Here is a 57,671-nt window from a genome sequence, read left to right as displayed (position 1 = left end):
GTAGCGATGACCGAAGCGCTCGCTCGTTCGCGAAGCGGGCAGAACTCGCGATCGCATCGACCAGCCGGTGGCAGTTCGAGAACGATTGCTCCGCTCGCTCGAGGTCGCCCGTCTGGACGACGGATCGAACGGCCTGGCCGTAGGCATCGGTTACGAACGCCTCGGGATCGTCGATGTCCGCTTTGACTGCCGTTCGAGACAGCTCCGTACCGACAGCCTCGAGCCAGGGGACGAACGCGTCGTCCGGACAGCCGTGTTCGAATACCCACAGTCCGATCCCAGCCCCGTAGCAGCCCTCGAGCATCGACGTTTGAGCATCAGGGTCTGCGATGAGAGAGACCGAGTCCCGAGCGCGAGACCCGATATCGGTCACCCAGGCCGACAGCGCTTCGGGCGAACGCTCGGCACCCGCCACGGCTCCGAGCATGGAACCGAAGGCGTGCTGGAGCACTCCGGCTGTGGCCCAATCGTTCGGCTCCATCGCACGCTGGCGAACGAGCGAGAGTATCGTGACGAGACTAGCATCCGCCGCCGTGGGGTCCTCGAAGCGGTGAACGATTCGCTCGAGTACGCTGCCGTAGACGAAGTGTAGCGGGAACTGGGACCCGTCCTCCGAGACCATATCGTGGAGCGTCTGATCGACACACCCCACTGCGGCGTGGTTTATCCGCTCTCCCGCCGGCGGATCGACCAGTATTGCAAGTGCCCCCGCGAAGGTGGTGGCGAACGGTTCGAGGTCACCGCCGACGGATTCCTGACCGTTCGGGGTTGCGGTTTCGTTAGTGAGAGTCGACACGTTGCGGGCGATCGCGTGAACCCACTCGTTCGTCGTCGGGTCCGCCGTCGCCACGGCAGCGATCGCGGTCCCGTAAACCTCGCCGCGGTACCGCAGCGGCCCAGCGGCGTCGGCATTCCGATTCCGGCCGACGTCCGCCACGAGTTCGTCGATGAACGAGAGCCACTGCTCGGCCGCGGTGGGGTCGTGAGTGACCCTGAGAGTATCGATAGCTGCCGCCACGACGTTTCCGACGAACTCGCCTTCGAGTGCGTGATCCGGACACCCCGCAACTGCTGCGAGCGTGCTCTGGTCTCTAACCGGTTCGATGTCGACGGTCCGACGCGACGGCGACTGAACCCGGTTCCAACCGATCGCCTCGAGCAGATCGCCGGCGACGACCGCTGGGTCGCGATTGGAAACGTCGTTCGGGTCCTCGAGGACGAACTCGACCCGGTCGTTCCAGGCGGCCAGTTCCTCACACGCAGCCCGCTCACTGGCGTGCTCGAGGCGCTCACGGTCGCTGTCGTCACAGATGAGTACTGCGCCTGCACAGCTCCCGTCTGCTACCCATTCGGGGAGCGCCCGAACGCCGTCGCCGCCGGTGATCCGCGCCGGTTCGGCCCCGTACGTCGCGATGACGACCGCGTTCGGCGTCGCATCGACGCCGGTCCGGATGTGGGACGGACGAGAGAGATCGGGGAGTAAGACGGTCGACCCCCAGTCGGACAGTTCCGAAGCGAGCGATGCAGCGAGCCGTCGCTTGCCGCTTGTCTTCGGTCCTGATAGGATCACCAGTCCTCCATCGAGCGCCTCGAGGAGTTCGTCCCTGTCGACGAGCGATGTCCAGTCTGCCCCCTCCTTATCGTGGGAGCCGTTTCGCTCTCGTGACGAGGCTGGCAGCTCTCGTTCAGCCGCTGAATCGGACAGTGTCTGGAGGCCATCCCAGTGCCACGAACCGACGAGCGGATGCGAGTCGAACGCGTCGGGTTCGGTCGAAATCGCCTCGAGCGACGACTGCTCCGAACCGAGCGCATCTGCTGTCTCTCGGAGGACACTCCGAGCGACATCGACGGCCGACTCTCCGGCTTCGTCGAGGTGGTCTCGGATCGCCGCTCGAGCGGGAGTCGCGGCGAACACCCGAAGGTGATCGACCGTTCCGGGCGGCAGATCCAGGTTCCGTTCGAGCGCCGCCGCGGTCGCGGGGAGCACCCGGTATCGATCGAACGAGTCGAGCCAGTCCGCGTCCGAAGCCAGCCCGATTGCGACCAGCGCGACCGCAGCGAGCACCGGCGGCGAGCGGTCGTTCGGGATTCGACTCGGGAGGCCACCGTTTGGAACGAGTCGCGAGATCGTCTCGACGAACTGTTCGTCGAACGCCCCGCTCGAAACATCGTGGTCTCCGAACGCCCTCCTGACGTCCTCGGGCATGATGGCCGGCGAGTCGTCGTTTTTCGAGAGGGAAAGAAACGCCGCCGGCGTGACTGTCCCACCGTACCAGCCGAGACGGCGTCGTAGCTCCGGCGTCTCGAAGGCGTACGGCGGGTACCAGGCCCGCTCGAGTATCGCCGCTCGCTCGGTGTCTCGCAAGCCGCCGAGACTCCGCGTATTGATGCGCCGTCGAGTGTCGTCGACTGCATCCCAAACGGCTGTCGGGGGCGTTCGGACGAGTAGAACGGAATCGATCGCACCGACGAACTGGTCGGATACCCCTCGGTCGCTCTGACAGAGCCAGTCAAAGCTTCTGGGGCAGGCGAGGAGCACCGCGCCGTCCGCTCTGGCGAACAGCGATTTCTCGCCGTACTCGTGACAGTAGGTCGAGAGGAGTTCGTCCTCGAGAGCGAACACCGCAGCAACGAAGTCTTCCACGATCACGAGTTCGTCGTCGAATTTCGTTGTCTCGGGGAGCCTGTCGACGGGTTGGCCCACCGATCGAAGTTGCTGTGAGCTTCCGGTTCCGGGTGCGGCGAGAACGAGCGTTACCTCGCCCGGTGTCACGACAGCCGCCAGTTCGTCAGGTCTGACCTCCTGTATCGTCGAATCCATGGGTAGGGGCAACCGCCTTCGTCGACGGGTTTCGCGGGATCGACAACGGCAGTTGGGTACGTACAACGTAGCACATACCTAGTATAAATTTTTCTACAGCAGTGCCGTATCGATATGCACCGCTCGAGCGTCGCTCGTTTCGTCTTCGGATTCGTTCGGCCTCGCTGGGACGACCAACGACGATACTGCCGGTCGCAGCCGATCACTCGTCTTTCTGGTTCTCGAACCGAACGAGGTCTCGTTCCTCGAGTTGCATGAGAAAGTGCGCGAGCGTCTCGTCGACGGGCTCGACCCGATCGGCATCGTGTTCGTCGGCGACGATTGCTGCGATCTCCGAGACGGTGTGTTCGCCGTCACAGTGGGTCCAGACGGTGGTTCCGACCGAATCGAGCGTGAGGTCGTGTTCTCGACTCGTCCCGAAGAGGTCGAACAGGAACTTGTCGAGACGGTTTCGGGGGTTTTTCGTCCACCTGATCGTGACTCGTCGATCACCGTCGCTGGTCGTTACGTCCCAGTCGTCGGTCGTTCGCGTCGGAATCGAACTCGGCGCGTGGGAACTCATGCGTCCGGCGATTGCGACCCGCGGAGGACGCCGCCCGTGAAGATTCCGAGGAGGGCCACGAGGGCGACGACGCCGAGAATCGTCTGCGTTCCGGCGCCGAACTCGAGCGGGAACGGGACCCCGGTCTCCGTTCCGATGCCGCGGATGTAGAGCGCGCCGATGACGATCCCCATGATCGCCTCACCGGTAATCAGCCCCGCGGCGATGATCCGGCCCCGATAGGTCGTCTGCTTCGCGACGGAGCCGTCCGGGTCGCCCTTCCACGCGACGTACTTGTCGATCCCGGCCCGGAGCAAGCCGCCCAGGAAAATCGGGGTTGCGAGCGTGATCGGAAGGTAGATCCCGACGGCGAAAGGCAGGACGGGGACGTTCATGAGGATCAGGACGATCGCGAAGACGGCTCCGATGAGGATCATCCCCCATTGGGCGGTACCGGTGAGAACGCCCTCGGAGATCAGCGCCATCATGCCGGCCTGCGGTGCGGGAATGGTCTCGCTACCGATTCCGTACGCCTGATGGAAGAACGAAAGCACCCAGCCCGCAAAGAGCGCGGAGATAGCGATCCCGATCATCTGTGCGATTTGTTGTTTGCGCGGCGTCGCACCGAGGAGGTAGCCGGTTTTCAGATCCTGCGAGGTGTCGCCTGCGACCGCGGCGGCGATCGCGACGACCGAAGCTGTCACGAGTACCACGACGGGATCGGTCACGCCGGTCGATTTCAGCGCGAGCGCGGCGATCAGGATCGTCGCGATGGCCATCCCGGAGACGGGGTTCGACGAGCTCCCGACGACGCCGACCAGGTACGCAGAGACGGCGACGAAGAGGAACGCGGCGATGACGGCGATGACCCCACCAAGCAGTCCGACCTGGATCTGCGGGACCGCGACCAGCGCGAGGGCGATTACGGCCGCCCCGCCGACGACGAGTTTCATCGGGAGGTCACGCTGCGTTCGCCGCCGTTGGCCCGTCGCGGTCGCCCCAGAACCGCGGAGTTCGGCCATGGCAGTCCCCAGCGCGTCCCGAATCGTCCCGCCCATCGAGAGGATCGCGTAAAATCCGCCGACGAGCATCGCACCGGCACCGATGTAGCGGATGTACTCGTCCCAGACCGCGTTCGCCTGAGCCATGAGCGTCGCGTTGGCGGCCGCCTCGGGGACGAACCCGCCAGTAATGAGAAGCGGGATCAGCATCATCCAGGCGAGCAGGCCGCCGCCGAACACGTAGCCGGCGATTTTCGGACCGATGATGTATCCCACGCCGATCAGCGCGGGGGTGAAATCGCCCCCGATGGCGAACCCGCGGGTCTGCCCTGCCGAGAAGGCCGTCTGAATGGTCGTCCTGAACGCGGCCATCCCGTTTGCCAGCCACATGTAGACGAAACTCGAGAGAAAGCCAAGCGAGATGAGCTTGATGCCGCCTTCCCCTTCCGAGCCGGCCTCGAGGACGTCTGCACACGCAGTCCCCTCAGGATAGGGGAGTTCCTCGTGTCTCTCGACGATGAGGTATCGGCGCATCGGGATCATGAACAGAACCCCGAGGAGCCCGCCCAGAATCGCGACCGATGCGGTTTCCGCGATGTCGATGGGCTGGTCGAGGAACGTGACGCCGGCGATCGTGAAGATCACGCCGGCCGCGAGCGCCTCGCCCGCGGAGGTCATCGTCTGGACGATGTTGTTCTCGAGTATCGTCCCGCCGATACCGGCGTTTCGAAGCGCGTAGAACACGCCCATGCTGATGACCGCGGCCGGAATCGAGGCGCTGATCGTCATCCCGGAGCGCATCCCGAGGTACATGTTCGCGGTCAACAGCACCACGTTCAGCGCGAGGCCGATCAGTACCGCCTTGATCGTCAGTTCTGCGATGCTCTTTCCGGTCGGGACGGTCGGTGCGGGACCGTCTCTTTCTAGTTGTTCGTTCGCCGTACGGTCGTCGCTCGAGACCGCTGTATCCTGTGATGGTCCGTGTGACATGATTGACTTCGGCGGCCGTCTCGTACGCACGGGCCCGCAAAGCCGACGTGAACGTCGCGACCACGGGCGTTCTCGGTGGTTTCGAGGTCGCGCGTCGGGTCCGTTGGAGAGCGGATCCGCATTCTCGATGATTGTAGTCCCTTCGAGCCATAAAAACGGAAAGATTCGATCGGAGCATGGAATCCTCGAACGTCGGTGGCTCTCGACAGCGGGGGTTCGTCGCCCGAACGGGGGATATCATTAAACGAGTCGGGCACGAAAACGAGAGTACGTCGCTGCGATGACCGATCTCACCGATCCGCGCCCGCCGCTTCCCGGGTGGATTATGGACGCCTACGAACTCCTCGCGACGCACAGTTGCGACACGGTGGAGTCCCGGAACAGACAGTCGATCCCGCGCGACCGCGCCCTCGAGGTCCTCCGCGACGCTTCGGAGGTCGACCTCGAGGACGGGGACGCGGCCCACGCACTGTCTCGATTGATCGATCGGGGGTACCTCTACGAAGTAAACGGTGAGCTTCGCGTAACGATCCCCGAGAACTAGCGCGGTATCAGGGCTTTACGAGCACTTTGATAGCCTCGCGCTCGTCCATCGCGCGATACCCAGCCGGAACGCCGTCGAGGTCGACCGTCTCCGTGAAGATCGGCGACGGATCGAGCGTCCCTTGACACACGTCGGCCATTAGTTCCTCGGCGTACTCCCGAACCGGTGCGACGCCGCCCCGCAGTGAGATGTTGTCCGAGAACATCGAGAACACGTCCAGGCCGCCGTCTTCGACGCCGTAGGGTACGCCGACGTACCCGACCGTCCCACCGGGGCGGGCGACCCCAATGGCGGTGTTCATCGCGGACGCGGCACCGACGCACTCCATGACGTGCGTCGCGCCCCCGTGGGTCAGCTCTCGGACGCGTTCGATGGCGGCCTCGCCGCGCTCTGCCACCGTCTCGGTCGCGCCGAACTCGTCGGCGATCTCGAGGCGGTCCTCGTGGTGGCCGACCGCGATGATCCGCTCCGCACCGAGGCGCTGAGCGGCGAGCACGCCGCACAACCCGACCGCGCCGTCGCCGATGACGACCGCGGTGTCGCCCGCGGATACGCCGGCGCTGACGGCCTCTCGTGGGCAAAGCAGTACCAAAAAACGACGTGGTCGGCTCGCTTCCAACTTTCGAGCCCGCGACGGCGAACCGAAACTCGTCTATGCGACGACGCCCCCAACCGCCGTCGGCTCTCGTTTCCGTCGGACGCGTGATTCCGGAATCTGAGACGTTAGACGTGGCGTCCGAGGGTTAGGCGTGTTGCTCGATGAGCGACTCGAGGGTCGCCCGATCCTGGACGCCGACCAGCCGCTCGGTCAACTGACCGTCGGCGTACAAGACCAGCGTCGGCACGCTGCGAGCGCCCAGTTGCTGGGCGATCCGCTGGTTGGCATCGACGTCGACCTTCGCGACGGCGGCGTCGGTCTCCGCGGCTAGGGCTTCGACCGTCGGCTCGAGCATCTTGCAGGGGCCACACCAGTCGGCGTAGCAGTCCACGAGGACGACGTCGTGTCCGTCGACGACCGACTCGAGGTGACCCTGACCCGTGATCGCGATCGGTTCGTCGGGCGCATCGCTTCCGTCGTTGGCGTCCTCGAGGCTCCTGCCGTTCTCGAGGCGTTGCTGTAGTTCTCGTTTCTTGCGCTCGCGGATTCGTCGCCGTTCGTCCTCGACACTGTTGCTCATCGATCGATTGTACGGGCTCAGTGGATATAATGGTTTTGTGTATATGGAGCAATACTCAAGGGGCGGTCTGGTCGGAGATCATTGTCGAAACAGCTCGATTGACCGATCGTCGGATACGACGATTGCGGTTCGCAGTTCCGAACGACGATTCTTGATGGGACGATACCGTTGCTCGAGTTCGATCGCATACGAATACGACCGACGCCTGTCCTGGCCGCAATGAGTTTGGAAGGTCTCGATAAACACAATACTGACCGCTCTATCGGCGAGTGAACGAGCGATCCGACATCGAACGCTTGCTCCGCGTTCTCCGAGAAGTCCGTCGCGTACAGCATCCGTCGGAACAGACGCTCGCGAACGACGTCCGGGTCCTCGCCCCCGCGTTCGATTCGGTTGACCAGCAGCGGTACGACCGTCGTCCGCGCGAGGTTGCGCGCGGTCGAGCCGATGACACGGTTCTCGAGCGGGCTCGTTCCGCGCGAGCCGACGACCGTCAGACTGGCACCGATCGCCTCCGCGACGCCGTTGATGCGTCGGTGTGGCGTGCCCCGGACGACGTGCGCGTCGACGTCGAAGCCGGCGTCTTCGATAACGTGTCGATAGCGCGAAAGCGCTTGCTCGCGTCGGTCCTCGAAGTCCATCCCGGGCATGCCCGCGTGGACATTCGACGGAATCACGGTCACGAGGTGGATCTCGTCGACGCCGATTCGGCCCAGACACTCGAGGCAGGTCTCGCTCTCGATCGTCGCCTCGCTTGCGGCGGAGAGGTCGGTTGCACAGATCGCTTTCATACCCTTCGTAGGAGCGACGCGATAATATTGTTTTTGGGCATCAATATCAGCTGTTCGACGGCGGACGATCGAACAGTGGTCGAGTACCGATCGAGTGGCGATCCGACAGCGATTGGACGGTGCTTGGACGGCCACCGTCTGAGTCCCGTACACGTTCGAGCGGCGAACGGTCACTTCCATTGTAGTATCGGAGATGTCCGCGCGCGAGTTCTGTCGACCGGCTATCGTGGGTTCCGTATATTCGAATAAGTTATATCGATATCTTCGTAGGATAGTCGTTACATAGGCTGCAGTAATATTGTGTGGAAATCCCAAAAGCGTTATATCCACTCTCCGGGTAGTCGATACTGAAGACATGATCCACACCCACCGAACCGGCGGAGGTCGATATCGATGATCGACTTCGCCGGCTCTTCGCCAGCAGTACAGGCAGGCGCCCTCGTCGGCGCCGTCCTCCTCGAGGCGATCGTCCTCTACGTCGGGTACGGCGCCCTCGAGCGAGTCGCGATGCCGGTCATCGAAAAAGTCAAACACGCATGATGGAGCTGTTCGGAATCGCACTGACGACGCTCGCACTGTTCGTGAGTTTCGGTTTCATGGTCGGGGTGCTGTTCGGTTTCTTCGGGATGGGCGGCTCGTTTCTCGTCACGCCCGCGTTACTCGTGATGGGCTATCCCGCCCGCGTCGCCGTCGGAAGCGGGATGGCCTTCGTCTTCGGGACGGCCGTCATCGCGACGCTGAAACACCACGACCTCGGCCAGGTCGACTACAAGCTCGGCGGACTGATGATCGTCGGGACCACCGCCGGCATCGAGGTCGGCAGTATCTTGGTCTACCGGCTCGAGGAACTCGGCCTCGCGAGCGGCGTCATCGGCGTCACGTACGTCGGTCTGTTGGGCGTGATCGGCCTGTTCGTGACCCGGAACGCGCTCAAAAGCGACGGAGATAGTTCCGGCGGCGGTCACCACGACGCCGCGGACGGGGAGATAGACCCCGACGATATTCCGGATATCGCGAAGAAGATTCAGTCTCACCGGGTCCCGCCGATGATGACGATCGCGGGCGGCATTCAGGTCTCGCTGTGGATGATTCTGGGCGTCGCGTTCGCGACGGGGCTCCTCTCGGGCTTTCTCGGCGTCGGCGGCGGGTTCATCCGGATGCCCGCGATGTTCTACCTGATCGGCGTCCCGGTGCCCGTCGCGGTCGGAACCGACTTGTTCGAGATCGTCTTCTCGGGCGGGTTCGGCTCGTTCACCTACGGGCTCAACGGCGGCGTGGACCTCTCGATCGTCGCGCCGCTGCTCGCGGGCAGCGCGCTCGGGGCGCGGATCGGGTCGGCGTCGACGAATATCGTCGACGAGGGCGACATCAAGGTCTACTTCGGGCTGATGCTCCTGGGCGGATCGATCGCCGTCGCGTTCCAGCAGGCCGGCGACTACCTCGCCATCGAGGCGTTCAACACCGTGGGCTTCGCCCTGATCTTGCTCTCGGCGTTCATGGTCAGCGGGGCCGTGATCTACAGCACGATCACGACGATGCGCGCACAGGCGCGTACAGCTACGCCGTCCGCCGACTGAAGCTATCTCGAACCGCTCGCTGATCCGTTGGTCCTCGGCCGAGAAGAGCGACGCTTTCGGTCGTATTCCGGGGCGACTCCACCGTCTCGTCAGTCTCGTCACCGTGAGGAACGCACGCCGATCGAACGGCCTCGAGCGTCTCGTTTCTCGCGCCTCGAGAGGGGACCCTCCCAGAATCTCGCATCAGTTCCGCGCAGCCAAAGTCGCGCGAACGCTCGACCGTACGGACTCGATGTAGACCGCGCCTGTGAAACGGATGTCCGTTATTGCTTTTTATCGAACATCTTCTCCGATAGGTGTATGCCACCGTTTGACAACCGTGCTAGCATGTCGGTACATCAGTCCCGCTTGGCGCGGATGACCCGTTGTTCGATACCGGCGCCGGATCGTGCCCGTCTTACGAGCCGGCGTCTGACCGATTTCTCGAGGGGTTTGGATCGGTCCGCCATCGAGGATCGAGTACGCCGTATTCGGTCGGTTTCTCACACGGTGATGATCGCAGAGTTTCAGCACACCTATACTTTCGGATGTCCGTATTAACAATCACCTATACAAATCACTAGATCGACGATCGCGAAAGCGCTGATCACGGTTTTCGCGATCAATCTGCTGGTGCTGGGTGGCGGTGCGCTGTACTCCGCACAGCAGGTCCCGCCGATTCCGCAGGAAGTGATCGGCCCCGACGGCGAAACCGTCGCCACGCAATCGCAGGTTCAGGACGGGAAGGTGGCGTTCCAGCAAAATAGCCTGATGAACCACGGGTCGATCCTCGGCAACGGCGCGTACTACGGCGTCGATTACACCGCCGATACGCTCGATCTGAAAGTCGAACACGTGCGGGAGTACTACGCCCAGGAACGGCACGAGACGGCGTACACGGACCTCAAGCCGGCCGAACAGGGCGGAATCGATCGGCTCGTCGAAGACGACCTCGACGAGCAGTTCACCGAAGGCGCAGAAACCATCGAGTACTCCGCCCCGGAGGTCTACGCACACGAACAGGTCCGCGACGAGTACGCCCAGCGATACCACGAGGGATCGCTCGAGCGCGGCGTCCCCGCTGATTTCATCGGCTCCGAGGAGGAAGCGCGACAGTTCGCCGACTTCGCACTCTGGACCGCGTGGATCTCTCACACCGATCGACCGCGGAGCGATACCAGCTTCACGAACGAGTGGCCGTACAACCCCGACGCGGGCAACACGCCGACCGGCGCGACGATGATCTGGAGCGTCATCAGCATGGTGTTGCTCGTCGGTGCCGTCGGTGTCGGCGTCTTCATGGCCCATGGCACCGCCGCGCACGAATTAGCAGTTTCGATTCGAAATACGACGGACTGAAGCCACCAACGCAACCGACCGAGATCGAGTATTACTATCGCGAATTCCTGCGCTTTAATTTTGCGGGCCAAACGGAACCGAAAAGTCGCTCGGAGATGGGTACTAAGTCACTCGAATTCGTATGATCTGGTAGCAATGACTACCGATTACGATAGCCTGAGCTTCGATCGACTCGGACATGCAAGCGTTCGGATCGAAACCGACGATAACACCGTTATCTACATCGATCCCTGGAGCGAGGTACTGGATAGCGAGCCGAAAGACGCGGATATCGTGTTCGTCACGCACGACGATTTCGATCATTACGACCCTGACGCGATCGAGGCAGTCGCCACCTCGGATTCCACCATCGCCGTCTACGATGCAGTTGACACGACCGATCTCGACTTCGATGTCGTCGACCTCCCACTCGAGGGAGAAAGAACGGTCGATGGGATCACTGTTCGGACGATACCCGCCTACAACGATCCCGAAGGCGAGCACGTCGACGAAGACGGAACTCCGTTCCACGCCGAAGGGGAAGTAATCGGTCTCCTCCTTACCGTCGACAATACAACTGTCTTCTTCTCGTCTGACACTGACTTCCTCGATCACCATCGGTCCGTCACCACCGACGTATTTATTCCGCCGATCGGCGGCCACTTCACCATGGATCGGCGTGAAGCCGCCGAATTCGCACAGCACATCGATCCTGAGATAGTACTCCCGGTTCACTACGATACCTTCGAGCCCATTGAAACCGATGCTGATGCGTTTGTAAGCGACCTCGAAGATGCAGATATTCGGGTTGAATTGTTTTAAGAAGTACGAACGCTACGGAACGTGAACTCTGAGGACGTGTCCCCCACAACCACACTGTTCGATGTACTCCCAATCAACGTCTTCGCCGCGTTCGTTCTCTAAGATGTCGTAGAGGTACCCCTCCGGATGACCGTGGTTGGTGTGCGTGACGAGATTCACGTGGTTGCCGGGTGCACACAGTTTCGGAGGATAGCTAGTTTTAGGTTGAATATCCGTTGACTCGTGGTGCTGTTGATCACTCAAAAGTCGATTGTGAACGATCTCGGACACTCCTGAGTACACGAGCCAACCAGGAGATCATCTGTTTCCGTGGCGTGGTCTCCTTGTTGTCGAGTTCCCAGCCGGCAGCACTGGCGGCGTCCGCGAGAGTGAGATACTCCCAGTACTTCTGCGGAAGGTAATCGGGACGGTCGGGAGCTTCGCCGACCAGAACGTGTCTCTCGGTTGTGAACCGGGTATGGAGATGCTGGAAGTTCGAGGTGGTCGGCGTTATCTGAAAGTCGCGACGAACGAGATTTTTTGAACTGAAGGTGTGGGCTGCCCCAGAATCTACCGTGGTCAGACCGACCTTCTGCGCCCATTGTCGCGCACCGACGACCACCGCCTGTGGTTCACGAGTCTGCTGCAGGGCAGCCAGTTCGAACGCGAGTGTCATTGTTTCGCCGGTCATCGGTTATAAGATGACGGCACCACCCCATCCGATGAGTAGCGAGAAACCGACGGCAGCTGCTGCCTGACGGAGTAGCATCCGTCCGGCGTACCTCGGGGAGAGTTCCTTCGCGACGGTGATCGCAGTCACCAGGCACGGAAGTAGCACCCCCGCTAGGTAGACGGCGGTCAGTACCTGCACGGGAGTCATCGCGGACAGCGTCGCGCTGAGACCATCCGACTGTAACAGAAGCAGACCGTCCTTACGGATCGACCCCATCACGACGACGAGTGCGGTCTCACCGGGGAGGTTGAACAGCCCCATCACTGGTGAGAGGGCCTCACCGATCACGTCCAGAATGCCGAAATAATCGAGAAGCGATGCGACGAGGACGATCCCGGCGAAGACTGGGAGCGCCTTCAGGAAGAAACTCCGAATCACGGTCTTAGCCTCGCGCCACACGGACTGCCAGGTCGGCCACTGGAGGAACGCGCGGTTCTCGGTAGCCAGCGACGCCGTTCGAGCACGCTCGGGAGCGATCAGGCGAGCGTAGACGAGTGTCGTGATCGTGAGAATCCCGACGTACGGGAGAACGAGCCATGGCATCTCGACGGCTGCGAACACAGCGAGCGTCGCTGGGAACTGGTACGAACAGGCCGAGCCGAACCCAATCGCCGAGACGGTCGTTCGGCGCGTACAGTCAGAACAGCCTCGAGTGCTGGTGACTGCCGGGACGTTACAACCGAATCCCATGACCACTCGAACGAGATCCCGACCGGTGAGGCCCACGCGCCGAAGGTGTGGGTGGAGTGACGCCGTGATTCGCGTGACGAGTCCGCTCTTCTTGTAGACGGCCATGAAGACCGCGAAGATGAGAATCGTCGGTCCAGCCCAGACGAACAGGAACGGCCCCATCGAGAGCAGGCCGTAGTCGCCGCCCAGGACTGCTGCGAGCGGTCCTGGAAGATCGCTCGCCCACTGGACCGCGGGTTCTAGAAGTGTACTCACTCGAGGGGAGAGTTCGGCAGCCGCAGCGTTGGCGAAGTGAACTGCGGCCGCGGCTGGCAACAGGAGCAAGACGATACTGACGAACGGGCCGAGGAGCGGATGCTCGATAATCGTCTCCGGCGGGTCGAGATGAATACCCGTCTGTCGGTGAACCCGCCCCGGGAACTCGTTGGCGTCGTGAAGCGCGTTGACGAGTCGCTTGTGGTCGGTGCCGTCGATTGCAGTGCCGCCGCCGTCAGTTGCGACGCGGGAAACGTTTCGCGCGTCCACCGGAGCGATCGGGACTCCGAGGTCGTCGGCAAGCGCGTCCAGTTCGTCACGCGCTGCGGCCGGGTTCTCCACTTTGTCCCAGAACGTCACCGCGATAGCGCCAACCTTTCCTTGCGCCAGCGGTAGCAGATCTTCGAGATCGTCGTCGATGTTCGTCGCGCGGACGACGAGTAACACGGTCTCGGTCTCTTCGACGGTGCTGATCGCCGTCCGAGTGGTCTCGGTATCCGTCCCGAGCAGGATACCGGGTGTGTCGACAAAGACGAACTCCTCGGATTCGTATCGCTCGACGTCGACGGTCGTTCCCCGGAAGTTCCCGGTCGTCGGCGTCGTCCCGGAGAGGCCAGCGACGATTTCTGACTTCCCGACGCTCTCCTTGCCGACGACCACGACGGTTTCCTTTCCGCCGTTCTCCGTCGATGGGACGTTGCCCGTGAGATTCCGTGCATCAGTCATATTTTTCGAATCCCATCTTCGGAGCCAGTTCACGGAACGACTGCCGGCAGAGCCAGATGTCGTACTTACCGACGAGACCCTGTTCGCGGCCCGTCATTCGGCAGACGTGTCGGTTGTCGTCTCTCGCTTCGTTCGGTTGCTCGGTTTCACTGTCTTTCTGTGGAGTATCTCGTGTCATAATTAGCAGTCGCACATGTCGGGATCGCAGCATGACAAGTCCTCGAGGAACATGCTCTTCTCACGGTACTCGTCGAGAGGAGTTCGGTCGACGTCGAGCCTGGTGGCGATTTCGTCGGCGACGACGGCGAAGCGCTGTCTGAACTTGTAGATAAAGCAGAACTGCTGGCCGTTGTGAGCGACCTGTGGACCGGCGAGAAACAGACCGGGAGTGGTGGTCGACTCGTCTCGTTCGGTCAGTTGGGGCTGGCCGTTCTCGAACTCGAAGTGTTCGTCGACGAGTCCGAGTCCGCTCTCGAATCCGGTCGCGAGCACCGGCCGATTCCGTGTCGTAAACGACGCTCCGTCGGTACCGATTATGTCGAACGTCTCTTCGTCGACATCGACGCGCTCGATTCGAATTCCGTCTTCGAGGGCGATCGGTGCGTCGTGTTCGAATGCGTCTTGCAACCGCTGGCTGGTATATGGGGAGAGAACCTCGCTCGGATCCGGTCCCCGGAACTGCCACGGCCCTTCCTCGTCGATGACGACCACTTCGTGACCCAGATCGGCGAGTGCGAGTGCCGCGTCGATACCGCTCTCGTACCCGCCGCCGACGACGATGGGATCCTCGACACACTCGTTGGCGAACGTACTCCAGGACTCGACTCGGGAGTTGTGGACGCAGTGAGTCGCGCCGGGGAACGGATCGTCGTTCGGTTGCCCGAACTGGCCGGCCGCCCAGATGACGAATCGACTCTGGATGACGCCAGTAGACGTGTGGAGTACGAATCCGTCGTCGTGTCGCTGTACCGACTCCACGTCTACCCCGGTTCGGACGGGTAAGTCGTGGAACTCGACGATTCCGTGGAGATATTCGGCGTACTCTCTGCCGGTCGGGTGTTCACGGTCGAGCGCAAATGCGGGCGAGGTGTCAGTGGTGACCGCGTTCAGGTCCCGGCAGCCGAAACTGTTGCTGGGAAACGATGGTGTGATGAGGTGCATCTCCTCTGGCCACCGTTGGAACGACGCCCCGACTTCGTCTCGCTCGAGGATGGCGTAGGAGTCGAGACCCAGATCCGCGAGGACGACTCCAACACCGACGCCTGCGGCACCTGCTCCGACGATCGCTACGTCCAGCGACTCGTATTTCCGAGCTTCTTCGAGTGTCACTGTTAACAACATTTGGTAGTAGATAGCCAATTATAAATAATATACGCTCTAGTATTAATAACAGATGAGTCAAGAGACGATTCCCGTCACCGTGCTGAGCGGCAACCTCGGCGCGGGCAAGACGACCGTGCTGAATAACCTCCTGAACACGCGAACGGACCTGGATGTCGCGGTCCTCGTCAACGACATGGGCGAGGTGAACGTCGACGCCGAGCGCGTCGCCGAACACTCGGACATCTCGGAGGACGACGAAGATTTGATTGAACTGTCGAACGGCTGCATCTGTTGTGAGTTGCGCGGCGACCTGCTGGACGCGCTTGCGAAGCTCGCACAAGCCCGCGAGTTCGACTACCTGGTCATCGAATCGACGGGCGTCGCCGAACCGTTACCCGTCGCCCAGACGCTCACCATGGGATTCGATCAAGGTGATCTCGATCCGACGGAGTTCTACGAGGAGACCGGTATCGAGGTGATGGACTACTACGAACTCGATACGACCGTCACGGTGGTCGACGCCCACCAGTTCTGGACGACGTTCGATTCAAAGGAATCTCTCATGGACGGTGACACCGAGAAGGACCTTGGAAGCCTCTTGGTCGAACAGATCGAGTTCTGTGACGTCCTCCTGTTGAACAAGTGTGACCTCATCGACGAGGAGACGCTCGACGAGATTGAAACGATGCTCGAGGTACTGCAACCGCGCGCGGAGATCATCCGCACCGAACACGGCGCCGTCGATCCGGACGCAATCGTCGATACCGGTCGGTTCGATTTCGACGAAGCGAGTCAATCCGCGGGCTGGATGCAGGAACTGCAGGAACCGCACGAGTCCGCCGAGGAGGAACACGGCGTCACCTCGTTCGTCTTCGAGTCCCGCCGACCGTTCCATCCCGAACGATTCGCCGAGCTGCTGGACGAGTTTCCGACGAACGTCGTCCGGTCGAAGGGTCACTTCTGGCTCGCGGGGCGTGAGGAGATGGCACTGGGGATAGATGCTGCTGGCCAATCCATCCGAATCGCACCCGCGGGCGGGTGGATTGCGGCCCGTCCGGCCGAAGAGCGAGAGGCCTACCTCGAGGCCAATGCCCAGCTAGAGGAGGTGTGGGATGAAGAGTGGGGTGACAGAGGGACCCGACTCGTCCTTATCGGTACCGACATGGACCACGATGCGCTCCGAGCGGATCTCGATGCAGCGACGCTGACCGACGAGGAGATGGACGTGGACTGGGGTGCATTCGAAGACCGTTTCCCGACGTTCGAATCCGAGGATGGAGCGGCGGAGAGCGAGGACACCGAAGCGGGCGAGAACAGTGCCGAAGAGGTCGGTCTCGCCGACTGACGATGTCCTCACCACGCTCGCTCTTTCTGACGGTCGTCGACAAGAACGTGCAGCGTCACGCTCGGGAAGACGCCATCAACGGACTCGCGGAGGCTGGAGCAACCACACAACTTCGCCTCATCGTAGTCACGAACGGTCTCGACGGGCGGTATCGTCGTCAGGCACTGAACGCTATCGGTCAGCGCCGGGCGATGAACGAGCTCGAAACGCTGGTCAGCGACAGAAGTCTCGCACAGCCTCTCCGTAAACGGGCAAAAGAGCTGACCTAGCTCTGATTGGGGCGGACTTCTTCACATCCCAGCCGGACAATCTTAGTTAGCAAATGACTCGATTTACTAGTCCGTATCAATCTCTCTGACCCAGTTTTTAATAATCCTTTTATTGGCTCGGAGCCTCAATTATTAATGTAATGTCGTACACCTGCTCCAGTTGCGATGCACAGTTCCAGAGCGCCGCCGGAGTGACCCAGCACGTCGCACTTCACCACAACACGTGTGCTGAGTGTAACGAGCAGTTCGACGAGACCGACGCGCTGCGCAACCACATCCACGAGAACCACTGAGCGGACAGTTCGGTACGAATCCACTCGAAATCTCCGTTTTCTCGTCAGGGCCAGTCGCCGCCAGTTGAGGACAGAGTCCCAAGCCGCCAGTCCGTAGCCGTTGCAGCCTCCGTCACTGATTGGTACGACCAGTCGGGCATCTTCTCCACTATCCCTCCGGTCTCGTCCGTCCCGACGAACACGTATACCGTTCCGTTTCGAAGTGTCTTCGAAGACTCGAGAGCGCCTCTTCGATCGGACGCGGACACGACACGATACGAAGTCCTGCTGGTATCCCACCTCTCGGACTCGCCGTCGTTCGACGAAGGACGACTCCGAGGAGACGATTCCGATGTGGCTCGTCCAGGTCGCGGCGTCTTAGAGTACTCGGTTCGGTCGTCCGAGCTGCTCGAGAGCCTGTAACGAGAACGCGAGCGTGAGGTCGTTCGACGGCATTTCAGGACCTCCCTCTGGCAGCCGACGGTGCTCGCTCCGAACCGGGCCCCTGTCGTGACGCGAGGAGTCGCTCCGCGACTCGACGAGCACCGACGATGTTCCGGGCGAAGGGACCGACGCTGGGTTCTGCGAGCGCTCCCGAAACGTACACCGCAGAACGGGTTCCGTCGGTCCCTCGCCACGCGAGCGTCCGGTCGTCGAGGATCGGAAAGCCGTCGGCCCCACGCTCAAGTGACAACGATTCGGCGACGGATCCGACTACTGGGTGTTCCGGGACCGGATCGAGTCCGGTCGCGAGGACGACCTGCGCATTCGTTGCGGTCGTGCCGTCGTCGAACCGCACGAGTAATCCATCGTCTGTCGCGTATGCAGACGTGATCTCGCCCCGCCGGATGTCGAGGCCGTCACAGTCGCAGGCCTCGTTTAATCGACGCTCGACGTACGGTGGGATCATCGCGTCGTTGCGGACAGCTCGAATCCGATCAAGACGTGCCTTCGACCCCGACGGAAGCGTGTGAATCTCCTGTTCGATGTGTCGCCAGTTGATCCAGTACGGATCGGCTTCGGTTAGTTCGAACTCGAGGTCGTGACGCGAAAGGAGTGTCACGTCCGTGTGTTCCGAGAGACTGCAGGCGAGTTGCGCAGCGGTGATGCCACCCCCAACGACGAACGTCTGTCCCGAAAACTCCGCTGCCGTCGTCGGGTCGAACTCGTCGTCCCAGACGTGTGCGAGCGGTGCGTCCTCGGGGAGCGATGTCGACCACGCCGGGACCGTCCGCGGGCCACCGAGTCCGATGGCTAGAACGACGTGCCGTGCTTCGAGTGTCCCCGCATCCGTCTGTACTTCGAGTAGGTCATCGGCCCCAGTTCTGGTAACTCCCGTCACCCTCGACTGGAGGTGACAATCGTCGATGTCACGCCGGTTAATAACGTATCGAGCGTGGTCGAGGAAGAGCTTGAGCGTCGGTCGACTCAGATAGTCTTCCGTCGAGACGAGTTCGTCTTCTCGATCCGCCCCCTCCGCGAACGATTCGAGCGAGAACGGCTCCGTGTCGATGTGGTGGACGAACGTCGACCGGAGCGTCCGCATTCCACACTGACGGGCCTTCGTCGCGAACGACGCGAGTAACTGCTCGCGAGGTTCGACGAGACAGAGGTCCTGGTGAGTGTGTCCGCTCTCCGCGAGGAGGTAGTTCGCCAGGCAGGTTCCGTGAATACCGCCACCGATGATCACGTATTCGTAGGGCTGTGGCCCGCTCGACGCGGGGTCGGTGCCCGGTCCGTCGACGGTCACTCTCGCTCGCCTCCGTCGGCTTCGAGCCCGTCTCGGGTCTCTCCGGGCCGTTGGCTGCGGAGCCGAGTTGCTATCGCCCAGGCAACCCGCGGAAGCACTGATCGTGGCGACACCGAGTCCAGTCGCGATGAGTCGTCGTCGAGTGTACTGCGGCATGTATTGTTAACATTGGCTCACTAGATAATAAGAGCTATGATTTTGGACTCTAGAGTTAATAATATCTCGATGGGTGGGAGAGATTCTTACTGGCTTATAGCTGGATAACTAATGTGGGCCCTAGAATTGCTAATCGTTACTATCCCAAATCCCGTATTACATAAGCCTGAGAAGCGTGCTAACAGGCATTTAGTAGCTGTAGCGTCCAGATACGGTTGCAATGTGCCACTGCTTCAGCGACCCGACCGAGATGAGTGACGAAGAGCGAGCGGAGGTTCTCGAAGAACACTCGACGGAAGAACTCCGCGCCGAATACTCCGCTGAAGAGCTAGACATCCTCGGCGTCACCGCCTGAGGCCGCCTCACCGTGGTCCTACACGGACAACCAACAGCGTCCGCGCATCACTCAGGCCCAATCGCCTCCCGTTTCTCAGCGTACGCGAGCGTGTAGTAGTCTCGATCGATCAATTCGTCGGGATCGTCCGTAACTAGGGCTTCTTCGGTATCCATGAAGAGTCGCCGACCGAAAGTCACCTCGTACCCTGCTTCAGTCATCTTTTCGTAGGTCGTCGCTGCGTCAGTCACTTTGAACAGGATCAACCGATTCGGACCGATCGGTGCTGCCCCGTCGGTCGCCTCGCGTAGCGTCAGCTCCGCACCGGCGTTGATGTCGACCCCGAGGACCGAGGCGAACGCCGTCACACTGCTGACACCGGGAACGACTTCGATGTCGACGGTGGGATGCTGATCACGAAGCGTCCGACGCAGGTGTCCGAACGTCGAGTAAACACATGGATCGCCGAGCGTGACGAAGGCCGCGTCGGCGTCTCGTGCTTTCGGCGCGACTTCCGCGGCCGCCGTCTTCCACGCTGCCTGCAGTTCTTCGGGATCGGTCGTCATCGGGAACTCGAGGTCACTCAGTTTTGATTCGGGAACGTACTCTGCTGCAACGTGCCGTGACAGTCGTCCTGGTGAGTAGACGACGTCGACCGATTCGAGTCGTCGCTTGCCGCGAACCGTGAGCAGGTCGGTCGCACCCGGTCCCAGCCCGAGTCCGTAGAGTGTCATCGTTTACGTTCCCCCGCCGAGTCTAAGACTTCGGTTCCGTATCTATTCATTAGTCTCACCGACCGTATGCCGGGTTGCAAGCCCGGCGAGATGTGGAGCTTCCGCTGCGATAATCTCCGCCGTGGCGAGTTCGACAGCATTCACACTCCCGGTAGCACGAACACTGGTACGTCGCGGGCGATGCCCGCTGTCGCACGGCTCGAGACGATACGCGTTCGTACCTCCTCCCACGAGAGCCATCTGAACGCCTCGCCGAAGCCCGGCAGTTCGGGGTCGAAGAGCTCACTCACCGCGTCCGGAGTGATGTCGTCGACGGTGACGCCCGTCCCGCCCGTGGTGACGACGAGGTCGACGGCCGGCCGATCCAGGCACTCGCTCACTGTGGTCTTGATCCGGACGTAGTCGTCCGGAACCATCCGGCGTGACGTGACGACGTGACCTGCTTCGACGAGGATACTCGCAATGGCGTCGCCACTGGGATCGGGCGGCGTCTTTTCGACGCCACCCCCGCGGGACGAGGACACGGTTACGATGGCCACGCCCAGCGGGTCAATACAGTCGTGGCCGCCAGCATCTGTCGTCCGTCGGTCCTCTGCTGGAGGGAGTTCGCGACGATTTCGGATCACTGTCGGTCACCTACCACGAGGCGTTGTTCCATCGGGGACTGCGACCACTCCATCGTCCCTGGGAACGGATTCTCGAACCCGTCCCAGTCCTCGTCCATTTCAGCCTCTGAAACGAGGCAGTCGTCGAGGGTGTCGGTGATATAGGATTCGTCCATTCCAGCGCCGATGAAGACGAGTTTCACTTCGCGGTCACCCCACTGTTCGTCCCAGTGGAGGTCCGCCCGCGATTCGCGATAGGACTCGCGCTGAAACTCGGGGAGCGTCACCGCCCACCGGCCGTTGACCTCGACGTGGATCTGCGTGCCCGCCTGACTCAGGTCAAGCGCATAGCGTTCTCGTCCTGCAACCCATACATGCCCTTTCGCTCTGACGACGGATTCGGGGAACGAACGAAGCCACTCGCTGAATGGTTCAGGGTGGAACGGTCGGTGGCGCTCGTAGACGAACGAGTCCACACCGAACTCCTCAGGCGGGTGACGGTGATCGTGGTCGTCGTGGTGGTCTCCATGTCCATGGTCGTGACTGTGGTTGTCTGATTCTGTTTCGACGCCGTCGTGATCACTAGCGTCAGAAGCCATCCCGTCTCCGTGGTTGAGGGAGAGCGCCTGTTTCCACCGGGCTGAGTGTTGCGCTTCGTCCTTGTCGAACCGGCTCGTTCCGAGAACTCGTTCCGGGTCGACGCTGCTTTCGGTCGCTCGGACGATGTCGACCCCGGGATGGAGTGTTCGGACGACGCGCTCGACCGCTTCGCGCTCTGTCTCGGAGACGAGATCGCACTTGTTGAGGACTAGTACGTCGCAGAACTCGACTTGCTCGGCGAGGAGGTCCGACAGCGGCCGGGCGTCGTCTGTCGACTTAAGTGAGCGGCCATCGACGAACGCCCGATGGAACTGTGCGGCGTCGACCACCGTGACGGTCGTATCGAGATCGTACAGTGCCGACGCACGTGCGGGCGAGACGAACCGCTGGGCAATGGGGACGGGGTCACTGATACCCGAGGCTTCGATGACCAGATAGTCGAACTCCTCGTCGAACGCGAGGCGTCTCAGTTCCTGATCGAGTTCGTTCTGCAGCCCACAGCAGATACATCCGTTTGACAGCTCCGTGACACCCTTATCTTCCATCGAGAGTTCGGAGCCATTCTCGATGAGATTGGCGTCGACGTTCACCTCGCCGACGTCGTTGACGAGAACGGCGATATCGTACTCCTCGCCGCCAACCGTGAGCAGGTGATTGAGCAGGGTCGTCTTTCCGGCTCCGAGTCCGCCGCTGAGGATCGTGACCGGGGGTTGGTCGTCGACGGCCATCAGTCGTCGGCCAGTGCGAACTCGCGCTGTTCGTCGGCGGTGAACGGGTCCGGGTACTCGTCCCAGTCCTCCGCCATCTCTGCGTCCGAGAGGACACAGTCATCCAGTCGCTCGACCAGTGTCTCCTGATCGAATTCGCGACCGATGAACACGAGCTCTGATCCGCGGTCACCCCACTGGTCGTCCCAGTCCTCTTTGATGCCGGGACGGGCAGCGAGGTACTTCTCTTGTTGGGCCTTCGGGAGCGTAGCGATCCACGTCCCGTTCGGACCAGCCCGGACCGACTGGCCTGCTTTGTCGAGCCCCATCGCGATGTCTTCGCGACCGGCGGACCAGAAAAAGCCCTTCGCGCGAACGATACCATCGGGGAGTTCGGCAAAGAGACGAGCGATCCGCTCGGGATGGAACGGTCGGTCGGCGTCGAAGACGAACGAGGTGACCCCGTGTTCGTCGGCGGCTGACTCGTGGTGATGTCCGTGCTGGAGTTCACGCTTCCACCCGGCGGACTGGCTCACGGCGTCGAAGTCGAACCGACCCGTGTTCAGTATCTCCTCCGGATCGACGGCGCCGTGTTCCGTCCGAACGATCTCCGCCCGCGGTTGGAGCGTCTTCAGGACGGCCTCCATCTCCTCGAGTTCGTCGTCCGGAACGAGGTCACACTTGTTCAACAGGAGGACGTCACAGAATTCGATCTGGTCCATGAGGGCTTCCTCGGGGACACGGTCGCCCTGTGGCTCCAGTTCGTCGTCCGTGAGCACCTGTCCGGAGTCGAAACCCTGCCAGAAGCTGTGTGCGTCGACGACACTGACCATCGTGTCGAGTTCGTAGACGCCCGTGGGGTCGAACTCGGCGTCCTCGAATCCGCGAGCGAACGTCTGGGCGACCGGAATCGGTTCGCTGATTCCGGACGATTCCACGAGGAGGTATTCGAAGTCTCGCTCGTCGGCCAATCGTCCCACTTCGTCGAGCATGTCGCCACGGAGACGGCAGCAGATACAGCCGTTCGACATCTCGATGATCTCCTCGTCGTTCTGTGTGAGTTCGGATTCGCGTTCAACGAGGTCAGCGTCGACGTTCACCTCGCCCATGTCGTTGACGACGACTGCGGCGTTCAGTTCACGCTCGCTACTGAGAATCTGGTTGAGCGTCGTCGTCTTGCCGGCACCGAGGCTTCCGCTGAGAATCGTCACCGGGGTCGGGTCGTTGTTGGTCGCCATACGCGAATTATGAACCTACTACACTAAAATACTAATTATTATGGTTCCAGCTTGCCAGTCATAGCAGATAATAATAACTCGAGAGAAAATCTTAGTACATGAGCGTCGTTAGCATCTCGATGCCCGAAGCGTTACTCGAACGCATCGACGCGTTCGCCGACGAACACGGGTACAGTGGCCGAAGCGAGGTCGTCCGCGAAGGCACACGCACGCTACTCGAAGAGTTTCAGGGGCAAGATATCGACGGGCAGAAGCACGCGTGTACAGTGACGGTGGTCTTCGAGTACTGTCAACCCGCCGTCCAACAGCGTCTCACGGGAGTCCGCCACGAATACGATGCTATCGTCTCCGCGACGACCCACGCACACGTCCAGGACCAGTACTGTATGGAACTGTACGTCCTGGAGGGGACCACGGAGGCGCTATCCGAATTCGTCAACACCGTCCGGGCAGTACAGGACGTCCGGGCAGTAGACTACTCGATTACCTCACTGGACAGAGATCCCATTGAAAAGACCACCAAGTCGTGATTCGGTGTTGAAATTCTCAGGAACTGAAAGAAGCCGTCTGTTAAATACAGAGGCTGCATCCATCAGCGGTGTCGATCATCCCAATAACCGGTCTTAGCACAGATACTTGTACAGAGCATTCATACCAGAGGACACTGTTCGGAGTTAGTATGTGGTCCCCCAGAGAGTTCCTCACAGCCATGAAAGAATTTGTTATTACTGAGTTCCAGGGATGGCTTGCCGTTTGAAATACGCAGCAGTATGGGCTGGTGCGTTCGTTCTTGTCGGGCCTGCCGCCGAAACCGTGTTTGATCCGGAACTCACTGGCGTTGCCTTACTCGTGGCGCTGGTCGCGGCGACAGCCATCACCTATCTCGTTTCAAAACGTCTGTAATCGGTTCCCACTGCTGACACGGCTAATATGTGACCGGTTCTATGTGATAGATTTGCGCCCTACTTTCGGCACGCTCGTCGGAAAACATCATCAGTCGAGGATTTCAACAGACTCGGCCGTGAGTACAGCTCAGTGCTCAGCGAGGAGCATCAGTTTCACTCGACTCACCGCATCGAAATCGCGCAAGCGATACGTGAGGTCTCGGACACGCGGCGCCGGGCCGCTGCAGAAGACCGTCTCGAGACACCACTCTCCTTCATGAATGTGATTCGTGGTCGTGATGACGTCCTGAAACTGGTGTTGCACGTTGTGGATGTCTTCGATGACTGCTTCGTGTTCGTAATCGAATGCGATGATGACGACAACGTCGCCTTCGATATCCTCCAATGTGGTGTGTCCCTCGATGTACTCCTGCATCGCCTCGCGAACGCCACGCGAACGCGAATCCAAGCCCTCTGCCTGCCACGTGTCGTCGAATTCGTCAAGGAGATCGTCGGGGATATTAAAACTCGTGCGCATCTGTCTATCGATTTGGTGCTGTGCCGTCAGCAGACGTAACTCGGCCCGAGTCCGCTTCGCCTGCCGTCGTTGCGAGGAGTGACACGAGATCCGCTTCCGTCACTGGCTGTGCGGTCGCCCCCAGCCCTGCATCGCGAGCCACACGAATTGGGCTCGGGGGGTGTAGATTCGCTTCGTCTAACAGCGCGTCGTCGTAGAACACCTCTTGGGGTGTTCCGCTTCCAACGACGTTGCCGTCGGCCATCACACAGACTCGATCTGCGACTTCAGCGGCAAATTCGAGGTCGTGCGTCGACAGGACGACGCTGATACCGTCCTCGTGAATCTGCTGGATGCGTTCGGCGACCAGTTGGGACCGCTCGGGATCGAGCCCTGCGAGTGGTTCGTCCAGCACGACCACGCTCGGTTCGAGCACGAGCACGCCTGCGAGGCCGACGAGGCGTTTCTCGCCCCCGCTCAGGTAGTGTGGAATCCGGTCTTCGAGGTGGGCCGCGTCGACGGTCGCGAGCGCCTCACGAGCGCGTGCCCTCGCTTCGTCACCGGGGACACCGTAGTTCTGGAGGCCGAACATCACGTCATCGAGGACCGTGGGCGCGACGAGTTGCGTATCGGCGTCCTGGAAGACGAAGCCAACTTTTTTCCGCGCATGTTCCTTGTTGTCTTCGGTGATCGGGGTGCCGTCGACGACGAGTTCGCCGTCGTCGGGAACGAGCGTCGCGTTCAGGTGTTCGAGGAGTGTCGACTTCCCGGCGCCGTTGCCACCGACGAGTGCGACGACTTCGTCGGGGTACACCGAGAAGTCGACGTCGTGCATCCCGACCGTCCCGTCGGGGTAGGTGTGGGCCTCACACTGGAGATTGACCAGCGGTGAATCGTCTCGACTCACAGTCTCACCCCGTAGACCGCGACCGCTGCGTAGCCGACGACAGCGACGTACGAACCGACCACGATGAATAGTTCGTAGATCGGTGGCCGCGAGACGTCGCCGTACAGCGTGATGTCGCCGTTGTAGCCACGGGCCTCCATCGATTTGACGAGTCGTTCGGACTGCTCGATAGCCGACAGCATCGTCATGCCGAGGATTCTGGCGTACAGCCGTTTGTTCGACCAGAACTCCGAGAAGTTCGCGCCGCGGGAGAGCGCGGCTTTCACCAGATCCTCGAGCGTCTCGATCATAACGAACGTGAACCGGTAGGTGAGCAACGCGATCTGGTCGATTGGCCGCGGGAGCAATCGCCCGAGCATGTACGCGACATCCGTATATTTGGTTGTCATTGACGCCGTTAGGACAAAGGTGACGACCGTGAGCGACCGACAGGTGAGCTCCCCGAAGAGCACGAGACCTGCCCACGTGACCGAGAGTTCGCCGAGCGGTGTCGAGAGCGCGCCACCGATTGGCGTACCCGGTTCGAGAAACGCCAGCGGTCCGGCGACCGAGACAATGAACAGCATCGGGAGCGTGTACCAGCCAGCTAACCGTGAGAAGGGCAGCCCCGCGAGTCCGTAGACCACCAGTACGGCACCGTACAATCCGGCCAAGAGCGCGAGTCGGTCGAACACCGTGACAGCGAGGACGAGGGCGCCGACAACCCCGACCTTCGTCCATGGGTTGACGCGGTGCAACGGTCCGTCTCGCCGCTCGGCGAACGCGGTGATGAGCCGCGGATCGGGAACGTGGTTCGAGAGTGTCGTCACGGTTACCGTGTCGCTCGTTCCTCGTCCTCGAAGCCCCCGTAGCGGTCGACGTAGACGTACAGGCCAAGCCCGAGCAGAACCATGAAGGCGACGATAGCACCGAATTCAAGCATCATCCCGCCTTTGCGGATGGGGCCGGCGACGACGATACCGCGGCCGAAGTCAACGAGTCCGCCGCCGCCGTCCTGCACGCCGCGCTGAAGTGCTTTCGCGGAGCGCTTGGCCCACGGCAGGGCCCCGCCGGTCGCGGTGAAGCCCCAGTAGCCAGCGGCGAGGAAGGCCGCAAAGAGGGTAGCCAAGCCGCCGTACTGCTTCCAGCGCTGCATCAGGCCGTCACCCCGGTGGTTTCGTCGCGGGTGTCGCGGTCGGCGAGGCCGACGAGGTCGGGGCGCACGGAGGCGAGGAACTGAACGATGAAGCCTGTCAGGATCCCCTCGATGACGGCGACGCCAAGGTTGAGCCCGACGAGACCAGCAACGGCGATCGTCAGGTCGCCACGCGGCAGTGCGCTCCCGTTCACGCCGCTGACGACGATGATCGCCCCCATCAGGAACGCGCCTGCCGAGAGACCGAGCGTCGCGGCACTGGCGCTGGCGGGGAAGACGTCCCAGTCCATCCCCATCAGGGTCTTGAACGCGTAGTAGGCGACGATAGCTTCGCTCGCATTGACGAGTGTATTCGCGCCGAGTAGGCCGACTGCACCGTGGCCGAGCGCTGCCGAGAAGATGTTGACGACCAGTGCGATGAGCGCTCCGAGCAGCGGTCCAGCAAGAATCCCCACGAGTCCGGTAAGGTTCATGTGGATGCCACCCCACACGGGGATGTTCAGCTGGAAGATCGCGAAGCTCGCGGCCGCACCGATGCCGGCGAGCGCGATTTGGTGTGTCTTGATGCCGCCTTTCCGGACTCGGTAAACTACGGCACTGATCAGTCCGACGCCAAGCAGTGTCCAGAGTACCAGTGCCCATAGCGGGAACGAGCCTTCTCCGAGGTGAATGTGTGCCATGTCTGGTTTGCCAATCTTGGCAGCAGTCATAATAAAGTTGCTGTACTAGCTCAGCCAAGATAATAAATAGAACATAGAAAGATGCCATGTCTTGATAGGGGAAGATGGCGACACATCTGTCGGCGCAAGCGACCCCGAGCCTATTGCCCGCTGATCTCTGCGTTCATCGCATCGACAGGCACGACCGTATATTCGACCGAAACCGACTCGTCTGCTCCTCGAACGGTCCCGATAAATCGCAGGGCGTCGTCGTACGCGGCTTCGATGACGAATGTCTCGACACAACCAGCGTTATCTTCCAAGCAATTGTGGGAGTTCGACCGGACCGCCCCATCAAATTCGTGGCGGATATCCATCATCCGGCGTTCGATCTCCGGTTCGTCGTATCCGAAGACGGCAGTAACTGTCGCCAACACCCGCCGATCCTCGTCGTCTGTCTCTTGGTACTCTTCGAGCAGTGACTGGCACGCTTCGCGGATGACCTCACTCCGGCCGGTGTAGCCGTGTTCTTGCGCAAACGTATCGAGATCGTCCCGGAGTCGCTCCGTCATCGAGGAGCTCACAATTGGCATATATTAAAAATTGTCTCGAAGATAATAGATATGGTGGTTTGTTAAGGTACTCTTGGTAATCTTACTGTAAGAGTGTATCAGTGGCTAGTGTCGACAGGACTTCCGAGCTCATCCCTAATTTGCGCGACGTGGTCCACGAAGTCACGAGAGGTCCGTTCACGTGGGCGTTCTAGGTCAATAGAGAACGTCGACTGCACGGTTCCCGGGTCGGCGTCCATGACTACCACGCGATCAGCGAGGGTCACTGCCTCGTCGATGTCGTGCGTGACGAACACGACGGTCTGTCCGGTCTGCGCCCAGATATCGAGCAATTCGGCGTGAAGGCGGTCGCGTGTCCGAGCGTCGACACTACCGAACGGTTCGTCCAGCAAGAGGATCTCCGGATCGGGGGCAAGCGCGCGAGCGATACCGACGCGCTGTTTCATACCGCCGGACAGTTCTTTCGGGTATGCATCCTCGAAGCCCTTGAGCCCCACCAGGTCGATCAACTCCCGGACCCGTGCCTCGCAGTTGGGACAGTCACAGGCGGGCCGGTCGAGGCCAAACCGGATATTCCCGCGGACAGTTCGCCAGGGAAATAGTGCGTACTCCTGAAAGACCATTCCCCTGTTCAGCCCAGGACCGGTAACCGGGTCTCCACCGACCAGTATCGAACCACCATCCGGATCGTCAAGCCCGGCGATTGCTCGCAACAGCGTCGTCTTCCCACATCCGGACGGACCGACGACACAACAGAATTCGCCCTCCAAAACCGAGAACGAGACGTTTGCGAGCGCTTGCGTTGACTCGTAGGACTTGCTGACGTTCTGGATAGTGATCTTCTCACGTGAGTCTCGACTGGAGGATGAGCCCGAACTCAGCGCCATGCGAGGACCCTCCGTTCGAGTAGTCGGAACCCGACGTCCATAGAGAGGAACGCCAGGCTGATCAGGAACATATAGGCGACGCTGGTCGCCATTGCCAGGTTATTCGAGGCGTTGATGATCTCGTAGCCGACACCGGGCGCTCCGAACAACTCGGCACCGACGACGATCATCCAGCAGCGACCGATACTCGTCCGGAAGCCGGTCAACACCTGGGGAGCAGCGCTCGGGAGTGCAACGAGTTTCAGCATCGAAAGATCGCGCTCCACGCCGAGCGTCGACGCGGCATCGGTGAGTTCGCTCGACACGCCCTCGACGCCACCATACGCGCCGTAGAAGTTGATCCAGAACGCGCCGACGAAGACGATGAACGCGGCGCCGGTGTGGTGGATGCCGAACCAGACGATGGCGAAGACGACCCACGCCAGCGGCGGGATGGGCCGAAGCAACCGGACGAGTGGCCGCAACCAATCGTCGAGTACGCCGTTCCAGCCCATCGCCAGTCCAAGACCGATACCACAACTGGCACCGAGAAGGAGTCCGGGGACGTAGTGGAACAACGTCTGTGCCAGGTGCGCGAGCCCGGTCGGTAGTACTAGATTCGATCCCAAGACGGGGACCACAATCGCAGTCGAGGTCGCGAATAGGTCGATAAACGCGCGTACAGAATCCAGAGGGCCCGGCACTAGATACGACGGCTGGGTCGTCATCGCGCCGACCCACCAGACGAGCAAGAACACGAGAAGCCCGCCCAGGCCGCGCAGATACCGCCGTAGGTCCCCCTCGAAGCTGCCGCCGACCACTGCGTTGGAACTAGTGTCGGTACGCGTACTCATTCTTGGATGGCGTCATAGGGGTCGAACGCGAACAGATTCTCAGCCGCGACCGATTCCTCGATGTTGCCGACGTTGGCGACGAACTCACCCATCGTCGCGGCCTGGTCGGTGATCGCGTGCGGGTCCGAGAAGAAATCAGAGGCCTGTGAGTCCATGGCCGCCGTCGCGAGGTTCTCGCTCACGCCTGAGCCGATGATCGAGGCGGCGTGGGCGGCGGCTTCATCCGGTGAATCCGCCGTAAACTCAGTCGCCCCCATGTGCTGTTCGACCAGCGATTGCGCGACTTCGCTGTCGTCGAGCACTTGCTGGTTCGCGAACAGCACCGTGACCGGGTGGTCTTCCAGTATATCTCCGGACCAGACGAGTTCGCCGAAGCCGTCATCCTGGGCGATAATCGTCGCGAACGGCTCCTGGATGATCGTCGCGTCGATGTCGCCCGATTGGATCGTCTGGACCGCCTTCGCTGGTGGGACTTTCGACTTGTTGATTGCGGACTCCATCTCACCGACGTCCAAGTCCTCCTGAATCCAGTATCGGAGGACGATGTCGGGGACGCTCCCGTCCGGTGGGGCACCGAACCGTATCTTGCGACCATGCTCCTGCTCGAAGCGCTCGAACATGGCTGGCCCTTCCTGTTCGTAACGGTCGACGAGTTCGGTTGTTCCCATGACCTTGAAGCCATTTCTCGAGTTTGCCGCGAGGATACCGGCGTCGGTGCCTTTGTCGACGAGAACCATCGCAGGAGTGATCCCGAAGAGCGCGACGTCGACGTCCCCGCTCGCGAACGCCTTGACAACGCTGGGGCCAGAACTGAATCGCTCTATTGTGACATCTGCTGGAACGTCCTCGTAATAGTCCTCTTGTTCCATCACGTAGTGTTGCATGTTTGGGTAAATCGGGACGTACGCGACCGTGACGGAATCGAGTGATCCGCCCCCTTGACCGAGACAGCCAGCAATTCCCGTCGCAGTAATCGTGATTGCGCCTGCCTTCTGGAGTAGACTTCGGCGCGAGATTTGAACCATCAGTATTGCTAACTCTAGAAGTAGTTCTAATAATAACTGTGGTTCTATCAAAGAGAGTTAATACTAATAGTGTATAGTGTTCGTAGATGTTGCTAGACTCGGCGTGAATTCAGCGAGAATCCCGCGAGCGACCGCAGGGAGCGAGTGGGATGTCGACGAGCCCACTGACCGGAGCGAGTAGAACGAGCGGAAGGAAGTGGGCTCGCCGGAAGGGGCAGAACAGTATCAGTTCATATCGGCCAGCGGGCCGAAGTCGTCGACGGGTAGCACTGAGTAGTCGATTGTGAGCGTGTCCTTCGTCGCTCGGATCTTCCCGACGAACGTCGATATCTCTTCGAGAGATCCTTCTAACACGAAAAGCTCCATGCAATGATGGCCGCCGACGTGACTATGGAAGTTCGAAGCGACGATATCCTCGTGTTCATGGCGTAGATGCATCATTTTCTCTTCAACACTCGTCGTCTCGTAGTCGAAAACAACTGTTACGACACCCATCAATTCACGATCTTCGAGTTTCTGGTCGTCAAATTCGTTAAGTAGATCCCGACTTGCTTCTCGGAGTACCTCACTGCGACCAGTATAATCGTGGTCGTCTGCGAACTGGTCGATGCGTTCAAGTAGTTCCTCAGGCATTGAGACGCTAACAACGCTCATGTAGTAAGTTAAGTGGGAAAAATATTAAAGATTGCTATTCATCCTCCAGATGGTCGGTCACAATTCATTCAATATTATATTGGACAACAACTGGGTCCGGTTCTTGACTGCCTGCATCGGTCGGTAAGAGCCGTAACTATATCCCGCGCATCCTGCAGAAACGTCCTTATTATATTAAAAATGCATATTGGCACACCATTCTTTATTTCTTTTACTAACTTATTGGACTGAAGGCACACATCAAAACCATCCTCCGAGGTTGTGGGGTGCAGTGTGTTCGATCGCCGAGAATGCCTGGTCGACCACCAGCTGGCGGTCGTCGTCGTGTTCCGGCTTCTCGAGGTTCGCCGACCACGAGGTGTCGTGGATCCGGTCGGTAACGGGCTGTGCGTCGTCGTGGGTGCTAGACATTATTCTCGATTCTATTTACGCAGACTGATAAGATAAGTGGGCAGCCGAATTCCCGCCTGTCAGGAACGAATGGTATCTCACATCGTCTGTCGGTCGTCTCGAATCCCAGTCGTCTCGAATACATTCGGGGCAAAGTGTTCGTCCGTTTCGGTCTCACCAGCACCTATGCCGGCGATCACCTCGTACGTCGATGAAGTCGAAGCACCCACTGATCGACCGCTCGAAACGCTCGACGCCAGAGAGCTGCCGCCGCAACCACTGGAGAACGCGCTCGAGCGACTTGCCGACCTGGGGGATGAGGTGGTACTCGTCCAACGCAACGATCGTGCACCACAGCACCTCTATCCGCAACTGGACGATCGGGGCTACACGTACGAGACGATTGATGAATGTGAGAAGCGTAAGCAGACGGCGACGTCCGTCAGGGTGTTCGCCGTCTGCCTCCACGCGACCGGTTGTTCACTCCGAGAGACACAAGCGATTCTTCCCTTTATCGGCGTCGAACGCTCTCATCATGCAATCTGGTACTGGGTACATCGACTGGCTGACAGCGTGACAGACCCGCCGACGGCACAGCCGTCGCGGGTCGCTATTGATAAAACTGCTGTCGAGATAAACTGCGACTGGTCTTGGGTATACGATGCAATCAACCTAGACTCGAGGCTTATTCGCGATGTCGCAGTATTCGGACGACGAGGCACCGATCCAGCCGTTGCGTTCCTTCATCGAGTAACCGAGAAACACGATCTCGGTGATACTGTCTATCTTGTCGATTGCTACGGCTATCTGGTTGCCCTCTCTCGGTTAGGATTGGGCAGTTAGCTTGACTGCGGTGATCGAAACCTAATCGAAAAGTGGTTCACACCTTGAAGATGCGCGTTGACAGCTCCTATAACTCGTGGGTGGGCAGTCGGATGAGCGTCAGAGACTAGATTGAATAGTTTGTGCATTACTATATTATGAAACGGTCGAATTAGTTACTTACCTTACCAACACCAGCGAAGGTGCTAAACTAGATAGTGCCGAGAATTCATTCGATTCCAAACTATTCTAGTAATGCGTACACGGAAACAGGTGACGAGTGGCTGAGGCCGTTGACCTTTTCGTGGTATCAGCTCATCTGAACACGATGGAGTGAGCGAACCAATCCGCTTATTCGATCGCTACTGATACGCCGGGATGCCGCTTCCGAGAGATAGCCGCCCTCGACCAKCGTMSTSKAKGMYKYAGGCTGCGTATCATATCACTCCAGAAATTAATATTGAACGCTCATCTGTAGAAGTTAGTTCCCACTCATCTATTACAAGTCCATCTCCGACGAGTTCGAGAAACAGTACTCATGACTATGAGTGAAAATTACATAATTCTCGTAACGATCGTTGTAATTATCTCATTAGTGATTATATCTGCGATAGTATTTGGGATAGTAGATTGGATAGGTTCTCCAATATGCGATGCAATCGGAAATGATGCTAATAGCCTCCCCCAGTGTTAGCGCTGTTTTTGACACAATCACTCATTCTCAGACATCATTGGTCTATTCCCTTGGGGTTGTACGCCGGCAAATCCGGTTTCCCGAATATACACACGAGATCGAGAACACCATGTGCATAATTGGAACCCACTATAGAGACCCCAATAGTGTTAGTACACCCAGTCTTTCACATGGAATGCTGGTCAGATCATCACAAGACAGTACGAGATATAGAGCCTGTGTTCACCACGGAGTAATTGCCTCCTGAGTACGTACCCCAACCAGAGATCTTATTCGGAATCTGCGGCAGGTTCGAGTTCACTCGCATCGAGATCTTCGTCGAGGAAGGCACGCCCGTGTTCATTGAGCCGGTAGAGACCTTGTGCAATCCGATCGACTAACCCGTATTTGTTGAGTTTAGAAAGACGGACACTGGCGTGACTACGCGAGCAGACATCGAAATTTTCCACAGCTTGTGGGGTGAGATTTCCCTCATCCCGCATCGTTTCCATGATGCGCTCATCAACTGGACGCATCCAGTCTGCTCGTTGTCGTACCACATCTATAGTGGTTAGATTAGCGGTCATAGGTCTACCGATACGTCCGATAACGAAATATTATCGTTTTAATTTACCGTTGTACCGTTGTCGGTTGATTGTAAACCGTTAGGAAGCTATTTATGAAATGAGCCTCAAGACTCAATCGACCCGCTCCTTCGGACTAAAAGGTCCGACGTGTCCATAGCACGCCGGGGCCGGGTCACCCTCTGCACGAGGTTTCCGACCATGCAAAACGAACGCCCGAGGGGCAATGAATATTGCCCCACAGACGACGGTATAGCTGGCCAGCCAATAGGCTCGGTTCGTTTCTCGTCTTCGGTTCGGATCTCGGATACCCTCCTCGAGCACGATCGAGCCGCTCGGTCGACTACACCGAGGGGACCTGCTCGAAAACCGTTTCACACCCGAAAATTCGTACCGCCCGCTTCGATTACTCGAGGGTGGATTGTCGGTCGAGCACCCGCGACTGGCCTAAAAACGCACGCACTGCTACGACCGTTGGAGTTCCCCCAAAGCTGAGTATCACTCGAGACGGGACGGCGAGACAGCGCCGAACTATGATCCAGTTTTTCCGGAGTTGACGAGGGGTGAGCGGAACTCCGCAGGACGACCACCGCTCCGGGACAGACCCGATAGACGAACTCGAGCGACTGTGCGGTTCCGACGGTGTCTCGACTTGTTCGTCCTCGAGCGAACACGAAACGTTCCAGAAATCGTGAATCGAAGCGTCGCTCAGTCACGGGAGACGCAGAACGTCTTCCGAACGACATTGGAAGGGGTCGATTCGGGCTGTGCGCCTCGGTCAGTCCGCACTCTCGCTCGGCTGCGGTGGGTTTTCGGAGACGGAACGGCGAGCCGCGACGACGAGCGCCACCACCGTCAGCAGCGTCACGACCAAGAGCAGATCCGTTCCCGCTGAAAGCCCGACCAGAGACGTGACGTCGGCGTAGAACGTAAAGAGAAGAAACGCCGGGAAGAGGGTACCGATCGCGTATCGCCACGGGATCGCAAGCGGGCGCGAGAGCCGCCCCGCCCCTTCGAGGTACTCCTCGACCGCGGCCGGACCGAGGACCCAGGCCGTGTACACCATGAACCCGGTCAGACCGAGTACGAGGAGGAGATCGACGAGGTGGTTCGCGAACAGCGTAAACACCGCGGGGCTGAACGCGTTCACGCCGCCGGTGACCGCGACCAGCGCGAAGAGTCCCCGGGTCGCCCGCGACCGCTCAATATCGAACTCGTCGACCAGCAACGAGACCGGAATCTCGAGCATACTAATCAGGCTCGTCAGGGCCGCGAGGAGAACGACGAGGAAGAAGACCGCGCCGAGAACTCGCCCGCCGGGCAGACTTGCGAACGCGCCGGCAATCCCGACGAACAGGGCGCCCGGGCCGCCCTCGGTCGGTCCCGGCGCGAACGAGAACAGCAGCGGGAACACCACGACCTCTAACGGAGCGGTGTGAGCGTATTTCCGACGACGAGTACTCCGGAAGCGTCACCTCGAGTTGGCGCGGCGACTCCGTCGTCGATACCGCGTCCAGCCGACGAGCAGCGTCGGTAACACGAGCACGCTCGAGAGGAACGCGTACACGATCGTCAGCGCCGTCACGACGCCGAACTGCTGGACGGCGGGAATGAACGCGAGCGCGAGCGTGCTGAATCCCAGCGCCGTCGTCGCGACGCTCCCGAACAGCGCGCCGCCGGTTCCGGTCATCGCCGTCCTGAGCGCGTCGTCGACGGTTCCGTTCCGCTGAAGCTCGAGGGTGTACCGCGAGCTGACGTGGATGTTGTACGCGACGCCGAGTCCGATCGTGAAGCTCGTGACCGTCCCGGTCAGGACGTTAAACGGGATCTCGAGCAGCGCCATCGTCCCGACGATCCAACAGACGGCGAAGACGACCGGCAACAGCGTGACAGCACCGAGCGTGACGCCGTTGCCGTTCAGGTAGTACGCGACCGTGAGGACGGCGAACACCGCAAGGAGGGTGATCGCCAGGCTCTCGAGGATTCCCTCGAAGAGGTCCGTTTCGACGACGTGGGTGACGATCGGCGGGCCGGTCGCGGTCGCGTTCCAGCGCGGTTCCGTCCCCTCGCCGTCGATCGTTTCCGCCACCGTCCGCATCTCCGCGGTCGTTCGTTTATCGTCGACATCGCTGCTGACGGGGACGAGCATTCGTACCGATTCGTACTCGCCGTCGTCGGTCCGGTGAACGACCTCGCTCGCGGCCCCGGCGTCGACCTCGTACAGCCGGTCGTACAGCCCCTCTATGTTCTGGTCCGGAACGCCGTCGCCGGTTCGGTCCGCGAGCTGGAACGTCGCGTTGAACGACTCGTTCCGCTCGGCAGCCGACTCCATTGCCGTCAGCGGATCGGTACCGGAAGCGTCGACCGCTCCGGGGTCGTCGGCTGACTCGGACTCGCCGATCCGGGTCCGTGCCGCGTCGATTCGTTCGAGCGTCTCGCCGTCGGTGACCTCGCCCCGTATCACGATCTGTGCCTGTGCGTCCCTGTACTCGAACTCGTTCCGAAGGCGTTCGTACCCGGCTTTCGCCTGATAGCCGTCGCTCGTTGCCCCCGGTATATCCTCGAGCCAGGCGGGTTCCTCGGCGAGGAGGTCCGTTTGCTCGAAACTCGTGTCGACATCTTCGGCCGCGTACAGGCTCCCCGCGGTCACGGCGAGGACCGCTATCAGCACGACGATCGGAGCGATTCGCGCCGCTTTCGCACCGATTGAGAGCGATTCTCGAACGGCACCATCGCGCGTTCCCAGCGCGGCTTTCGGTCGATCTGACTCGCCTGACGCGAAGAACTCCTCGAGTTCGACCTTGACCGACGGCATCAAGGCGCCGAAGACGAACAGCGCGGCGACGATCCCGACGGTGCTGACGAGGCCGAACTCCCGAAGCGGGCCGATCGGGCTCACCAGGTTCGAGAGGAAGCCGATCGCCGTCGTCACCGTCACCCACACCAGGGCTGCGCCGACACCCGCGAGCGCGACCGCCATCGCGGGTCGGACAGAGGTCGACCCGGCAGTGCGTCGCTCTCGGTGGCGCATAAACACGTGGATCGCGTAATCGATCGAGAGGCCGATCAACAGCGCCGGGATCGCGACGAACAGCTGATTGAACGCGATTCCGGTCCACCCCATGAACCCGAGCGTCCAGATAAGGACGACGGCGATCCCGACGACGCCCAGTGTGACCTCGAGGGGGTCGCGGTAGGCGATCCACAGCGAGACGAGAACGAGCGCGAACGCGAGCGGTCCCACGAACTGGAGGCTGTCGACGATCGCGCGATCGATCTCGTCGGTGACGATTCCGTTGCCGAAGACGGCGTACTCGGCGGTCGCGTCGTCGCCGTGACTCTCGACGACCTGCTGGATCGCGAGCTGACTCTCGACGGGTTGCGTATTGCCCGTCGCACCCGTCCGTTTATCGTCCCCGCTCTCTGCGGACTGTCTGATGATGATAAGCCGCTGGTCGATATCGGTCGACCCCGGCTCGGCGGAGGCGGGAAGCAACGTCGTGGCGAGTTCACCGATCGGATTCTCCCGATTCCCGAGCACGGACTCGAGCAGCGCGTCGTACGCCGACTCGTCGAGCGACTCGAGGGCCGCGACCTGTTCGTCCAGCGGCGGGAGGTCCGTCGATTCGAGCGCGTCGCGCTGGGCTTCGAGCGCTCGTCGTTCGTTCCAGATGCGGTCGTACTCCGCAGTGAAGACGCCGACCGTTCCGTCGGCGTAGGCCGACTCGAGATCGCTCTCCAGTCGATCCGTTCGCCGCTCGGCGGTCGTCTGGGTTATATTGTCGGCTTCGACCGCCCGCTCCGCCGCGTTTATCTCCGATTGAATCGCCCGGACGCTCGCGACCGAACGGTTGAACGATCGGCTCTGATCGGTCTCGAGGTCGGTCGCCGCCGACGTTTTGATCCCCTCGAGCGACGACTCGATCGCTCTCGAGCGAGCGCGGTACGTTTCGCTGTCGATCCGCCCGTCCTCGAGGGAGGCGTTCAGTCGTTCGTACTCGATCTGCCGATCGCGGACCGTCTCGAGGTCCCCCCGTAGCTCGGTGGCCGTCGCGTTGAGCCGACGTGCACGTTCCTCGAGTTCGGCGCCTCGTTCGCGCAACGCCTCGGCCTCGGGCTCCCGGATCGCCGCGGTCGCGACGACGTTTTCGACCCCGACGATCGGCGACTCTTCGGCGAGCGACGCCTCGACGGTCCCGTTGGCGTGCAGTTGCCGTTGGAGGGCCAGCGATTCGCGCAGCGATGCTTTCGAGAGAGCGTTCTCATCCCGAACGGTGATCGCCGCGACCGAACTGTCCGTACCGGTCTGTGCGCTGAAGTTCTCGTTCGCATACGCGAGCGCTTGTGCCTCGTCGGTCCCGCTCGCGAACTGTTTCATCGACGCGTCGTACTCGAGAGCCGGTATTCCCGCGCCGAAGATCAGCGTCAACACGAGCAACAGCCCGATCACGAGTCTCGTGTGTGTCGTAATCGCGTCGGCGAGGCGCCTGCTCCGAACGCTCCCGGCTTCGTCGTCTGTCGGCCGTTTCCCCGTCACTCTTCCCTCGTCGTCTCGGTCCGATCGGATTCGGTCCGGCGGCCAATCGTTCGGTAGCCACCGTAGACCGCGACGAGGCCGAGCCCGGCGATCACGATGACCGCGACGAGAGGACCGGCGGTCGCCCCATCGTCGTCGCTTTCCTCGAGTTCAGTTCCGAGGAACGCCTCGACGCGCTTCTGGTCGATTTCGGGGAGGTCTCGCTCCCACTCGCCGGGCATGTAAACCTTGGTTTCGGGGCCGATCTGCTCGCGCTCGCGCACCGCAGACTCCGAGGGGTCGTCGCCGACGAACGCCGACGTGACTAGCGAGACCGTACTCGAATCACCGGCGGTCTCGACGTGTAGTTCCGTGAGCGCCAACCCGTGGCTCTCCTCGAGCGGATTGCCCTCGAACGACTCCGAGGCGGCCGCCGCCCCCTCGAGTTCGTATCCCTCTTCGTCGATCGTCAGGTTCGTTTGTGACAGTTCCGCGGACTCGAACAGTTCGTTCAGTTCGCCGGTCGCTGCCACGACGTCGTCGGCGTCTGCCGCAGCGTCCTCGAGTTCGAGGATCGTTCGTTCGAACGGATCATCGGCGGCCGTCTCGTAGTCGTAGACGACCGCGATCCCGTCGCCGGTCGTCTCCAGAGTCGCCGACGTGGTCCGGTTCGGCACGAACCCCGCCAATCCGTTCCGTTCGAGTTCCTGCGTGTACGCCGTCCAGTTCTCGGCGTCGGAGTGCCACTCCGCGTCGATCGTCGTCAGAGAGCCGCGCTGATCCGTCGAGACGTTCCAGGAGGCTGCCTGTCGAAGGTCACTGTCGGATCGCGTCTCGAGCGCCGCCCTGACGTCGTCGAACTGATTCGCGAGGTCGTCGTCGAGTCGGTCGATCGATTCGGATATCTCGACCGCTCCGAGCACGAGCTCGTCGGAGGCCCCGAGTTCGAACTCCCAATCGATATCGGTCCGCGCGCCGTCGCGTTCGAGCGCGATCGAGCCTTCGTCGAACTCGGACGCCGCGACCCGGTCGGCCATCGCGCGCGCTTCGACCCCCTCGAGTTCGACGTCCGCGAACGACTGGACCTCCGTGACGAGCCGCTCTGCGACGCGTTCCTCGACGCCGGTGTACTCGACGTCGTACTCGTATTCGACGACGTCGCGTTCCGCTAATTCCGCGTACTTGTACGACTCGAGTGAGCCGTTGGCGACTCCCCGCATCTCGATTGCAGCGCCCAAAAATCGGGTTTCGAGCGTCTCTTCGGCATCCAATCGGCTATCCCACCGGTTCGTTTCCCACGACTCGACGACCCGGCGTTCGCTCACGTTCATCGCGTAGCCGTCGTCCGTCCCGACGACGCTCACCTCGAGGGATTTCGTTCGAGGGCGGAGTGCAGATTCGTTCGCGTCGACCGTTCGCGTCGACCCCGACGCGACGAGCGTACCCGACGCGAACTCGAGGTCGCCCTCGGAGCGGAACGACTCGTACGCCGTGTCGATGTCGGTGAACGCCCCCTCGAGGTCGATCTCCGAGGACGACTCCGTCCCTGTCTTTTCTACGTCCACGTCGGCGTCGAGTTCGGCGATAGAGCCGGTATCCGCTATCAGAAGGTCGCCGGAACTGGCAGCCGTTCCATCGTCGGTTCGGAACGTGGCGTCACCCACCACGCCCGGCTCCGCCTCGAAATCACCGTCGTATTGGGCATACGCGAGCCCGGTTTCGGGTTCGACGCTCACCGTCCCCTCGACCCTCGGCGTTTCGTGGGTCCGTTCGTAGGTCAGGATCGCCTCGCCGTCGTCGGAAACGTAAACCGCGTCGGCTTCTTCCGACGGGTCGATCCCCCCGACCGTCTCTCCGAACGGGATCCCCGCAGTCTCGACTTCTCCGCCGACGTTCCCGGCACACGCGCTCGAGAGCAACAGAACGCCGACGAAGACGGCGACGATCCGACTCGTATCCATTACTGATCGGTTTCGACTACGTGGTAATACGCTTTGATAACTTTTGATTCGGTTGACCGGTTACTGAGCGAGAATCTATACGAAAGCTACATGTGTTCGAAATTTAAACCTCAACGCGATGAGTAGGCAGTCAATACCGAAACGGTCCCTGAAGCAGCTTTCCACGGTCGTCGTGACCGTCGTACTGATTACGTCGCTTTTCGCCGGTGGGGCGCTGGCACAGATGGGCGACGAGGCGGATCCGGCCGACGAGGTGTTCGTCGACGAGAACGGTGACGCCGTCCTCCTCTACGAGGAAAACGCCACTGACGAGGCCTCGGGCGAACTCGGTCTCGATGTCTCCGAGTCGGTCGTTTACGCGATGATCTCCGATGAGATGGAAGAGGACGTCTCCGGTGCGTTCTCGATGGAACTCACCGACGACAGTCTCTCTTCCGCCAGCGAATTCGCCGCCGACCGGCCCGACGAGGTCGACGATCTCTCGATGAACGTGACGTCCGAACAGACCCAGGAGAACAGTGAGTTCGACGCCGCCCTGGACCTGACAACGGAGTCGATGATCGGGACGGGTGATGCCGACGAACGAACCGGTTCTTTCTCGGGTGAGTCTTCCTCGAGTGCCGACGAGTACGCCACCGAGGGCGAGTTCAGCGTCTCCCCCGGAGTGGGCGCGTCCCAAGCCGAAACCAGCTTCGACCTCGAGATCTCCGAGAGCGACGGCGGGTACACGCTCGACGTGGGTCAACAGCAGTCGATCGCACAGTACCAGGCTGGAAACTGGGAAACCGAAGCGGCTGCAAAGCAGACACTCAAGTCTCAGTTTGCAGCCGTTGAGGACGAACTCGACGGCACCGTGACCGTCGACGTCCACGACTACGAGTTCGTCGAGAACGAGATGGGCGGCGGCCAGCTCGACATCGAATACACCGTCGAACTCGAGAACGTGACCGACGGCCTCGAATCGACGCTCGCAGACGACTTCGCCGACGATCCGGCCTTCGATATGGACCGGGACGAAGCCGAAGAGCTCGCAGCAGACGTGCTCGCGTTCGAACTCGAGACGATCGATCTCTCCTACGCGATGACCCCGGATGCGGTGGAAGGCAGCTGGAATATCGCGTTTAGCGACTTCGATTCGACCGCGAACGCGGTCTTCGACTTCGCAGAGTCCACTGGCGAGACGGGAGAGACGTTCGACGACTACGCCGAGCGATACGACGCACAGGCGCAAGCCAATCTCACGCAGACGTCCGAGTGGGAACTGACGTTCACCGACGACGGTACCGAGTCGACGATCTCGGGCGAGATGGCCACCGATACCGAGAACTGGGAGGCGTACGTGCAGGAACTCGAGGACCGTGACATCGAGACGCCCGAGTTCTCGATGACCGCCAGCGCAGAGACCGTCGACGACGAGATCGATATGGAGATGAACTTCGAAGTCGGCCAGGAGGAGATGATCCAGACCGCAGTGAGCACGATGATCGAAAACCTCCAGCAGTCTTCGACGACCGACGACGAGGCGATCGAATTCATGACGGCGTTCGAAGAGGCCGACCTCCAGATCGCCAAGTTCGACCTCAACATGGACGATGGCACGGTCGAAGTCGAGACGGGAGCGAAGTTCGACGACTTCACCGCGTTCGAGGACCACCTCGAAGACGCGTTCTCCGGTCTATCGATCTCGCACGTCTACGCCGACGAGGACGCCGGATACGTCTACGTGACCGAACTAGTCGACGGCGAGGCCACCGAAGACGACGTGCTGTCTCACGAGGCCGTCGGCGACGAGACGGATATCCACATGCCCGGCGAGTGGGATGAGGATCATCCGCGACTGGATACGGACGAGGTGAACGAGTATCTGAGCACCGAAAACAGCAGTGACGAGGATACCGAAGAAGACGAGGACACAGACAGCACGCCCGGATTCGGCGTCACGGTCGCTCTCGTCGCCGTGCTCTCGACACTCGTGTTGTTCCGTCGAGACTAACCACGGTCTTTTTCCGCCGTAGCACCCATCCGAGTAACCGCCCACCGCTAAACGGGAGGTTTTCCGAACGTCTCGTCAGGGAGTCCATCGTGCGGTTTTATCCGGGGAATGCGAACCCCGCACGGAGACGATCCGGCACTGTCGTAACTGCTCACAGCCTGACCGCCGTCCGAATGTCGACCGATTACCCGATCGTGAGCACTCGATCGGCGGTCGTGACGATCTCGAGGAGATCGTGCATCGTCGAGATCGGACAAACGTCGCTTTCGTCGCTCCCCCGGATTTCGAGGCAGGTTCCACATGCCAGTAACTCGCCGCCGGCATTGGCGAACGCTTCCATCCGATCGCGAACGTCGAACTGATCATCGGTGATCTCCTCTGCCTCCACGCCGTCACCGAGAAGGAAAACGGAGACGTCTTTTCCGCTCTCTACTGCGGTGATTCCGAGGCGAAAGGCGTTCCACGCACGTTCGGGGTCGCTGGTTTCGAGTACGATTCCGATCGTTTCGACGTCGTCATCGTCTACTGACTCAGGCACATATTGTATTATTACCCCAATACCACATAGTACTGTCGCCTACCGACGTGGCGTTCGACAGCGTTCGTGCTCGTCTCCTCGGGCGCGCGACGAGACCAAGAGCAGGACTGCGACCAGCGGTACCAGAGAGACGCCCCGATCCCGGATCAACAGGGACAGGTACAGTAGTTTAAATAGGTAACAGAGTTGCCTATTGTATCTATTTCACCTATTGCTTTTGCCGCAATTGTACGTACTCGAGCCGTAAGCCCGGTATCGCACCCGAGATGGGGGGAGACGCGTCCGTTCTGTACGCGCGTGTATCCTATCTACCGGCGGTCCGATGCCCTCCGTGGATTCGAGAAAGACTGTAGTCCATGCGCCACGACAGGGTGCCCATGCGCTTTCGTCGCAGGTCAGGGGCGGTCGTCGCGTTGCTCGGACTCGCGGCGCTCGCCGGAGTCGCTTACGCTCTCCGGTGGCGATCGAATCCGTCACCGTGTCCGTACGCCCAACGGCACGCGATCGATCTTCCGCGGCCGGTCATCACGCGCTCGAGGCTGTGCGACGTGCTCGATCCCCGGCCCGGCGAGCGCGTGCTCGAGGTCGGACCGGGGACGGGGTACTACACGGGTACGGTCGCGCGGGCGATCGAACCGTCGGGAACGGTACACGCCGCGGACGTACAATCCGAGATGGTAGCGCACCTCAGAACGCGGATGCGACGGGAAGGGATATCCAACGTCGAGCCGATACGCGCCGACGGGCGGTCACTTCCGTACGAGACTGACGGGTTCGACGCCGCGTACCTGGTGCTCGTCCTCGGCGAGATTCCGGACCAGGAACGAGCGCTCGACGAACTCGAGCGAGTAGTGAAACCCGGCGGCCGGCTCGTCGTCGGCGAATCGCTCCCCGACCCGCACTTCGTCGGATTCGAACGGCTTCGCCGAGGCCTCGAACGGCGAGGGCTGACCTTCGAAACGCGCGTCGGGACGCGAGCGGGGTATTTCGCGCGCTTCGAGCTGCCCGTCTCGGAGCGGGCGACCACCGCTACCGAGTAGCCGGGAACGACACTCAGAGCGGCCGCGCTGAATCGAAGTTTCAGTTGGTCGCTTCAGTACTCGAGCGCACCGTTCGTGCACAGATGAGCAGGTAGTCGACCGACCCAGAGTGTCAATAGAGTCCTCCATCAAAGATGTTTCCAATGGGTGTATTGTACAATTCACACAAAGCTTTAAACGGTGTCGAACCGTAGAATGGGGTGATGGCAACCGACGCACGCGACGACGTTTCAGCACGATCGCACGACGAACCGCTCTACATCGACGGGGAAGGCCACCTCGAGGAGGTCACCACGGCGAACGACGTCGTTCTCGTGGACCTCTACGCCGACTGGTGTGGTCCCTGTCAGATGATGAATCCCGTCCTCGAGCGACTGGCGGAGACGACCGACGCCGTCATCGCCAAGGTCGACGTCGACGAACACCAGCAGCTCGCGGCCTCGTTCGGCGTTCGCGGCGTGCCGACGCTCGTCGTCTTCAACGACGGCGAGCAGGTCGAACAGCAGTCCGGCGCGCTGCCGGAAGACCGACTCCGAACCCTGATCGAGAGATACACCGAATGAACGACGGAACGAACCCACTCGCAGACGTTCGGGACGTCGTGATCGTTGGCTCCGGCGTCGCTGGCCTCTCCGCGGCCGTCTACGCCGCTCGAGCCGACCTCGAGCCGCTGGTGCTCGAGGGGCCCGAACCGGGCGGCCAGCTCACGCTGACGACCGACGTGGAAAACTACCTCGGCTTCCCCGAGGGAGTCGGCGGAATGGAGCTGATCCAGAACGGCAAGGAACAAGCCGAACGGTTCGGTGCCGAGTTCGCCCACGGAACCGTCGAAAACGCGACGCTCGAGGAACGGCCGTTCGAACTCGCACTCTCGAACGGCGACCGGCTTCGAACGCGCGCGCTGATCGTCGCGAGCGGTGCGAGCGCTCGCTGGGTCGCGCCGAGAACGAAGACGAACTGATGGGCTACGGACTCTCGACGTGTGCGACCTGCGACGGCGCGTTCCACCGCGGCGACGACGTCCTCGTGATCGGCGGCGGCGATTCGGCGATGGAAGAGGCGCTCTTCCTCGCGAAGTTCGCCGACAGCGTGACGATCGTTCACCGACGCGAGGAGCTACGGGCGTCCGAAATCATGGCCGACCGCGCCCGCGAACACGACGCCATCGAGTTCCGCTGGAACACCGAACTCGAGGCGCTCCACGGCTCGCACGAGGAGGGGGTGACCGGCGCGACGCTAATCACCCATCCCGACGGTTATCCCAGCGAGAAGGGAGAGTCCGGCGGCGACGTCGATCGAGAGACCGTCGATATCGGCGGCGTGTTCTACGCGATCGGCCACACACCGAACACCGAGTTCCTCGAGCGGACCGCCGTCGAACGCGACGAGAGCGGCTACCTCGCCACGCGGACAGACGACGCCGGCCGTGGAACGACCGAGACGGCGGTCGAGGGCGTCTTCGCCGCCGGCGACGTCGCCGATCCGGAGTACCAGCAGGCGATCACCGCGGCCGGAACCGGAAGTATGGCCGCCCTCGACGCGGAGGCGTCCCTCGAGGCGCTCGAGGTTTCGGAACGGACCGCCCTCGAGCCGACGCCCTAGCGGTAGTGATCACATCGAGGCGATAGTGCGATCAGTAGATGGCGTGAAATTCACCCCTGCCAACGGTAGCTGTACTCTCACCGGCGTTCTCGTGGTTATCGGTCTGACAAGTGCACAACGGCATCGACCGTGAAATCGGCAAACTTCTAGGAGTGTTCCCACTGCGAGACCGCAGGCTTCCTGACTAGGTCTGTCGACACGTTCGCACTGAGGTTCTTTCACTGGAAGTTTTGGCACGCCTAAACTTCGAAACTAATTTGTTGGTTTAGGCCAGCCAAAACTACATGGGAGGCGATCCTTGTGAATACAAAACACTGACACGGTGTAACTACGGAAAGGAAAACAGATCGGGCGTCCGCGATGGACTCTTCGATACCTATTCAGCCAGTTCGACCTCGGAGCAACACCGAGTACGAACAAGTGCAAGAGCCCATACAGGAACACCCAAAGGTCCTATATCAAAGACGAGAGGGAGCGGATACGGCGGCGTTTCCTCGTACCCAGTGACCCCCGAACGGATCCGCAAACAGTTCGTTGGAGTGGTGTCCGAGTAGATGGTAACCGAAACCGCGTCCAACTCCGATTCGAGCGGCTGGCGCGACGAATGGCTGAGTACCTTCGACGGCTCGCTATAACGCAGGACAAGACGACCCACACACGGACGAACGGCAGCCGTCCAGATGAGACAAACGATCCGATTATCGACAACCGTCGAGTCGGTGAATCCGCCAGATATGCGGTCGGCGTGACGGCAACCCAGAAAGATTACTTGCTGAAATCACCGCTCGCCTGGGTTAGCTAGGGGATTCGCCACCGTCGTCGAGGGCCACTCGTCCACGTCCCGAAGTCGCATGGCGGTCAGCGGCTTGTGGACGAGACGCGACGCGAAAAGCGAGTCGCGGTCAGCCGTGATCCGGTCGTCGGGTATCGACCCATCGGTTGCAAGTCGGTCGAACACGCGCTCGCATCGTCCTCTGACGAGAGACCAGCAATCGGGTCCGGAAACGGGCTCGGTCGCAGCTAGTCGGCTAACCAGCTCCCCAAGGTGATTCTGGAACAGTGCGTACCAGAGTTTCTCGCGCGCTTCGTCTGGGTCCTGGGTACAGACGTCCGACCCTGGATAGAGGTCGATCGAGGCGTCCTCGAGGCGTTGCTCGAGCAATCTAATGTCGCCGAAATCAGCGACCAGCGCGCCCACTGGCCGGCCGTCGTCGAACACCACACCTGTGTTCTGAAGGTGGGCTTCCAAGGCGATACCGTGTTTCACGAACAGCGTCAGCGGTCCTGGAACGACCGCGTCGAGGTAGGCTGAGAGAAAGCCGTCGACGGTCTCGGCCCTGCTGGTGGTCTCCTCACCGTTACCGTACGCATCGAGGAGTGCCGAGAGCACCGATCGATCGCCGGGTGGCGGACACGAGAGAAGGCTCGCGGCGGTTACCACTCGCTCGCCATCATCGACGATCGGGTGGCGGTTCGGACTCTGTCTGATGAGCGCTCCGAGGTGTCGAACGTCATCATATCTCGTTCCCTCATAGCGGGAGCCGTCCGGCGGGTAGTAACACGTTGTCGCGGGCTCTGGACGGATGCCGAAGCGTTCGAACGAAGCCGCCTCGCAGGTGCGCTGGAGAAGCTGACTCAATTGTGGCCCGTCGGCGACGACACTCGGCGAGAGGGTCCGGACCGCGTTCGTCGTCTGGACGCCGATCGCAAGTTTGAGATGAGGAGGCGTCGCGATCGCGCTTTCAGCAGGGTCAGGGACGACCGTCCGCAGCGAGAGTAACGGCGAGACCGACCGCGTGTACGACGGGACCGGGACGACGCGATCGTCTCGCCGGGCGACCGCGTAGCGGTCGGGGACGACGTGCCTGAACTGCCACGGGTGGACGGGAACGACGGCGTAACTATCGGGGTCACGATCGGGCGGCACTGCGGCTGCTGTCGCGTCCGCGAGTCCGGGAAACAACTCGTAAAGCCGCTCGGTCAGCGAGGGTCCGCTGTCGGCCACCGACAGTGTCCACGCCTCGTCGATGGCGACAAAACGGAGCTGAATCGAATCGGCGAACTCGGGAGCGAGCGACAGCGCTTCAGTCGCCGACATACCCTGTCGGAGTTTCGCACCTGGGTGGATCGGGTGACCGCCCACTACCAACCGGTCGAAGAATGCCATCGAATCGGCTGCCGAATGCGTCTCTTCCGCCGTCGGCGTCGGCGGTACGTCGAAATCGTCCCACAGCACCCGCCGACCGAGTCGTGCTAACGCGAGGTTCGCAACGCTCTCCCCAATTTCCGATCGGAACCGATCCGCGTCGTCTGCCGTCGGGACAGCGTCCGATCCGTACAGGAGCGAGACGACTGACTCAGGGGATCCGACGGGTTCGACTCCGTCCGAGCGACACGTCACGGCCCAGCGACCGAACTCGAATCGGTCGAACCCTCGGATCGAACAAATAGGTGTGACGACCGTCGCCGCCGCACTCGGGAACCGGATAAGGAGCAGCTGGTCGGCATCACCGGGATCGGGAAGCTGTTCGGGCAACGCACACAGATCCGGGACACCCGGGATGGTGTCAACTTGCTCTGCCAACCCTTCGCTGGCGTCGACCATCACCGGATCTGGGATCCCTCGGGGTACGTCGCGAGCCAGTCCGCCGAGCACCGCCTCCGGTCTGCCGTACGTGCTGAACAGCCGGAGCAGTGGACTGGTCACGCGCTTCTGACAGGTCTCGAATACCCGCTCGTTGCGATCCTCGTCCGGTGTGCTCATACTACCGGGCCGTCGGTCTGCTGTCGCGAACTGAGGCTCGGCCTACCACTTCGGCCGCTCACCTGGCTATTCTCGTCGCTACGCCGCGATAGCTCTCCCTCCTGAGTAGCAGTTTCGGGCTCGCTCGCAAGCTCCACCCGGTCCCCGTGTGGCTCTGTATCCATCGTGATTAGATGCGTCCGGAGATGGCTGTTAGTCGCCCCATCCGTCGAGTCCGACGTTCCGTCGAGTCCAAGTCCCGACGCACACCCTGCGAGTGTGGTACAAATCGCTGTCGTCGTTCCTGTGAACACCTGTCTCCGTGTCAGTCGACTGTCGTCGAGCATGAGTTTTAGGCTGACCTAATACAATTTAGTTCTTTTTATTTTAGGTTGGCCAAAAATAGTGTAGTACCAAACATAGGTTTCAACTCTCTCAGGACAGATCGTGTGCTCCGCGAATCACTGGTCGGCCTCGAAGCGTACGAACCGTCCGAATCGGCGCTGATCAGCAACCTGCTCGACGACCGCCGCGTTCCCTGCAAGGGGAACCTCCAGACCCGCTTCGAGGACCGCGACGAACTAGCGGCACCGCTCGAGGCGGAATCCGTCTACATCGACATCGAGAATCCACTGGTCACGCGGCTGTGACTGATTCGCTCGACTCACGTCACGTTCCGTCTCGCTCGAGCGGATCAGGGAGCCCGGTGACCCTTCGAACGCAGGCAAGCGGCGGACGGCGACACCACAAGAAGGTCAAATCGGCGGTGTTTTCGTCGGTCTGTACCGGTATCGACCACAACTGAAACCGCCTGCAGTACGTGTATGTACACGTATATCGTAGGGCTCTCGTGGATCTCTCCGCCACCAGAAGCTGCCATTGCCTCGACGCTCGCCGCCGCGCTCGAGCGATAACGCGCCGTTACGACGAGAGACTTCGTCCCCACGGACTCCAGTCGACACAGTTCTCCGTCCTCGCTGCGCTGGCGCTTACGGGACCGACCCCGCTCGGGGAACTGGCCGACCTGCTCGGGCTGGAGCGGACGACGCTCACCCGGAGCGCGAATCGGATGGAAGCCGAGGCTGGATCGCCGACGCCGAGTCGGCCGACGCCAGGGTCCGTCGCCTGACGCTGACCCGGGCCGGTCGCGAGAAAATCGAGCGCGCCTACCCCGTCTGGAAGGCGGTACAGGACGAGATCGACGAGGAAACGCGACTGGAGACGGAGTGAGGCCACGAACGGAGAGACGACAATGACACCGATTACGCGGCTTACCCGACCGGGAACGCGACCGGACGCGACGACGACCGGTGAGAGGTAGCCAATGGAAAAAATCACGCCGACCCTGTGGTTCGACGACGACGCGGCGGACGGTGGACAGATACACGACCATCTTCGAGGACGCATCGACCGGGAGCGTCAATCGGTACGACGAAGCCTCGGCGACGGCCAGCGGACGACCCGAAGGCAGCGTGATGTCGATCGAGTTCGAACTCGAGGGGCGATCGTTCGTCGCGCTCAACGGCGGTCCGGGATTCGAGTTCAACCCGTCGATATCGTTCATCGTCAACTGCCCGACGACCGAGGCGGTGGACGAACTGTGGGCGGACCTGTCGACGGGCAGTAAGACGCTGATGGCTCTCGATTCGTACCCGTTCAGCGACCGGTACGGCTGGGTAAGCGACGAGTTCGGCGTCTCGTGGCAACTGATACAGACGGCGGATATTTCCGGACGTGAAATCATCCCGTTGTTACTGTTCGCCGGCGAGCGATGCGGACAGGCGCAAGCGGCGATGGCGTTTTACACCGCGACGTTCGACGACGCCGAGATCAACGAGATCTCCCGTTACGATGCGGATCAGGAGCCGGACGAGGAAGGGACCGTCACGTTCGCGGAGTTTACCCTCGCCGGCCAGCGCTTCGCGGCGATGGACAGCGCGTGGGCACACGACTTCGGGTTCAACGAAGCGATCTCTTTCGCCGTCGACTGCACGGATCAGGAGGAAGTCGACTACTACTGGGACGCCCTCACGGCGGACGGCGGGGCCGAAGGCCAGTGCGGCTGGCTCACAGACAAGTACGGCGTCTCCTGGCAGGTCGTTCCGACCGGCCTCACCGAGCTATTGCGAGACGAGGACGCCGCCCGAGCCACTCGAGTCACGGAGGTGATGCTCCGGATGCGAAAGCTCGACCTCGAGGAACTGCGGAACGTCCACGCCGGCACAACCGGCGAGGAGGTAAACGTATGACGACGATTACGGTTCCCGAAGACTGCGGGAACTCGCCGAAGAAGGCACTGCTACGAGACTTCAACGTCGCCTTCGCGGAGGGTGACGAGGAGTTTATCCTCGAGACCGTAAGCGACGACATCGAGTGGACCAGCGTCGGCGAGCGACAACGCTACGGAACGGGCGACCTCGCCAGCGCGCTCGAGGAGATGGAAGAGAGCGATGTCGCGGAGTTGACCATCGATCACGTCATCACCCACGGCGCGACCGGTGCGGTCGACGGAACGGTGACGATGGAAGACGGGTCGGCGTACGCGTTCTGTGACGTCTACGAGTTCACGAACACCGGATCGAACGCCGCGATTCGCACGATGACGTCGTACGTGATCGAAGTCGGCGACGCGTAGCGCTCGTCGATCGGAAACTGACGTCGAATCTATTTTCACGTCGAAAGTACGGCTCCGACTTCCCGATCAGTTATGAGATCGTTATGAGCGGTCGTGCTGGTGAGATGACCCTCGAGACGGACCCAGTAACGCAACGAAAATGTGACGCCGTGAAAACGTGACACCGCGGAATGTCACGGTAGTCGGGTGAACGGGGGGTATTGTAGCTGGAAACGTGGGCGCAAAGCACCTCCCGCAAGGTACGACGGGCTTACGGGGGCGAGAAGAAAGCCCCGCGTCGTAGCGCGGGGAGGATCTCACGCGCGAAAGCGCCGACCGCGTCCCGAACGCGACGCTCGCTCGAACCGCGACGAGCGAACGAGTGCTGGCTCAGTCGTCGTCTCCTTTCACGCCGGTCTGGGGTTCCTCGAGGTCGACTTTGGACTCGGTCAGATCCTCAGTGACGGATCCGCGTCGGTAACGAGGAGTGACTGCAACAACGCGTCGAGCTGTTCCCGTGGCGTGTCGCCGTCAAGCGAACCAACCCGGCTCGTGAATCGGTCGTACAGTTCATCGAGAAAGGCGACGAACAGCTGGTCTTTGGAGTCGTAGTGGTAGTGAATAGACGACTTGCTCGTCTCTGCTTCCGCAGCGATAGCCTGAAGCGTGAGATCTGTATATCCGCGTTCACAGAGGACTCGATACGTCGCCTCCAGAATATCGGTAGCTGGTTCGTCCGCCATAACGGAGATACCTAACTTACTAACCAGTCAGTCAAAAGTCTTCGGGAGTTCGAATCGGCTGATAGACACCCGTTATATCGACACGAAATAGCGTCAAGGGGCATAATAGGGGAAGTCGGTTCCTGACGATTTAGTCAAAACGGTTATCTGGTCGAGGACGCACATAGCACCAATGGCCGACCTCCCGGAGCGGACTTCTTCGGATCCCAACGTAGAGATCATGCGTGCGACCTACCGCGCACTTCGAGAAAGCGGGTACGCCGACCTCACGATCAAGCGCATTGCCGAGGAATACGGGAAATCGACCGCCGCCATTCACTATCACTACGACACGAAAGACGACTTGCTCGTCGCGTTTCTGGACTATATCCTCGAGCGGTTCGTCGAGACGATACATGAAGTAGAGACGACGGATCCCGAACGGCGATTGGACCTTCTGCTCGACCAACTCCTCGTCGCACCGGCGGACCATCACGACCTGTTGATCGCAGTACTCGAGATGCGAGGCCAGACACCGTACAACGAGGCGTTTGCCGACCGGTTCCAACGGAACGACGAGTACGTCCGGTACATGCTTCGAACGGTGATCGATCACGGCATCTCCGAAGGCGTGTTCACCGACGTCGACGCCGAACACGCGACTCGAGCGCTCATACTATCGTCGATGGGGGACGCACTCGAGCCGTCGTTCTGGACGAGGCGGATACGCTCGCCACAGCCAGACAGACGGCAGAGGAGTACGTTTCCGTCGTTCTCAGAGCTGAGACAGACCCGTAGTGCGGGATCGTGAGAAATACGTGGATATTTTCCACATCCAGAATTTGCTGTATCGTCTATTGAAGTATGAAACGAGGAAATAAACTGCCGTACGGCGATTCACGCCGGCCGCTCCGTTGAATGGATACCAGTTGGCAACGCGGCGACGGCGTCGGAACCCGAGCGTACCTGTTGACGAGGAACTAGCCGCGGGCGACTGCGCCACTGACGGACAGCGGTTACCGACCGCTAAGTGCGTTTGGCGAGCGGCATCCTCGAGACATCCCAACGTCGCGCCCTCGACTTCGCGACCAACTTGCACGAGGGTATTCATGATAGAAGGTCAAATTGACGCATGGACTTCACTCTCGAGGAGAGCGTGTCGACTCCCCTGTACGCGACTCGAGACTCTCCGTCGCACAGCGTATATCGCCCGCGAGTCTCTGTGATCGAATGGATGATACACCAAGCAGTCGGTGAGCAGCCGTTCATCGACTGGCACGTAATTCGGCTGACTTTGCGTGATTCAGCAGATCTCACGGGCTTTCCTCGAGCCGTCGTACTGATTCCTCGCGTGCGAACTCCATGCTAGCTGACACCACACTACAATTCATCAATCTTTCCTCGAGACTGCAGCGATCGTGTACAGAGGAGCACATCTCAGACGACGTATCGTCGGAGCGTCACGACCCAAACCGTTTGATCGCCCAACTTCGCTCGGCAATCAGCAGTGAAGCGGCGACTACTGGTCAGGGCGGGGAGGACGTCAGTGCGAATCGGCTTTGGATGGAGCCTCGATCGACGGAACCGGAGATAGCGGGAGGAGGAGACGGTTCCGACAACTCGGACGTGAACGATCACTCGTCGTCCGAGTGAGCGTATCGACAGGCCGTACGAACCGAGCGCTCGAGAGTTGTGTCCGCGGCAGTTTCTCGAGCGCTCGAGCGGACGACACGCGATCGGAGCGGTGACTGCCAGTAAAGATACTGCGTTCGAGTAGTTCGATCCGGGATTCGGGAGGTTAGCCGGCAAGTTCGGCTAGCTCGAGGAGGAGACTGGGAATCGCGATAAGGACGAGTCCGACGACGATGAGGACGGCGGGAACGAGCAGAGTGATATCGGTAAATAACAGGATGCCGATCCCGGCGAGGACGGCGATGACGCCGAGAAGGCGGAACAACCACGTTACGATACCCTCGAGTTCGGAGTCCGCGACCAGATCCAGAACGTCGAGCAGTTCGTCCATACCGCTCCGTTCGTACTTGTGGTATTAAAAACTGAATATCCGGTCGGTAGTCGAGCGCGAGCGAACGCTGATGGAACTGGCTCGACTCGCCTACGAATCGTCCCACGCGACGCCGAAAGCCACGCCGATCGAGATGCCGATCGCGATCCCCATCCCGATGTTGTCCATCGCGACTCCGAGCGCGACACCGACTGGAAGCCCGACCGCTATTCCCGTGCCCAATTTGTCTGCATCCAGCTGATCGCTTTCTTCATCGGCCATACGATTTGCTTCGATTCGCGGCAGAATAAGCGCGCGGATCGATTGAGCGGCCTCTCCGGACGTCTAGCGCGAAAATCCCGCCGATAAGCCCCGAACTATGCGATTCGTTGGCGACGATGCGCGACTCGAGGTCGAAGACGGTGTGCGAGGGAAGTGCGAACGATCAGAACCAGTGGTCGAATGATCGGTACGGGTAGTCGAACGGTCGGAACCAGTACTCAATTCTCGAGGTGTTCTCTGCAAAACTCGAGCGAGAAGTGGTCAGAACCCATATCCGATCACACTTATGATTGCTCACGAACGAAAGCGGAACAAAGGTGGGAGAAAAGCGAACCGAAACGTCAGGAAAAACGTCGGGAAAAACGTCGGGAAGAAACGCTGAACAAGAGGCTGTCAGTACAATTTCCGGTGAAAACGGCTGCAAATCGACTAACGTTTCTTTTCAAATCGATTCAATCAATGGACTATACTCACTACTAATATTAAAACCCGACCGTTCTGGTGAACGCCGCGACAAATTCGGCGCGGCCTGCATTTTGGCTAGCCTAAAAATCGCAATCGTTTTGAGGGTGGCCTAAAATCACATAGTCAAACGGGGCAGGTGCATGGAATCTGTAATTCATACGGAACGACGTTCAGGCCGGGCGGGAAGCCGGTCTACGTACGCATGACTGGGCCACGGGAACGTGTCAGTTCGGAGTACAGCTACTTCACCACCGACGCGGCTATCGGGAAATCGATCGGCTTCCGGGAGGTCATAGCCGTTACAAATGTGGCCGTTGTCGATATTAATACCGAAATACCATCTAGCGTATTTTTTCGATGATTAGCATTCAAACACATTTAATCGAGATTATTTGGTCGATGCGGCTCGAACACGATCCAGTTCGAAGCCGTTCCCGCTGGTTACTGAGACCCGTGACACACGACGAATGGGTGATACGTACAGGTCGGTACGTCGCTAGGCGACACCATTCCCGTGAGATCGTGTTCGGCGGAACCGAAACCCTATTCCAGTCCGGGCGGGACGAGGTTCGTGATCGAACTCGAGCGATCACCGTATTTGCCGACCGTGGTCTCGCCAGTACCAGTACTATTAGTGGTTTGAAACCTTTGATATCGGTATCTTCAGCGCACCTGCGGCGTCATCTGTCTATGGTTCGCGGTACGAACTTCTATTACAAACCGGGGCTACAAATGGTGACTGCACACAGCTATCACATACCCACATTACAAGTGGAACTACAAATACTGTCGTCAGCTCCTTCGCGTTTACGTACGCGCTCCACGTTGATAAGTAATCGGTGGCGTTCTTCGCGTGACCGAAGTCACACAAGACGAATATGTGAGTCATAACATTAATATAAATATGTACCTGTACTGTTTCTGTATCGGCGGTATCCGAACTCGAGTCGTATCGGTTACAGGTGTGATTTTCCGACGCTGACCACTTCCTGTTGTCCTCGAGATAGTTGCCGTCTCCTCGAGGTGTCCGAACAAACGAATCCGAACCGACCGCATGCAGTCGTCTCAAACTCCGTCTGTTCGATCTAGGCCGACGACAACGACCGGTCAATGCTCGGGTACTTCCGAACCAGATTCCACTCGTCGATACCAATGCGACCGGTCTCGGACAGTCCTCAGTTGCGACCGGTTCTGTACGCACAATAGCAAGCGGATAGACGAGCACTGTGAGCAAAACGTATCGAAAACTCAGATAGTATCCAACACAGAACGTATCTAGTAGTGTCGGATCGAGCCGTGTGCGTCGAGTGTGCGCCTTCGAACCCGCGTCACGCTTTGTACCTTTCTCCCCAGCGCCTCCGAAAGAACGAACATTTAACATTGATTGTCCCTATGAGTCACCTGTTGGCACGCACCAACGACGAAGGTGTGTTCACCCTTCAGTCAGTGACCAGCGGCTGACGAGCAGGACAAATCGTTGTCCAGTTCGTGTGTTACTCGCGTTCTGTGAGAGACTGCTAGACCCGAATAATGTAATATATATTATTTTTGGCTCGCAATCACCGATACGTATTCGGCTTTCTAATAGAACATATTCCGACAGTTCATCGGTACATTTATGTATTCATGCTACGGCTTGTCAGTATATGCTGGACAGTCAAAACTGGGAACGTGACGATCACATATCAGATGAGTCGGTGGAACCGGAGGCGAAATCGATCGCCAATATCGATTTCGTCGATAAATCGATGAAACCGACGCTAAAGTTCGTTATTGCGTTTACGACCGGCGCCTTTTTCTTCCTGCTTCCAGTTCAGCACAACGGACAGACGACGATTCCACTCGACATCTTGATGTCCTGGATTACGGAGACGTCTATGCTCAGCGTGGAGCTCTTTATTCTCGGTGTCCTCTCTGGGGGTGGAATTCTGACGACGATCACAATGTTACACCAGAACGGGACGATCGCCCTCGACGATCGAACGCAACGGTATATCCAGATGAGTTACTGGGAGACGTCCAAGCCGTTCTGGGCGTTTCGGGTGGTCGCAATTTTCCTCGGCGTCATGATGTTCGTCGAGGTCGGACCGAACTGGTTGATCGCCGATGGTATCACCAACATTTCCTGGGACGTACTTATGGTGACGGTCGCACTCGTTATTCCGCTGGGTGGGATCTTCGTCAATTTGCTAGCCGAACTCGGTGGTCTCCAGTTCATCGGAACGCTGGCCCAACCGATAATGCGGCCGTTGTTTAACCTCCCTGGGCGATCAGCCTCGATAGTGCGGCCTCGTGGCTCGGGTCGTTCAGCGTCGGGTACTACTTGACACGAAACGTCTTCGAGCGGGGCGGATACAACAAGCAGGAGGTGTTCGTGATCTGTACCTGTTTCGCAACCGCTAATCTCGGGACCGTCGGGGCCGTCGCCGCCGTCCTCGAAATTCTTCACATATTCCCCCTCCTGGTCGTTCTCTACCTCATCGCGACGCTGATCGTCGCAGTAATCCTCGTTCGAACGCCTCCGTTGTCGACGGTGCCAAAAGAGTACATCGCCGAGCCCGACCCCGAACCTGTGTTTACTGGAACCCCCGTGGAGTACCTCCAGTTCGCTTTCAACGAGGGTGTGAAAACTGCCAAGGAAGGTGAGTCGATCCCTCGAGCGGCGATCAACGGATTCATCGACGGCACGAAACTCACCGCGACCATCATCGGCACCGTCCTCACGATCGGGACGAGCGTGCTCGTCCTCGAGGCGTACACACCCTTCTTCGAATACCTCGCAGCGCCGCTCGTTCCGCTCATGACGATTCTCGGCATTCCCGACCCGCAAATGGCGGCGACGGGGATCATCGGGGGAACGGCCGAGTACTTCATCGGGGCGACGCTCGTCGTCGGGACCGATCTCTTCACGAAGGTGTTCGTCGTGATCGTCACGAGTTCGCAGGCGATTTTCTTCGCCGCCTCCGCCCCGATGATGGTCGATATGTTCGACGACGTTCCGATGCGCTTTCGTGATCTCACGCTCATTTTGATACTCCGGACGCTACTCCTCATTCCGATCGCGGCTGCACTAACGCACGGCGTCGCCGCGTTGGGGCTCATCTGAGCCACCGGTTCCGTCGACTCGAACTACCGATCGGAGAATAGAGGTCAAAGAAACCAATGGGCAGCCGGGACCGTCACCTCGGACGCGAACGTACTCGCTTGAACGCGAACGCACACGAGATCGATCTACACGAACGAAAACGTCCGAACCGCTTCGATGAGACTGTCGGTTCTGGTGTCTACACGATTCTACCCGAATGTAACCCGTCCACCGGTGTTTCTGGCCGAGAGACTACTCGAGGCTTATA

Annotated in this window: 48 protein-coding genes and 12 pseudogenes (1 of these 60 running past the window's edge); 24 read left to right on the top strand and 36 right to left on the bottom strand. The window is 60.4% G+C overall.

All coding sequences use genetic code 11. The annotated features are described in order from the left end of the window. The 3 genes from EL22_RS00535 to EL22_RS00525 all read right to left on the bottom strand — a co-directional run. Positions 1-2,821, bottom strand: the 5' portion of a protein-coding gene (locus EL22_RS00535; RefSeq protein WP_050049655.1) for a hypothetical protein. It extends 1,370 nt beyond the left edge of the window; 2,821 of the gene's 4,191 nt are visible here — the first part of the coding sequence; it begins with the start codon at positions 2,819-2,821; the stop codon falls past the left edge of the window. Between the two features lie 202 nt (positions 2,822-3,023). Beyond that, entirely contained in the window at positions 3,024-3,383 is a 360-nt protein-coding gene (locus EL22_RS00530; RefSeq protein ID WP_050049654.1) for a PqqD family protein, read from the bottom strand. Further along, complete coding sequence (locus EL22_RS00525) at positions 3,380-5,353, bottom strand: OPT family oligopeptide transporter (RefSeq protein ID WP_050049653.1); 1,974 nt, start codon at positions 5,351-5,353, stop codon at positions 3,380-3,382. The genes EL22_RS00530 and EL22_RS00525 overlap by 4 nt, the downstream gene beginning before the upstream one ends. A gap of 280 nt (positions 5,354-5,633) precedes the next feature. Here EL22_RS00525 and EL22_RS00520 point away from each other — a divergent pair, with 280 nt between their 5' ends. Beyond that, entirely contained in the window at positions 5,634-5,897 is a 264-nt protein-coding gene (locus EL22_RS00520; RefSeq protein ID WP_050049652.1) for a hypothetical protein, read from the top strand. A 7-nt stretch (positions 5,898-5,904) separates the two neighbouring features. On the opposite strand, the pseudogene EL22_RS00515 reads toward EL22_RS00520, so the two are convergent. The 3 genes and pseudogenes from EL22_RS00515 to EL22_RS00505 all read right to left on the bottom strand — a co-directional run. Continuing rightward, positions 5,905-6,465, bottom strand: a pseudogene (locus EL22_RS00515) (zinc-binding dehydrogenase); the annotation flags it as partial. A gap of 175 nt (positions 6,466-6,640) precedes the next feature. After that, entirely contained in the window at positions 6,641-7,075 is a 435-nt protein-coding gene (gene trxA / locus EL22_RS00510; RefSeq protein ID WP_050049651.1) for a thioredoxin, read from the bottom strand. 17 nt (positions 7,076-7,092) lie between these two features. Beyond that, positions 7,093-7,866 (bottom strand): universal stress protein, encoded by a 774-nt coding sequence (locus EL22_RS00505; RefSeq protein ID WP_082146624.1) that lies wholly within the window; start codon positions 7,864-7,866, stop codon positions 7,093-7,095. Between the two features lie 393 nt (positions 7,867-8,259). On the opposite strand from EL22_RS00505, the gene EL22_RS17815 reads away from it, so the two are divergent. From EL22_RS17815 to EL22_RS00485, 4 genes and pseudogenes are all read left to right on the top strand, one after another. Further along, the gene (locus EL22_RS17815; protein WP_197075813.1) at positions 8,260-8,406 is read left to right on the top strand and encodes a hypothetical protein; all 147 of its coding nucleotides are present in this window, start codon (positions 8,260-8,262) and stop codon (positions 8,404-8,406) included. Then, positions 8,406-9,443, top strand: coding sequence for a sulfite exporter TauE/SafE family protein (locus EL22_RS00500; protein WP_050049650.1), 1,038 nt, complete (start codon positions 8,406-8,408; stop codon positions 9,441-9,443). The genes EL22_RS17815 and EL22_RS00500 overlap by 1 nt, the downstream gene beginning before the upstream one ends. Before the next feature lie 549 nt (positions 9,444-9,992). Further along, positions 9,993-10,724, top strand: a pseudogene (locus tag EL22_RS00490) (cytochrome B); the annotation flags it as partial. A gap of 192 nt (positions 10,725-10,916) precedes the next feature. Beyond that, a complete protein-coding gene (locus tag EL22_RS00485) occupies positions 10,917-11,582 on the top strand; it encodes an MBL fold metallo-hydrolase (RefSeq protein WP_050049647.1) in 666 nt (221 codons plus the stop codon). A gap of 12 nt (positions 11,583-11,594) precedes the next feature. On the opposite strand, the gene EL22_RS19235 is transcribed toward EL22_RS00485, so the two are convergent. From EL22_RS19235 to EL22_RS00460, 5 genes are read right to left on the bottom strand one after another with little or no spacing between them, the layout of a single operon-like run. Continuing rightward, on the bottom strand, positions 11,595-11,864 hold the full coding sequence (locus EL22_RS19235; protein WP_082146623.1) for a hypothetical protein: 270 nt from the start codon (positions 11,862-11,864) through the stop codon (positions 11,595-11,597). After that, positions 11,818-12,252, bottom strand: a complete 435-nt coding sequence (locus EL22_RS00475) for a hypothetical protein (RefSeq protein WP_050049645.1) — start codon at positions 12,250-12,252, stop codon at positions 11,818-11,820. The genes EL22_RS19235 and EL22_RS00475 overlap by 47 nt, the downstream gene beginning before the upstream one ends. Positions 12,253-12,255: 3 nt before the next feature. Beyond that, positions 12,256-13,965, bottom strand: coding sequence for a nucleoside recognition domain-containing protein (locus EL22_RS00470; RefSeq protein WP_050049644.1), 1,710 nt, complete (start codon positions 13,963-13,965; stop codon positions 12,256-12,258). Next, entirely contained in the window at positions 13,958-14,143 is a 186-nt protein-coding gene (locus tag EL22_RS00465; protein ID WP_050049643.1) for a 30S ribosomal protein S14, read from the bottom strand. The genes EL22_RS00470 and EL22_RS00465 overlap by 8 nt, the downstream gene beginning before the upstream one ends. A 2-nt stretch (positions 14,144-14,145) precedes the next feature. Next, complete coding sequence (locus tag EL22_RS00460; RefSeq protein ID WP_197075812.1) at positions 14,146-15,306, bottom strand: NAD(P)/FAD-dependent oxidoreductase; 1,161 nt, start codon at positions 15,304-15,306, stop codon at positions 14,146-14,148. A 52-nt stretch (positions 15,307-15,358) separates the two neighbouring features. On the opposite strand from EL22_RS00460, the gene EL22_RS00455 reads away from it, so the two are divergent. The 3 genes from EL22_RS00455 (at position 15,359) to EL22_RS17810 (ending at position 17,195) form a co-directional block, all read left to right on the top strand. Further along, positions 15,359-16,633 carry a GTP-binding protein gene (locus tag EL22_RS00455; protein WP_050049641.1) on the top strand — a complete coding sequence of 425 codons (1,275 nt, stop codon included), beginning with the start codon at positions 15,359-15,361 and terminating at the stop codon, positions 16,631-16,633. Between the two features lie 2 nt (positions 16,634-16,635). Continuing rightward, the gene (locus tag EL22_RS00450; RefSeq protein WP_050049640.1) at positions 16,636-16,902 is read left to right on the top strand and encodes a hypothetical protein; all 267 of its coding nucleotides are present in this window, start codon (positions 16,636-16,638) and stop codon (positions 16,900-16,902) included. Between the two features lie 140 nt (positions 16,903-17,042). Next, positions 17,043-17,195, top strand: a complete 153-nt coding sequence (locus EL22_RS17810) for a hypothetical protein (RefSeq protein WP_197075811.1) — start codon at positions 17,043-17,045, stop codon at positions 17,193-17,195. 436 nt (positions 17,196-17,631) lie between these two features. Here the strand turns inward: EL22_RS17810 and EL22_RS00440 are convergent, their stop codons facing one another. From EL22_RS00440 to EL22_RS00420, 5 genes and pseudogenes are all read right to left on the bottom strand, one after another. Next, the gene (locus tag EL22_RS00440; protein WP_050049639.1) at positions 17,632-18,924 is read right to left on the bottom strand and encodes an FAD/NAD(P)-binding protein; all 1,293 of its coding nucleotides are present in this window, start codon (positions 18,922-18,924) and stop codon (positions 17,632-17,634) included. Between the two features lie 576 nt (positions 18,925-19,500). Continuing rightward, positions 19,501-20,148: pseudogene (locus tag EL22_RS00435) on the bottom strand (cobalt-factor II C(20)-methyltransferase); the annotation flags it as partial. A 42-nt stretch (positions 20,149-20,190) separates the two neighbouring features. After that, positions 20,191-20,774, bottom strand: a pseudogene (locus EL22_RS00430) (molybdenum cofactor biosynthesis protein B). Beyond that, positions 20,771-22,081, bottom strand: a complete 1,311-nt coding sequence (locus tag EL22_RS00425) for a GTP-binding protein (RefSeq protein ID WP_050049637.1) — start codon at positions 22,079-22,081, stop codon at positions 20,771-20,773. The pseudogene EL22_RS00430 and the gene EL22_RS00425 overlap by 4 nt, the downstream one beginning before the upstream one ends. Next, positions 22,081-23,298 carry a GTP-binding protein gene (locus EL22_RS00420; RefSeq protein WP_050049636.1) on the bottom strand — a complete coding sequence of 406 codons (1,218 nt, stop codon included), beginning with the start codon at positions 23,296-23,298 and terminating at the stop codon, positions 22,081-22,083. Before EL22_RS00420 ends, EL22_RS00425 begins: the two co-directional genes overlap by 1 nt. 98 nt (positions 23,299-23,396) lie before the next feature. Here EL22_RS00420 and EL22_RS00415 point away from each other — a divergent pair, with 98 nt between their 5' ends. Both EL22_RS00415 and EL22_RS16950 read left to right on the top strand, forming a co-directional pair. Beyond that, positions 23,397-23,828: a CopG family ribbon-helix-helix protein gene (locus tag EL22_RS00415; RefSeq protein WP_050049635.1), complete on the top strand. Its 432-nt coding sequence runs from the start codon at positions 23,397-23,399 to the stop codon at positions 23,826-23,828. Positions 23,829-24,051: 223 nt separating this feature from the next. Further along, entirely contained in the window at positions 24,052-24,201 is a 150-nt protein-coding gene (locus EL22_RS16950; RefSeq protein ID WP_156184019.1) for a hypothetical protein, read from the top strand. A 129-nt stretch (positions 24,202-24,330) separates the two neighbouring features. Here EL22_RS16950 and EL22_RS00410 read toward each other — a convergent pair whose 3' ends face one another. The 11 genes and pseudogenes from EL22_RS00410 to EL22_RS16945 form a co-directional block, all read right to left on the bottom strand. After that, the gene (locus EL22_RS00410; protein WP_050049634.1) at positions 24,331-24,720 is read right to left on the bottom strand and encodes a CopG family ribbon-helix-helix protein; all 390 of its coding nucleotides are present in this window, start codon (positions 24,718-24,720) and stop codon (positions 24,331-24,333) included. A gap of 4 nt (positions 24,721-24,724) precedes the next feature. Continuing rightward, positions 24,725-25,534, bottom strand: a complete 810-nt coding sequence (locus EL22_RS00405) for an ABC transporter ATP-binding protein (protein WP_082146622.1) — start codon at positions 25,532-25,534, stop codon at positions 24,725-24,727. 68 nt (positions 25,535-25,602) lie between these two features. Beyond that, positions 25,603-26,415 carry an energy-coupling factor transporter transmembrane protein EcfT gene (locus tag EL22_RS00400; RefSeq protein WP_050049632.1) on the bottom strand — a complete coding sequence of 271 codons (813 nt, stop codon included), beginning with the start codon at positions 26,413-26,415 and terminating at the stop codon, positions 25,603-25,605. Positions 26,416-26,417: 2 nt separating this feature from the next. Then, positions 26,418-26,741 (bottom strand): hypothetical protein, encoded by a 324-nt coding sequence (locus EL22_RS00395; RefSeq protein WP_050049631.1) that lies wholly within the window; start codon positions 26,739-26,741, stop codon positions 26,418-26,420. Continuing rightward, positions 26,741-27,421 carry an energy-coupling factor ABC transporter permease gene (locus EL22_RS00390; protein WP_050049630.1) on the bottom strand — a complete coding sequence of 227 codons (681 nt, stop codon included), beginning with the start codon at positions 27,419-27,421 and terminating at the stop codon, positions 26,741-26,743. The genes EL22_RS00395 and EL22_RS00390 overlap by 1 nt, the downstream gene beginning before the upstream one ends. A 140-nt stretch (positions 27,422-27,561) precedes the next feature. Then, positions 27,562-27,972 (bottom strand): CopG family ribbon-helix-helix protein, encoded by a 411-nt coding sequence (locus tag EL22_RS00385; RefSeq protein ID WP_050049661.1) that lies wholly within the window; start codon positions 27,970-27,972, stop codon positions 27,562-27,564. A 98-nt stretch (positions 27,973-28,070) separates the two neighbouring features. Further along, complete coding sequence (locus tag EL22_RS00380; protein ID WP_050049629.1) at positions 28,071-28,859, bottom strand: ABC transporter ATP-binding protein; 789 nt, start codon at positions 28,857-28,859, stop codon at positions 28,071-28,073. Next, positions 28,850-29,692 carry an ABC transporter permease gene (locus EL22_RS00375; protein WP_050049628.1) on the bottom strand — a complete coding sequence of 281 codons (843 nt, stop codon included), beginning with the start codon at positions 29,690-29,692 and terminating at the stop codon, positions 28,850-28,852. The genes EL22_RS00380 and EL22_RS00375 overlap by 10 nt, the downstream gene beginning before the upstream one ends. Further along, complete coding sequence (locus tag EL22_RS00370) at positions 29,689-30,717, bottom strand: ABC transporter substrate-binding protein (RefSeq protein ID WP_082146621.1); 1,029 nt, start codon at positions 30,715-30,717, stop codon at positions 29,689-29,691. The genes EL22_RS00375 and EL22_RS00370 overlap by 4 nt, the downstream gene beginning before the upstream one ends. Positions 30,718-30,942: 225 nt before the next feature. After that, positions 30,943-31,371, bottom strand: a complete 429-nt coding sequence (locus EL22_RS00365) for a CopG family ribbon-helix-helix protein (protein ID WP_050049626.1) — start codon at positions 31,369-31,371, stop codon at positions 30,943-30,945. Between the two features lie 258 nt (positions 31,372-31,629). Further along, positions 31,630-31,782: pseudogene (locus tag EL22_RS16945) on the bottom strand (CGCGG family rSAM-modified RiPP protein); the annotation flags it as partial. 69 nt (positions 31,783-31,851) lie between these two features. On the opposite strand from EL22_RS16945, the pseudogene EL22_RS19230 reads away from it, so the two are divergent. Next, a pseudogene (locus tag EL22_RS19230) lies at positions 31,852-32,112 on the top strand (hypothetical protein); the annotation flags it as partial. Between the two features lie 21 nt (positions 32,113-32,133). Beyond that, positions 32,134-32,759, top strand: a pseudogene (locus EL22_RS00360) (IS6 family transposase). 787 nt (positions 32,760-33,546) lie between these two features. On the opposite strand, the gene EL22_RS00355 reads toward EL22_RS00360, so the two are convergent. Further along, positions 33,547-33,792 carry a hypothetical protein gene (locus EL22_RS00355; protein ID WP_050049660.1) on the bottom strand — a complete coding sequence of 82 codons (246 nt, stop codon included), beginning with the start codon at positions 33,790-33,792 and terminating at the stop codon, positions 33,547-33,549. Between the two features lie 611 nt (positions 33,793-34,403). On the opposite strand from EL22_RS00355, the gene EL22_RS18895 reads away from it, so the two are divergent. After that, positions 34,404-34,535 (top strand): hypothetical protein, encoded by a 132-nt coding sequence (locus EL22_RS18895; protein ID WP_255349649.1) that lies wholly within the window; start codon positions 34,404-34,406, stop codon positions 34,533-34,535. Between the two features lie 83 nt (positions 34,536-34,618). On the opposite strand, the pseudogene EL22_RS00350 reads toward EL22_RS18895, so the two are convergent. From EL22_RS00350 to EL22_RS00340, 3 genes and pseudogenes are all read right to left on the bottom strand, one after another. Next, positions 34,619-35,260 (bottom strand): annotated as a pseudogene (locus EL22_RS00350) (sodium-dependent transporter); the annotation flags it as partial. Positions 35,261-35,311: 51 nt separating this feature from the next. After that, positions 35,312-38,377 carry an MMPL family transporter gene (locus EL22_RS00345; protein ID WP_050049625.1) on the bottom strand — a complete coding sequence of 1,022 codons (3,066 nt, stop codon included), beginning with the start codon at positions 38,375-38,377 and terminating at the stop codon, positions 35,312-35,314. Then, entirely contained in the window at positions 38,374-40,317 is a 1,944-nt protein-coding gene (locus EL22_RS00340) for a hypothetical protein (RefSeq protein WP_050049624.1), read from the bottom strand. Before EL22_RS00340 ends, EL22_RS00345 begins: the two co-directional genes overlap by 4 nt. Before the next feature lie 118 nt (positions 40,318-40,435). On the opposite strand from EL22_RS00340, the gene EL22_RS00335 reads away from it, so the two are divergent. Beyond that, positions 40,436-42,310 (top strand): PGF-CTERM sorting domain-containing protein, encoded by a 1,875-nt coding sequence (locus EL22_RS00335; protein WP_231587845.1) that lies wholly within the window; start codon positions 40,436-40,438, stop codon positions 42,308-42,310. A gap of 184 nt (positions 42,311-42,494) precedes the next feature. Here EL22_RS00335 and EL22_RS00330 read toward each other — a convergent pair whose 3' ends face one another. Further along, a complete protein-coding gene (locus EL22_RS00330) occupies positions 42,495-42,848 on the bottom strand; it encodes a DsrE family protein (protein WP_231587844.1) in 354 nt (117 codons plus the stop codon). Between the two features lie 377 nt (positions 42,849-43,225). Between EL22_RS00330 and EL22_RS00325 the strand changes: the two genes are divergently transcribed. From EL22_RS00325 to EL22_RS00315, 3 genes and pseudogenes are all read left to right on the top strand, one after another. Beyond that, positions 43,226-43,888 (top strand): class I SAM-dependent methyltransferase, encoded by a 663-nt coding sequence (locus EL22_RS00325; protein ID WP_050049622.1) that lies wholly within the window; start codon positions 43,226-43,228, stop codon positions 43,886-43,888. Between the two features lie 203 nt (positions 43,889-44,091). Further along, the gene (gene trxA, locus EL22_RS00320) at positions 44,092-44,451 is read left to right on the top strand and encodes a thioredoxin (protein ID WP_050049621.1); all 360 of its coding nucleotides are present in this window, start codon (positions 44,092-44,094) and stop codon (positions 44,449-44,451) included. After that, positions 44,448-45,490: pseudogene (locus EL22_RS00315) on the top strand (NAD(P)/FAD-dependent oxidoreductase). Before trxA (EL22_RS00320) ends, EL22_RS00315 begins: the two are co-directional and overlap by 4 nt. A gap of 778 nt (positions 45,491-46,268) precedes the next feature. Here the strand turns inward: EL22_RS00315 and EL22_RS00310 are convergent. Further along, on the bottom strand, positions 46,269-48,254 hold the full coding sequence (locus EL22_RS00310; protein ID WP_082146620.1) for an IucA/IucC family siderophore biosynthesis protein: 1,986 nt from the start codon (positions 48,252-48,254) through the stop codon (positions 46,269-46,271). Positions 48,255-48,682: 428 nt separating this feature from the next. Here EL22_RS00310 and EL22_RS00305 point away from each other — a divergent pair, with 428 nt between their 5' ends. The 5 genes from EL22_RS00305 (at position 48,683) to EL22_RS00290 (ending at position 50,868) form a co-directional block, all read left to right on the top strand. Continuing rightward, positions 48,683-48,883 (top strand): hypothetical protein, encoded by a 201-nt coding sequence (locus EL22_RS00305; protein WP_050049620.1) that lies wholly within the window; start codon positions 48,683-48,685, stop codon positions 48,881-48,883. Next, a complete protein-coding gene (locus EL22_RS16940) occupies positions 48,880-49,038 on the top strand; it encodes a hypothetical protein (protein WP_156184018.1) in 159 nt (52 codons plus the stop codon). The genes EL22_RS00305 and EL22_RS16940 overlap by 4 nt, the downstream gene beginning before the upstream one ends. Positions 49,039-49,083: 45 nt before the next feature. Next, positions 49,084-49,362, top strand: a complete 279-nt coding sequence (locus EL22_RS15735) for a MarR family winged helix-turn-helix transcriptional regulator (protein WP_197075806.1) — start codon at positions 49,084-49,086, stop codon at positions 49,360-49,362. A gap of 244 nt (positions 49,363-49,606) precedes the next feature. Next, positions 49,607-50,482: a VOC family protein gene (locus tag EL22_RS00295; protein WP_050049618.1), complete on the top strand. Its 876-nt coding sequence runs from the start codon at positions 49,607-49,609 to the stop codon at positions 50,480-50,482. After that, positions 50,479-50,868 carry a nuclear transport factor 2 family protein gene (locus EL22_RS00290; RefSeq protein WP_050049617.1) on the top strand — a complete coding sequence of 130 codons (390 nt, stop codon included), beginning with the start codon at positions 50,479-50,481 and terminating at the stop codon, positions 50,866-50,868. Before EL22_RS00295 ends, EL22_RS00290 begins: the two co-directional genes overlap by 4 nt. A 434-nt stretch (positions 50,869-51,302) precedes the next feature. On the opposite strand, the pseudogene EL22_RS00285 reads toward EL22_RS00290, so the two are convergent. After that, positions 51,303-51,590 (bottom strand): annotated as a pseudogene (locus tag EL22_RS00285) (TetR/AcrR family transcriptional regulator); the annotation flags it as partial. A gap of 172 nt (positions 51,591-51,762) precedes the next feature. On the opposite strand from EL22_RS00285, the pseudogene EL22_RS00280 reads away from it, so the two are divergent. Beyond that, positions 51,763-52,367, top strand: a pseudogene (locus EL22_RS00280) (TetR/AcrR family transcriptional regulator). A 1,000-nt stretch (positions 52,368-53,367) separates the two neighbouring features. Here EL22_RS00280 and EL22_RS00270 read toward each other — a convergent pair. Continuing rightward, the gene (locus tag EL22_RS00270; RefSeq protein WP_050049615.1) at positions 53,368-53,592 is read right to left on the bottom strand and encodes a hypothetical protein; all 225 of its coding nucleotides are present in this window, start codon (positions 53,590-53,592) and stop codon (positions 53,368-53,370) included. 90 nt (positions 53,593-53,682) lie between these two features. Continuing rightward, the gene (locus EL22_RS17800) at positions 53,683-53,853 is read right to left on the bottom strand and encodes a hypothetical protein (RefSeq protein ID WP_197075805.1); all 171 of its coding nucleotides are present in this window, start codon (positions 53,851-53,853) and stop codon (positions 53,683-53,685) included. Positions 53,854-55,964: 2,111 nt separating this feature from the next. On the opposite strand from EL22_RS17800, the pseudogene EL22_RS19225 reads away from it, so the two are divergent. Beyond that, positions 55,965-57,424 (top strand): annotated as a pseudogene (locus EL22_RS19225) (YjiH family protein). Positions 57,425-57,671 lie beyond the last annotated feature (247 nt).

This window comes from Halostagnicola sp. A56 (assembly GCF_000691505.1).
Lineage (GTDB): Archaea > Halobacteriota > Halobacteria > Halobacteriales > Natrialbaceae > Halostagnicola.
The sequence above is the reverse complement of the archived record's forward strand: the minus strand, read 5'-3'. Positions and strand labels throughout refer to the sequence as shown.

Bases quoted from the DNA above. Each gene is read 5' to 3' on its own strand.
- EL22_RS00530 (WP_050049654.1), bottom strand. From the start codon at position 3,383: ATGAGTTCCCACGCGCCGAGTTCGATTCCGACGCGAACGACCGACGAC.
- EL22_RS00525 (WP_050049653.1), bottom strand. From the start codon at position 5,353: ATGTCACACGGACCATCACAGGATACAGCGGTCTCGAGCGACGACCGT.
- EL22_RS00520 (WP_050049652.1), top strand. From the start codon at position 5,634: ATGACCGATCTCACCGATCCGCGCCCGCCGCTTCCCGGGTGGATTATG.
- trxA (WP_050049651.1), bottom strand. From the start codon at position 7,075: ATGAGCAACAGTGTCGAGGACGAACGGCGACGAATCCGCGAGCGCAAG.
- EL22_RS00505 (WP_082146624.1), bottom strand. From the start codon at position 7,866: ATGAAAGCGATCTGTGCAACCGACCTCTCCGCCGCAAGCGAGGCGACG.
- EL22_RS17815 (WP_197075813.1), top strand. From the start codon at position 8,260: ATGATCGACTTCGCCGGCTCTTCGCCAGCAGTACAGGCAGGCGCCCTC.
- EL22_RS00500 (WP_050049650.1), top strand. From the start codon at position 8,406: ATGGAGCTGTTCGGAATCGCACTGACGACGCTCGCACTGTTCGTGAGT.
- EL22_RS00485 (WP_050049647.1), top strand. From the start codon at position 10,917: ATGACTACCGATTACGATAGCCTGAGCTTCGATCGACTCGGACATGCA.
- EL22_RS00475 (WP_050049645.1), bottom strand. From the start codon at position 12,252: ATGACCGGCGAAACAATGACACTCGCGTTCGAACTGGCTGCCCTGCAG.
- EL22_RS00470 (WP_050049644.1), bottom strand. From the start codon at position 13,965: ATGACTGATGCACGGAATCTCACGGGCAACGTCCCATCGACGGAGAAC.
- EL22_RS00465 (WP_050049643.1), bottom strand. From the start codon at position 14,143: ATGACACGAGATACTCCACAGAAAGACAGTGAAACCGAGCAACCGAAC.
- EL22_RS00460 (WP_197075812.1), bottom strand. From the start codon at position 15,306: ATGTTGTTAACAGTGACACTCGAAGAAGCTCGGAAATACGAGTCGCTG.
- EL22_RS00455 (WP_050049641.1), top strand. From the start codon at position 15,359: ATGAGTCAAGAGACGATTCCCGTCACCGTGCTGAGCGGCAACCTCGGC.
- EL22_RS00450 (WP_050049640.1), top strand. From the start codon at position 16,636: ATGTCCTCACCACGCTCGCTCTTTCTGACGGTCGTCGACAAGAACGTG.
- EL22_RS17810 (WP_197075811.1), top strand. From the start codon at position 17,043: ATGTCGTACACCTGCTCCAGTTGCGATGCACAGTTCCAGAGCGCCGCC.
- EL22_RS00425 (WP_050049637.1), bottom strand. From the start codon at position 22,081: ATGGCCGTCGACGACCAACCCCCGGTCACGATCCTCAGCGGCGGACTC.
- EL22_RS00420 (WP_050049636.1), bottom strand. From the start codon at position 23,298: ATGGCGACCAACAACGACCCGACCCCGGTGACGATTCTCAGCGGAAGC.
- EL22_RS00415 (WP_050049635.1), top strand. From the start codon at position 23,397: ATGAGCGTCGTTAGCATCTCGATGCCCGAAGCGTTACTCGAACGCATC.
- EL22_RS00410 (WP_050049634.1), bottom strand. From the start codon at position 24,720: ATGCGCACGAGTTTTAATATCCCCGACGATCTCCTTGACGAATTCGAC.
- EL22_RS00405 (WP_082146622.1), bottom strand. From the start codon at position 25,534: ATGCACGACGTCGACTTCTCGGTGTACCCCGACGAAGTCGTCGCACTC.
- EL22_RS00395 (WP_050049631.1), bottom strand. From the start codon at position 26,741: ATGCAGCGCTGGAAGCAGTACGGCGGCTTGGCTACCCTCTTTGCGGCC.
- EL22_RS00390 (WP_050049630.1), bottom strand. From the start codon at position 27,421: ATGGCACACATTCACCTCGGAGAAGGCTCGTTCCCGCTATGGGCACTG.
- EL22_RS00385 (WP_050049661.1), bottom strand. From the start codon at position 27,972: ATGACGGAGCGACTCCGGGACGATCTCGATACGTTTGCGCAAGAACAC.
- EL22_RS00380 (WP_050049629.1), bottom strand. From the start codon at position 28,859: ATGGCGCTGAGTTCGGGCTCATCCTCCAGTCGAGACTCACGTGAGAAG.
- EL22_RS00375 (WP_050049628.1), bottom strand. From the start codon at position 29,692: ATGAGTACGCGTACCGACACTAGTTCCAACGCAGTGGTCGGCGGCAGC.
- EL22_RS00370 (WP_082146621.1), bottom strand. From the start codon at position 30,717: ATGGTTCAAATCTCGCGCCGAAGTCTACTCCAGAAGGCAGGCGCAATC.
- EL22_RS00365 (WP_050049626.1), bottom strand. From the start codon at position 31,371: ATGAGCGTTGTTAGCGTCTCAATGCCTGAGGAACTACTTGAACGCATC.
- EL22_RS00355 (WP_050049660.1), bottom strand. From the start codon at position 33,792: ATGCGTCCAGTTGATGAGCGCATCATGGAAACGATGCGGGATGAGGGA.
- EL22_RS00340 (WP_050049624.1), bottom strand. From the start codon at position 40,317: ATGGATACGAGTCGGATCGTCGCCGTCTTCGTCGGCGTTCTGTTGCTC.
- EL22_RS00335 (WP_231587845.1), top strand. From the start codon at position 40,436: ATGAGTAGGCAGTCAATACCGAAACGGTCCCTGAAGCAGCTTTCCACG.
- EL22_RS00325 (WP_050049622.1), top strand. From the start codon at position 43,226: ATGCGCTTTCGTCGCAGGTCAGGGGCGGTCGTCGCGTTGCTCGGACTC.
- trxA (WP_050049621.1), top strand. From the start codon at position 44,092: ATGGCAACCGACGCACGCGACGACGTTTCAGCACGATCGCACGACGAA.
- EL22_RS00310 (WP_082146620.1), bottom strand. From the start codon at position 48,254: ATGAGCACACCGGACGAGGATCGCAACGAGCGGGTATTCGAGACCTGT.
- EL22_RS00290 (WP_050049617.1), top strand. From the start codon at position 50,479: ATGACGACGATTACGGTTCCCGAAGACTGCGGGAACTCGCCGAAGAAG.
- EL22_RS00270 (WP_050049615.1), bottom strand. From the start codon at position 53,592: ATGGACGAACTGCTCGACGTTCTGGATCTGGTCGCGGACTCCGAACTC.
- EL22_RS17800 (WP_197075805.1), bottom strand. From the start codon at position 53,853: ATGGCCGATGAAGAAAGCGATCAGCTGGATGCAGACAAATTGGGCACG.